General features: G+C 53.6%; 41 protein-coding genes, 1 tRNA gene and 1 pseudogene (1 of these 43 only partly in view). 31 read left to right on the top strand and 12 right to left on the bottom strand.

Annotated elements, in window-relative coordinates:
• The 3 genes in view from GT571_RS03925 to sufC are tightly spaced (at most 12 nt apart) and all read right to left on the bottom strand, a layout consistent with a single transcriptional unit that may run on beyond the window.
• Positions 1–1,103: the 5' portion of a SufB/SufD family protein gene (locus tag GT571_RS03925; RefSeq protein WP_161155599.1), read on the bottom strand. 169 nt of this gene lie to the left of the window's left edge; 1,103 of the gene's 1,272 nt are visible here — the first part of the coding sequence; the start codon lies at positions 1,101–1,103; its stop codon lies off the left edge, out of view.
• Positions 1,103–2,515 carry a Fe-S cluster assembly protein SufB gene (gene sufB, locus GT571_RS03920; protein ID WP_022094821.1) on the bottom strand — a complete coding sequence of 471 codons (1,413 nt, stop codon included), beginning with the start codon at positions 2,513–2,515 and terminating at the stop codon, positions 1,103–1,105. The genes GT571_RS03925 and sufB overlap by 1 nt, the downstream gene beginning before the upstream one ends.
• Positions 2,516–2,527: 12 nt before the next feature.
• Positions 2,528–3,328 carry a Fe-S cluster assembly ATPase SufC gene (gene sufC / locus GT571_RS03915; RefSeq protein WP_161155597.1) on the bottom strand — a complete coding sequence of 267 codons (801 nt, stop codon included), beginning with the start codon at positions 3,326–3,328 and terminating at the stop codon, positions 2,528–2,530.
• A gap of 220 nt (positions 3,329–3,548) precedes the next feature.
• Between sufC and GT571_RS03910 the strand changes: the two genes are divergently transcribed.
• From GT571_RS03910 to GT571_RS03900, 3 genes are all read left to right on the top strand, one after another.
• Positions 3,549–3,980: an RrF2 family transcriptional regulator gene (locus GT571_RS03910; protein WP_117563901.1), complete on the top strand. Its 432-nt coding sequence runs from the start codon at positions 3,549–3,551 to the stop codon at positions 3,978–3,980.
• Positions 3,981–4,119: 139 nt separating this feature from the next.
• Positions 4,120–5,940, top strand: coding sequence for a VgrG-related protein (locus GT571_RS03905; protein WP_161155595.1), 1,821 nt, complete (start codon positions 4,120–4,122; stop codon positions 5,938–5,940).
• A gap of 199 nt (positions 5,941–6,139) precedes the next feature.
• Positions 6,140–7,939 carry an AAA family ATPase gene (locus GT571_RS03900; RefSeq protein WP_161155593.1) on the top strand — a complete coding sequence of 600 codons (1,800 nt, stop codon included), beginning with the start codon at positions 6,140–6,142 and terminating at the stop codon, positions 7,937–7,939.
• A gap of 20 nt (positions 7,940–7,959) precedes the next feature.
• Here the strand turns inward: GT571_RS03900 and GT571_RS03895 are convergent, their stop codons facing one another.
• Both GT571_RS03895 and GT571_RS03890 read right to left on the bottom strand, forming a co-directional pair.
• On the bottom strand, positions 7,960–8,979 hold the full coding sequence (locus GT571_RS03895; protein WP_161155591.1) for a glycosyltransferase: 1,020 nt from the start codon (positions 8,977–8,979) through the stop codon (positions 7,960–7,962).
• A 170-nt stretch (positions 8,980–9,149) separates the two neighbouring features.
• A complete protein-coding gene (locus tag GT571_RS03890; RefSeq protein WP_161155589.1) occupies positions 9,150–10,280 on the bottom strand; it encodes an acyltransferase family protein in 1,131 nt (376 codons plus the stop codon).
• A 112-nt stretch (positions 10,281–10,392) separates the two neighbouring features.
• Here GT571_RS03890 and GT571_RS03885 point away from each other — a divergent pair, with 112 nt between their 5' ends.
• The 10 genes and pseudogenes from GT571_RS03885 to GT571_RS03845 all read left to right on the top strand — a co-directional run bounded on the left by GT571_RS03885 (position 10,393) and on the right by GT571_RS03845 (position 25,401).
• Positions 10,393–11,496, top strand: a complete 1,104-nt coding sequence (locus GT571_RS03885) for a glycosyltransferase (RefSeq protein ID WP_118267663.1) — start codon at positions 10,393–10,395, stop codon at positions 11,494–11,496.
• 6 nt (positions 11,497–11,502) lie between these two features.
• A complete protein-coding gene (locus tag GT571_RS03880) occupies positions 11,503–12,543 on the top strand; it encodes a glycosyltransferase family 2 protein (RefSeq protein ID WP_161155587.1) in 1,041 nt (346 codons plus the stop codon).
• 74 nt (positions 12,544–12,617) lie between these two features.
• Complete coding sequence (locus GT571_RS03875) at positions 12,618–13,736, top strand: glycosyltransferase family 2 protein (protein ID WP_161155585.1); 1,119 nt, start codon at positions 12,618–12,620, stop codon at positions 13,734–13,736.
• 12 nt (positions 13,737–13,748) lie between these two features.
• Positions 13,749–14,816, top strand: coding sequence for a glycosyltransferase family 2 protein (locus tag GT571_RS03870; RefSeq protein ID WP_161155583.1), 1,068 nt, complete (start codon positions 13,749–13,751; stop codon positions 14,814–14,816).
• Positions 14,817–17,303 carry a glycosyltransferase family 2 protein gene (locus GT571_RS03865; protein WP_161155581.1) on the top strand — a complete coding sequence of 829 codons (2,487 nt, stop codon included), beginning with the start codon at positions 14,817–14,819 and terminating at the stop codon, positions 17,301–17,303.
• Between the two features lie 312 nt (positions 17,304–17,615).
• The gene (locus GT571_RS03860) at positions 17,616–18,872 is read left to right on the top strand and encodes a PspC-like choline-binding domain-containing protein (RefSeq protein ID WP_161155579.1); all 1,257 of its coding nucleotides are present in this window, start codon (positions 17,616–17,618) and stop codon (positions 18,870–18,872) included.
• A gap of 80 nt (positions 18,873–18,952) precedes the next feature.
• Positions 18,953–21,163: an N-acetylmuramoyl-L-alanine amidase family protein gene (locus GT571_RS03855; protein WP_161155577.1), complete on the top strand. Its 2,211-nt coding sequence runs from the start codon at positions 18,953–18,955 to the stop codon at positions 21,161–21,163.
• 262 nt (positions 21,164–21,425) lie between these two features.
• Positions 21,426–22,178: pseudogene (locus GT571_RS10255) on the top strand (glycoside hydrolase family 25 protein); the annotation flags it as partial.
• A gap of 27 nt (positions 22,179–22,205) precedes the next feature.
• Positions 22,206–23,159, top strand: coding sequence for a PspC-like choline-binding domain-containing protein (locus GT571_RS10065; protein ID WP_240136134.1), 954 nt, complete (start codon positions 22,206–22,208; stop codon positions 23,157–23,159).
• A 100-nt stretch (positions 23,160–23,259) separates the two neighbouring features.
• A complete protein-coding gene (locus tag GT571_RS03845) occupies positions 23,260–25,401 on the top strand; it encodes a C39 family peptidase (protein WP_161155573.1) in 2,142 nt (713 codons plus the stop codon).
• A 61-nt stretch (positions 25,402–25,462) separates the two neighbouring features.
• Here the strand turns inward: GT571_RS03845 and GT571_RS03840 are convergent, their stop codons facing one another.
• Together GT571_RS03840 and GT571_RS03835 are read right to left on the bottom strand one after the other, a co-directional pair.
• On the bottom strand, positions 25,463–26,404 hold the full coding sequence (locus GT571_RS03840; RefSeq protein ID WP_117798349.1) for a DMT family transporter: 942 nt from the start codon (positions 26,402–26,404) through the stop codon (positions 25,463–25,465).
• A gap of 2 nt (positions 26,405–26,406) precedes the next feature.
• Complete coding sequence (locus tag GT571_RS03835) at positions 26,407–28,179, bottom strand: phosphotransferase (RefSeq protein ID WP_199412404.1); 1,773 nt, start codon at positions 28,177–28,179, stop codon at positions 26,407–26,409.
• A gap of 165 nt (positions 28,180–28,344) precedes the next feature.
• On the opposite strand from GT571_RS03835, the gene GT571_RS10160 reads away from it, so the two are divergent.
• The 10 genes from GT571_RS10160 to GT571_RS03785 all read left to right on the top strand — a co-directional run bounded on the left by GT571_RS10160 (position 28,345) and on the right by GT571_RS03785 (position 42,892).
• The gene (locus GT571_RS10160) at positions 28,345–30,516 is read left to right on the top strand and encodes an NlpC/P60 family protein (protein WP_161155571.1); all 2,172 of its coding nucleotides are present in this window, start codon (positions 28,345–28,347) and stop codon (positions 30,514–30,516) included.
• Between the two features lie 42 nt (positions 30,517–30,558).
• On the top strand, positions 30,559–32,628 hold the full coding sequence (locus GT571_RS03825) for a L,D-transpeptidase family protein (RefSeq protein ID WP_161155570.1): 2,070 nt from the start codon (positions 30,559–30,561) through the stop codon (positions 32,626–32,628).
• Between the two features lie 373 nt (positions 32,629–33,001).
• Positions 33,002–33,949 carry a glycosyltransferase gene (locus GT571_RS03820; RefSeq protein ID WP_158564977.1) on the top strand — a complete coding sequence of 316 codons (948 nt, stop codon included), beginning with the start codon at positions 33,002–33,004 and terminating at the stop codon, positions 33,947–33,949.
• A 44-nt stretch (positions 33,950–33,993) separates the two neighbouring features.
• Positions 33,994–35,238, top strand: a complete 1,245-nt coding sequence (locus tag GT571_RS03815; RefSeq protein ID WP_161155568.1) for a lipopolysaccharide biosynthesis protein — start codon at positions 33,994–33,996, stop codon at positions 35,236–35,238.
• A gap of 4 nt (positions 35,239–35,242) precedes the next feature.
• Positions 35,243–36,103 carry a LicD family protein gene (locus GT571_RS03810; RefSeq protein WP_158564979.1) on the top strand — a complete coding sequence of 287 codons (861 nt, stop codon included), beginning with the start codon at positions 35,243–35,245 and terminating at the stop codon, positions 36,101–36,103.
• 33 nt (positions 36,104–36,136) lie between these two features.
• Positions 36,137–37,282: a glycosyltransferase family 4 protein gene (locus GT571_RS03805; RefSeq protein ID WP_161155564.1), complete on the top strand. Its 1,146-nt coding sequence runs from the start codon at positions 36,137–36,139 to the stop codon at positions 37,280–37,282.
• A gap of 112 nt (positions 37,283–37,394) precedes the next feature.
• Entirely contained in the window at positions 37,395–39,371 is a 1,977-nt protein-coding gene (locus GT571_RS03800; protein ID WP_161155562.1) for a DUF2142 domain-containing protein, read from the top strand.
• 330 nt (positions 39,372–39,701) lie between these two features.
• Positions 39,702–40,433, top strand: a complete 732-nt coding sequence (locus tag GT571_RS03795; RefSeq protein ID WP_229025531.1) for a glycosyltransferase family 2 protein — start codon at positions 39,702–39,704, stop codon at positions 40,431–40,433.
• On the top strand, positions 40,433–40,786 hold the full coding sequence (locus GT571_RS03790; RefSeq protein WP_117786521.1) for a DUF2304 domain-containing protein: 354 nt from the start codon (positions 40,433–40,435) through the stop codon (positions 40,784–40,786). The genes GT571_RS03795 and GT571_RS03790 overlap by 1 nt, the downstream gene beginning before the upstream one ends.
• A 258-nt stretch (positions 40,787–41,044) precedes the next feature.
• Complete coding sequence (locus tag GT571_RS03785; protein ID WP_117786520.1) at positions 41,045–42,892, top strand: N-acetylmuramoyl-L-alanine amidase family protein; 1,848 nt, start codon at positions 41,045–41,047, stop codon at positions 42,890–42,892.
• A 191-nt stretch (positions 42,893–43,083) separates the two neighbouring features.
• On the opposite strand, the gene GT571_RS03780 is transcribed toward GT571_RS03785, so the two are convergent.
• The gene (locus GT571_RS03780) at positions 43,084–45,555 is read right to left on the bottom strand and encodes a glycosyltransferase family 2 protein (RefSeq protein WP_124786117.1); all 2,472 of its coding nucleotides are present in this window, start codon (positions 45,553–45,555) and stop codon (positions 43,084–43,086) included.
• A gap of 169 nt (positions 45,556–45,724) precedes the next feature.
• Here GT571_RS03780 and rfbA point away from each other — a divergent pair, with 169 nt between their 5' ends.
• The 5 genes from rfbA to GT571_RS03755 all read left to right on the top strand — a co-directional run bounded on the left by rfbA (position 45,725) and on the right by GT571_RS03755 (position 50,803).
• On the top strand, positions 45,725–46,624 hold the full coding sequence (gene rfbA, locus GT571_RS03775) for a glucose-1-phosphate thymidylyltransferase RfbA (RefSeq protein ID WP_161155560.1): 900 nt from the start codon (positions 45,725–45,727) through the stop codon (positions 46,622–46,624).
• A gap of 95 nt (positions 46,625–46,719) precedes the next feature.
• Positions 46,720–47,157 (top strand): DUF4869 domain-containing protein, encoded by a 438-nt coding sequence (locus GT571_RS03770; RefSeq protein WP_035138697.1) that lies wholly within the window; start codon positions 46,720–46,722, stop codon positions 47,155–47,157.
• A 9-nt stretch (positions 47,158–47,166) separates the two neighbouring features.
• Entirely contained in the window at positions 47,167–48,141 is a 975-nt protein-coding gene (locus GT571_RS03765) for a hypothetical protein (RefSeq protein ID WP_161155558.1), read from the top strand.
• A 75-nt stretch (positions 48,142–48,216) separates the two neighbouring features.
• Entirely contained in the window at positions 48,217–49,236 is a 1,020-nt protein-coding gene (rfbB, locus tag GT571_RS03760) for a dTDP-glucose 4,6-dehydratase (protein ID WP_161155555.1), read from the top strand.
• A gap of 112 nt (positions 49,237–49,348) precedes the next feature.
• Positions 49,349–50,803: a sugar nucleotide-binding protein gene (locus GT571_RS03755; RefSeq protein ID WP_161155553.1), complete on the top strand. Its 1,455-nt coding sequence runs from the start codon at positions 49,349–49,351 to the stop codon at positions 50,801–50,803.
• A 37-nt stretch (positions 50,804–50,840) separates the two neighbouring features.
• Here GT571_RS03755 and GT571_RS03750 read toward each other — a convergent pair whose 3' ends face one another.
• Genes GT571_RS03750 through GT571_RS03740 form a run of 3 tightly spaced genes read right to left on the bottom strand, consistent with a single transcriptional unit; the run spans position 50,841 to position 55,179 of the window.
• On the bottom strand, positions 50,841–53,249 hold the full coding sequence (locus GT571_RS03750) for a YfhO family protein (protein WP_161155551.1): 2,409 nt from the start codon (positions 53,247–53,249) through the stop codon (positions 50,841–50,843).
• Positions 53,233–54,201 carry a glycosyltransferase family 2 protein gene (locus GT571_RS03745; protein ID WP_161155549.1) on the bottom strand — a complete coding sequence of 323 codons (969 nt, stop codon included), beginning with the start codon at positions 54,199–54,201 and terminating at the stop codon, positions 53,233–53,235. Before GT571_RS03745 ends, GT571_RS03750 begins: the two co-directional genes overlap by 17 nt.
• Positions 54,202–54,207: 6 nt before the next feature.
• Complete coding sequence (locus GT571_RS03740) at positions 54,208–55,179, bottom strand: glycosyltransferase family 2 protein (RefSeq protein WP_089573423.1); 972 nt, start codon at positions 55,177–55,179, stop codon at positions 54,208–54,210.
• Between the two features lie 160 nt (positions 55,180–55,339).
• On the opposite strand from GT571_RS03740, the gene GT571_RS03735 reads away from it, so the two are divergent.
• The 3 genes from GT571_RS03735 (at position 55,340) to GT571_RS03725 (ending at position 57,095) form a co-directional block, all read left to right on the top strand.
• Complete coding sequence (locus GT571_RS03735) at positions 55,340–56,185, top strand: ABC transporter permease (RefSeq protein WP_231501564.1); 846 nt, start codon at positions 55,340–55,342, stop codon at positions 56,183–56,185.
• Between the two features lie 11 nt (positions 56,186–56,196).
• On the top strand, positions 56,197–56,964 hold the full coding sequence (locus GT571_RS03730; RefSeq protein ID WP_118334449.1) for an ABC transporter ATP-binding protein: 768 nt from the start codon (positions 56,197–56,199) through the stop codon (positions 56,962–56,964).
• Positions 56,965–57,018: 54 nt separating this feature from the next.
• Positions 57,019–57,095, top strand: a tRNA-Arg gene (locus GT571_RS03725).
• A 104-nt stretch (positions 57,096–57,199) separates the two neighbouring features.
• Here the strand turns inward: GT571_RS03725 and aroQ are convergent.
• Positions 57,200–57,637, bottom strand: coding sequence for a type II 3-dehydroquinate dehydratase (aroQ, locus tag GT571_RS03720; protein ID WP_022094776.1), 438 nt, complete (start codon positions 57,635–57,637; stop codon positions 57,200–57,202).
• Positions 57,638–57,671 lie beyond the last annotated feature (34 nt).

The raw sequence follows: 57,671 nt of genomic DNA, 5'->3' as shown, positions 1-57,671 counted from the left end.
TGCTCGTCGCGGACGTGACCGATGGTGGCGCCGTGGTTGCCGGCGACGTCGTCCTCGTCACAGAGAATGACGGGAACGGTCTTGTTGTCGACGCCCTTGTTGGCCAAAAGCACCGTCTCGCGTTCGGTGCCGGTTGCACCCTTGCAGCCGTGCACGAGGTCGATGGTGCCACGGTAGACCTTCTTGGACGTGCCGGTCAGCACGCCGTTGGCGTCGATCTCGCACTCGGTCTTGCGACCGCGGTGGCGCAGCTCGTAGTTAAAGTCGCGCACCTGCTCGCGGGCGCCCAGGTAATCGGTATCGATGGTCACCTTGGCGGTGTCGCCCAGCAGGTCGCCGGCAAGGCCGGTGGCGCTGGCGCCGGCACCCAGGACGGTGTGCTGCACGTTGACGCGCGCGCCCTCGTCCAGGAACAGGCCGGTGTCGTCGAGTGCGATCCAGCTGTCGTCGAGTGTCTGCGTGCAGGTCACGTTGACGGTGGCGTACTCGTGGGCGCACACGCGTAGCACGGAGCCCACGACACCCTCGCCGGTAACAGGAGAGTCTAGGGCAATATGCAGGTCGAGCGTTGCCTGCGGGCGAGCGACGATGTCGATGGCGGCGATGGCCGCGGCGGCATCGACACCGCTCACACGCACGGTAACCGTGGCGTGCTGGTATGCGGGCACATCGATGACGATGCGCTTGGTAGCGTGCTCGGCCAAGTAGGCGTAGGCAGCCTCGCCCATGCCGGTTTCGAAGGCTTCAGCAGGGGAGAGCTCCTCCTCGAGCTTGATGGCGCCGGCCTGGTAGACGGAGGTGGCGGGCACGTCGAGCTCGGTCTCGGGCGTGATGCGGGCGCGGTCGGCGGCATCACCGGGGGCGGAGGCGCGGCGCTCGGGGAAGCGCTCGGCCATGGCGTTCATGGCGGTGCCAAACGCGTCGGCCGCGCCGGAGAACTGCTCGTCCAAGCCCTCGACCTCAACGGCCTCGGCGGGAGCGGCGGCAAGCTCGTCCGAAAGCTCAAGCTTGGTCTGGTTCATCTTGAGCCAGCCCCAAGTGGCAGCCGGCATCGCGTTGACCTGCTCGAGTGTGGTAGCAGCGGTGTTGGTTTCCTGTTTCATTATCCGATCGCTCCTTCCATCTCGAGCTTGATCAGGTTGTTCATCTCGACGGCGTACTCCAGCGGCAGCTCCTTGGAGACCGGGTTGGCAAAGCCGTTGACGATCATGGTGCGGGCCTCTTCCTCCGAGATGCCGCGGCTCATCAGGTAGAACACCTTGTCGTCGCCGATGCGGCCGATGGTGGCCTCGTGGCCGATGTCGACGTTCTTGGCGCGGATGTCCATAGCGGGGATGGTGTCGGAGCGGCTCTGGTCGTCGAGCATGAGTGACTGGCAGCTCACGGTTGCCTTGGAACCCTCGGCCTTGGGCGTGGCCACGATGGAGCTGCGGAAGGTCTGAATGCCGCCGCTCTTGGAGATGCCCTTGGTCTCGACGGTTGCCGAGGTCTCGGGGGCGTTGAGCACGACTTTACAGCCGGTATCGAGGTTCTGCCCGGCGCCGGCAAAGGTGATGCCGGTAAAGCTCGACCGGGCGCGGCGGCCGTTGAGCACACTCATGGGGTAGAGGTAGCCCACGTGGCTGCCGAAGGAGCCACTGATCCACTCGATATCGCCGTCCTCGTCCACGCGCGCACGCTTGGTGTTGAGGTTGTACATATTCTTGGACCAGTTCTCGATGGTCGAGTAGCGCAGATGTGCACGCTTGCCCACAAAGAGCTCGACGGCGCCGGCGTGGAGGTTGGCAACGTTGTACTTGGGCGCGGAGCAACCCTCGATAAAGTGCAGGTCGGCGTCGTCCTCGACGATGATGAGCGTGTGCTCAAACTGGCCGGCACCCTTGGCGTTAAGGCGGAAGTAGCTCTGCAGCGGAAAATCGAGCTTGGTGCCCTTGGGCACGTAGACAAACGAGCCGCCCGACCACACGGCACCGTGCAGGGCCGCAAACTTGTGGTCGGTGGGCGGGATGAGCGTCATAAACTTCTCGTGGATGAGCGGCTCCCACTGCGGGTCGTGCAGGGCCTCCTCGATGCCGGAGTAGACGATGCCCATCTTGGACGCCGTGTCCTGCATGTTGTGGTAGACCAGCTCGGAGTCGTACTGCGCACCGACGCCCGCCAGGTAGCTGCGCTCGGCCTCGGGGATACCCAGGCGCTCAAAGGTGTTCTTGATGTCGTCGGGCACCGACTCCCAGTCGTGCTTTTGGTCGGTGTTGGGCTTTACGTAGGTGACGATGTTGTCCATGTCCAGGCCCTCGATGGAGGGGCCCCACGTCGGATCCGGGAAGCGGTTGAAGATCTCGAGGGACTTTAAGCGCAGATCGAGCATCCACTGCGGCTCGTCCTTCTTGGCGCTGATCTCGCGCACGATGTCGGGCGTGATGCCGGCGTCGAGGCGCTCGAATCCCTCCTCGCCATAGGTGAAGTCGTAGAGGCTGCGGTCGATGTCCGCGACCTCGGTGCGGTTCTTGGTCATTGCGTCGCCCCTTTACGCCTGCTGCTTGGCAGTGGCGGTCTCGGCCTGGGCGCGCTGCTCGGCTGCCTCGCGCTCGAAGGTCTCAAAGCCGTTCTTGTCGATCCAGGGGATGAGCGAGGCGTCGTCCTCGCGCACGATGTGACCCTTGACCATAACGTGGACGCGGTCGACATCCAAGTGCTCCAGGATGCGCGTGTTGTGCGTGATGATGAGCATGGAGCCGTCGCAGCTCTTGCGGTAGGCGTCCATGCCGTGGCTGACGGTGGAAAGCGCGTCGACGTCCAGGCCCGAGTCGGTCTCGTCGAGGATGGCGAGCTTGGGCTGCAGCAACAGGAGCTGGAGCATCTCGACCTTCTTCTTCTCGCCGCCCGAGAAGCCCACGCCTAGCTCGCGGTTGAGGTAGGCGGTATCCATGTTGAGCTCGGCCGCGAGCTCCTTGACGCGACGACGGAATTCCTTGCCCTTCATCTCCAGGCCGGGGCGGCCGGCGATACTGGCGCGCAAAAAGCTCGACAGTGGCACGCCGGGGATCTCGACCGGGGCCTGGAAGCTCAGGAACAGGCCGGCGCGCGAGCGCTTGTCGGTGGTGAGCTCGGTGATGTCCTGGCCGTCAAAGACGATGCGGCCGTCGTTGACCGTGTAAACGGGATCGCCCATGACCAGGTGGCCGAGGGTGGACTTGCCGGCGCCGTTGGGGCCCATCAGCACGTGGGTCTCGCCGGCGGCGACGTTGAGGTTGACGTTGTGGAGGATGGTCTTCTCGTCCACGGAGGCGGTCAGACCTTCGATGGAAAGCAGCGGATTTGCGCTCATGCTGTCCCTCTCTGTATATGGTGTACTCATGGGTGTACGAAACCCTAGGAATCTTCTCGGAATAAAGTTACTATGGGTTCGGCGTTAGTCAAGGGAAAACCCGACTAATCCACTCGACTTTTTAGATGAGGGACATAATAATCAGGTTTGTTTGCTCCGCTTGCATAGGATTTGGGACAAACAAGCCTGGTTTTGTCCCAGTAACGATGGGAGGGTAGGTATGCTCATTTCTTCTAAGGGCCGCTATGCCCTCCGACTGATGATCTATATCGCAGCGCTGGGCGACGCCGAGGGCAAGATTGCTCTGCGCGAGGTCGCCGACCGCGAGCGTATCTCGCAAAAGTATCTGGAGCAGCTGGTTCGTCCGCTCATGAAGGCGGGCCTACTTAAGAGCGTGCGCGGCAAGGGCGGCGGCTACATGATGGCCAAGGACCCGGCCGAGGTGCGTGCCGGCGACATCCTGCGCGCCGTCGAGGGCAGCACGGCTCCGGTGGCGTGCGATGGCATCGACAACAGCTGCGCCCGCAGCGATCTTTGCTCGACCGTCAAATTCTGGCGCGGTCTGGACGACGTGATCGAAAAGTACGTCGATGGCGTGTCGTTGGCCGACCTTGCTGCCGTCCCCGAGATTAACTTTGACATTAAGCTGTAGGTTGAACGCAATTCCTTAAGATTTCGCGGAGGGTTGTTGCCGTTTACCGAGGGGTTGTTGTGCAACAACGGGCGAGCTGCAATACTTATTTTTATCTTTGCAAACTGCACTTTAACTACACCAATGCAGGGAGGATCTTATGCAGCCCAAGCATTCTGCTATTGTCGCGGGCCTGACGCTGGCGCTTTCGTTTGGCGCCGTTTCCGTGCCGGCACCCGCCGCTGCCGAGGAGCCCACGCCGGGCGTTGCCTCGGATGCCACCGATATCGATAAGGGTCTCTACACCCAGCAGTCCTTCTCGGGCGTGCTGAGGTCGGTCCAGGGCGTTTCGTTTGTTAACGTGACTCCCGAGATGAAGTACTTCACCAAATACGAGAGTCACGGCAACTATAACCAGGGCTTTTCGTACGGTGACGGTTATAACGCGCTGGGTTATTACCAGTTCGACCGTCGTTGGTCGCTCATCCCGTTTATGAAGCAGGCCTACAACTACAACCCCGAAAAATACAGCATGCTCAAGGATGCGATTGATCGCGGCAGCGAGATTTCCAACACGAGCAATGCCATGTACGAGAACGGCCAGCTCACCGAGTTGGGCCGTATTGCGCAGGAGGCTTTCCAAGGTGCTTATAACACCGACCCTGTTGAGTTCTCGGCTCTGCAGGATGCGTATGCGTACAACTCGTACTATGCGGTGACCGAGGCGTGGCTCAAGAGCGGCCTGGGCATTGATATTTCGGGCCGTGCCGATTGCGTTAAGGGCATGGTGTGGAGCATCACCAACATGTGCGGCACCGGTGGTTGCAGGGACTTCTTCCGTTGGGCAAACCTTTCTAACAGTATGACTGATCGCGAGTTTGTGACGGCGCTTTCCAACAGTGTGGTCAATAACGTGGCGACCAAGTATTCGAGCCAGCCCCAGTATCATGAGGGCTGGAAGAACCGCTACCGCAACGAGCTGAAGGACTGCTTGGTTTATATCGCCGAGGACGAGGCCGCTGCCGCTGCGACGCCCGTGCAGCCCGAGCCCACGCCGGCGCCCTCGCCGACGCCTGATTCGAATGACGACTCGAGCGACGATGCCAACGATGACAGGATGGATGCGCCCTCGACCGGTGCTGACGGTGATGGCTCTGCTGGTGGCACTACCAACAACGGCTCTACCTCGAACGGCTCCGATTCAAACGGCTCTGCTGCGGGCGATTCGTCTTCAAGCTCTGCCGGCAATACGGACAGCGACGCTTCTGGTTCGACCGGCGCTGGCACCTCTAACTCATCCACCGGCTCGAGCGATTCGTCCGTTGGCACCGGCTCTAACAACGGCTCCGGCTCTGACGCAACCCCTGGTTCCGATGCTTCCAAGGATGACTCGAATAAGGCGCCGGACGTTCCCGTTGCTTCGCCGGACAAGAAGCCTTCTTTCTCCGAGCAGCTTGGTTCTACGCTGGGCTCTTCGCTGATGGCTGGCGTCAATAACGGCTCGACCCAGAACAAGGGCAACTCTGATCAGGTTTCCACGGAAAAGACCGAAGCCGCAAAGGGCGACTCCAAGGACAAGGCTTCCGAGAAGACCGAATCCGATAAGGGTTCTAGCTCTGAGGAGAAGAGCGACAAGTCCGAACAGAAGAAGGACGAGGATAAGAAGTCTGAATCTGAGGAGAAAGACAAGAGCAAGGGCAAGACTGAGGACGGAAAGCAGCAGAGCGAGGACAGCGGTAAGGGCAACACCGATGACCAGGTCCAGGAGCAAAATGACTCCAAAACGGTGACCACCACGACCACGACGACTACAACTACCAAGTCTTCGGGCGGCAACATGCCCAAGACGGGCGATCTGATTGTGATGGCGAGCCTTGCTAGTGCAAGCTTGGCCACACTGGGCGCTACGTCTATCGTAAGTGGTAAGCATAAGCTCGATCAGCAGAAGAAGGCTTCTGGGGAGGACGGCTCGGAGGAGTAATCTTCCAGATCGTTTTCTATAAGAGTTTGGGACGGGGTCCGGTGCGGCGGCATCGGGCCCCGTTTTGTTGTGCAACGATTTGTTATGCCCCCTCGGGGGTCTGTTGCTACCGTTGCCCGAAACGTTTTCATGTCGATATTGTTGCGCTCTACCCGCTAGCTACAATGGGCATCGTGCTGCGTTAGAAGGAGAGTTTACGGTGTCTGAACAGGCGAATTATGGTGTTGCTCATGCGTTTGGTGCACGGTTGCTCGGTTATGCGGATAACGCAGCTCTGCCGGTTGATGTACAAGACTTTTCCGATGCAATCAATCGGTGCTTAGTCGTCGATAAGACTATGTTTATTGCCGATATATTGGACAGCGAAGTACCCGTTGCGCTTTGCTGTCGGCCTAAGGGTTTTGGCAAGAGCATGAATTTATCGATGCTCAAGTGCTATTTGGAACGACCTGATCACCGGCTGCCGGATCGAAGCCTGTTCGCTGGTACCCAGATTTGGCAGGCGGGCGGCGGTCGCTATCGGGATGAGTACGCGTGCTATCCGGTCATCATGCTCGACTTTTCAGCTGCCGCTGCGAGGCGCGACGCTGATGCTGCGGCAGCTATTCGCAGCGCTGTCGCGCACGAGTGCGCCCGATTGCTGCCGCTGCTTGCCGCGCCTGATCTGTCAAGACGTGAGGTCCGTCTTATCGAGAGGGCGGCGCGTGGGGTGGCCAGCGATAAGGAGATCGATGCGGCGCTTGGTGTGCTTATTCAACTGCTCCAGGCAGCTTTCGATGAGCGGGTTGTTCTTCTGATAGACGACTATGACGCGGTATGTCCAAAGCGTTTGGGCGCTAAGGACGACGGTAGCGTGGATTCCCTAGAGTCGCTCAGCCGGATGTTGTTCGACACCATTGCCGACGCCGGCGACTCGTTGCGATTGACGTGTCTGATGGGCGAGCACCCTGGTCCTGCCGAGCTTGCGTTGTCCCAGCGTGGGGCTTCCTATCGGTCGGCGACACCGTTGTCGAGTTGGTGTGATCGATGGTTCGGTTTTTCGGACGACGAAGTCCAGGTGCTGTTGGATTGCATCGGTCGCAACGGCTGTCTGGATGACGCGCGTGAGTGGCTCGAGGGCTATCTGCTTGGTGGTTATTATTGCTCGAGCCCGGAGCGCGTGGTGGACTACGCACAGCGCGGTTGCGTCGCGCCCGTTCGGGCGGATCTGTATGGTTACGCCGACCGTCTGAGCGCATGCGTCGGTGACTGGAATCTCATGCGCCTGTCCGCATTGTTCGATTTGGTTGAGCCGCATGGGTTTATTGAGGCGCCAGTGCGCGTGCGTGCCGAGGAGGCCGATGCCGCCAAGCCCGATGATATCTGGACTGCGCTGTATCTGTCTGGATTCCTTACGACGGATATGACGGGGCATTCGGAGGACGGCGCGTGCCTTCGTTCCCTGCGTCTGCCTAATAACGAAGTGCGTCAGGCGCTCCGTCTTGTAATTCTGGAATGGTTTGAGTGCGCCGTTGAGGATGTTGGAGTTATCGACTCGTTCCATGACGGGCTGTGTCGAGGAGACGAGGACACTGTAAAGCAAGCTTTGAACTGTGCTATCGGCGATCTGGGCATCGATGTGGGCCAATCAGATATGCCGACAGCCTATCATCTGGCGCTTCAGGGGCTCTGCTTTGGACTGCCCGGCTATTGCAATCCCAGCTCCAAGCGAAGTGGCGTCTCGGATCGCTGGGATATCCAGGTGATTCCCACCGGTCGGGTGTTTGACGTGGCCGACACGCTCGGCATGCTCGATGAGCGACCGCTGATAACGATCAACATGATGTACGACCCTGGCGTCGATGCCCTGGGCCTGGAACTGTTGGCGGTTCAGGCGCTGCTCGACATAGAGCGCGACGGCATCGATGATATCCGCGTGCCGCGCCCCGCCGTCGGGCGCATGCGTTGGGGCTTTGGCTTTGACGGTCAGCGTGTGTCCGTGGTGTGTCAACGACTGTAGCGGCGGGCGAAAGCCCTTTACTACTCGGTGTCCTTCAGGGGCGGCATGGGCTTCCAGTTGGGATCCTTAACGATCTTGCGGGCGTCCTTCATGCCGCGGCGCAGCGCCGGAATGCCGGTCTTAAAGCACTTGTCGACGGCAGCCAGACGAATGAACTCCTTGCAGAAGGTCGCGGCATTGCCCAGGCGGAACAGCATGGGGTGGTAGTCTCCGTAGATCTGCATATAGCGAGCGAGGAAGCCTCGGTTGCGCATGATGTAGTAGCGGTTGGTGTCGCTCGTGGAGTTGAGCTGGCGCTTGCCGGCGATATCCCAGTTGGAGACGGCGCGGGCGCGCTTGAGCACCACGTCGGCGACCACGGCGGCGGGGAAGTGTTGGCTGGCTACGTAGCCGTAGCAGGCATCGTCGCCGTAGATAAAGAAGCGCGCGTCTGGCAGGCCAATCTTGTCGACCACGCGGCGCGAGAACATGCCGCCCTCAAAGCACAGTTGGTTCATGGTGCGGTAGCCCTCGGGTCCCAGATCCCACTTGGCGATGGGGTTGGGAATGCCGAGCGAAAGGATGAGCTGGTACTGCCAAAAGAAAGCACCGCCGTCAAAGTCCAGGCGCGAACCCTGAATGACGTCGTAACGGTCGGTCCACTTGGCCAAGCGCTCGATGCCTTCGGGGATGACGAGCACGTCGTCGTCCATGACCCAGAACCACTGGGCGCCCAGGTCGTAGGCGCATTTAGTGCCGGCGGAGAAGCCGCCCGCACCGCCGCCGTTTTCGAGCTGCGGGGCGTAGATGACACGGTCGGTGCCGCCCTGCGCGTCGGGCTGCTCGGTGTCGATGCCCCACAGGTTGGCCAGGCGCTCGTTGAATGCGGTACACATGGCCTCGGTCTCGCGCGAATTCTCGTTATCGACAATCACGATGCGCCAGGGCGTTGCCGTGAGCTCGGTCATGGAGTCGAACAAGTTGGCCAGGAGTTCCTGGCGCTTGTACGTGACGACAACGATGGCGAGCTTATCGATGGGGGCGGGAAGGGTTGAAGGCATGGGGCAATATATCCTTTCACGCGCGGCGGGCGAGCGCTGCGCGGAAGCTATCGAATACGTCCTTGGGACTGTCCTATTGTAAAGGCTCGCCGCACCTTGACGGCAAGCTTTGAATAAAACGCAGGAACCTGTCACGGGTGTAGCGGCTTTGGCGTCTGACGGCAGCGTGTCTATTGCCGCTTGAGCTTGCGAACGATAAGGCGTCTAGCTGCATCGATGATGAGGAGCGCCAGAGCAAAGACGATGCTAATGACGGTACCCGTGATGATACATATAGCTGCCGGGCTGTTTTGGCTGACCAGTATGTTTGCGAGCAGGGTGTTGAAGATGGGACGCCACAGGCTACTGGTGAGCGACTGCATCACATAGAAACCGAGCGTGGCGGTCGATAAGGTGACGATGACACCTGCATTCCGCGGATTGCCTAAGGCCCTGCGTCGGGTAGCCGCAAAGAGCAGGGAGGCTGCAGCGAGGGCAAACGAGATCAACGAGGTCGATTTGTAGGAGAGGACTGCCATCGCCGTGAGGTTGCCGGTGAAGGAGAGTGCTCCTTCCAGGATGGTGGCGAGCGCCAAAATCGCAGCGAGCGACCGCATGCCCAAGGCACCCGCCCTGTCCGAATTCATGACATCGGTAACGTCGCGGAGCAGACCGCCGATCAAAAACGCGATTACGTACGTGGCAGCGCTCATGAGCTTTTGGAGCCAAGAAAACTCGCCGGCGCTTGTCGTACTCATGGCGGCTAAATACCCGTTAACAGCAAATGCGAGGATGCCAACGGCGATGACCGTCGTCGCGTAGCTCTTCTGGAAGAGTCGACTCTTAGCCAGTCCAAACCCTGGCGCCATGAAGACCGTGGCGGCATAGACCCAGATAAACTCAAGGCCTAGCGTGTACCAGTAGTGCGTGTTGAGAGTAACATCGGGAATGGGGGAGACGACCGTGGACCACGCGAGTGCCACGAGGCAATAAAACGCAGTGGGCATAACGACCTTGCCAAGGCGCTGCGCCGTCCGTTGCATTTGCGACTTCCACGTTGTTCCACCGTCCCAAGCACGCGCGGCTGAGGCGATGAGAAAATAGCCCGAGATCATAAAGAAGGCCTCGTTGGCCCAGCAGCCTAGCAAGTTAATAAAACCAAGCACGCCGGAATGGGGGAAGGCGGCAAGCGGCGCGTATTCCGGCAAGCCGACGCAGGTCGCTTGGAAGGTCCACTGAAAGGTGTGAAACACCGCGATACCGGCGACTGCGACCAAGCGCAAGGCCTCGATGGATATGTTGCGTGCGGCTTTGGGCTGCATGACGTCCTTTCGTATCAGTTTGCCTCTGCGAGCTCCATAGATTATATAAACGCCCGCTGGCGCGCTGACCCTTTGATACCATGAAACGACAGGTATTTCCTAAGGAGCACATTTGTCTACTAACGTCTCTGGCAGCCCTGTTCTGTCGCTGCTTATTCCCATTTACAATGTTCAGCGCTACCTGCGCGAGTGTCTCGATTCCGCCCTGGCACAGACGCTCAAGGATATTGAGATCATCTGCATTAACGACGGGTCGACCGACAACTCGCCGGTGATTATCCGCGAGTATATGGAGCGCGATGGGCGCGTCAAGATGATCGACAAGGCCAACAGCGGCTACGGCGACTCGATGAACCACGGTCTGGAGATGGCGCGTGGCAAGTACGTTGGCATCTTGGAGTCCGATGACTTTATGGCGTCCGATGCACTCGAAAAGCTTGTCTCGGCCGCCGATACCAATAATGCCGACTTTGCGAAGGCGAACTTTGATTTCTACTGGTCTAAGCCCGAGGAACGCCGTTCGCTGCATGAGATGTTTAGACCTCAGGATTGTGGCAAGCCGGTGCACCCGAGCGATACGACGCAGTTCTTTAAGCAAAAGCCGTCGATTTGGTCGGCCGTGTACCGTCGCGATTTTCTTGAGCGCAACGGCATTAAGTTCCTGCCGACTCCGGGGGCATCCTTTCAGGACACGTCATTTGCCTTTAAGGTGATCGCGTGCGCCGATAAGGCTGTTTACCTGCATGATGCCGTGTTGTCGTATCGCCAGGACAACGAGAATTCCTCGGTCAATTCTTCGGCTAAGGTCTTTTGCGTCAATACCGAGTATGCCGAGATTGAGCGTTGGATTCGAGAGGATTATGCCCGCGACCACGCAAGTGATGACGTCGCGCGCATGCTCAAGTTCAATCAACTCATTAAGTACGATTCGTACATGTGGAACTATGTGCGCCTAGCGCCTAAGTTCTATAAGGAGTTCCTGGTGCAGATGGCTAAGGAATTTCAGGCGGCCTTGGACGCGGGGGAGTTTTCGCTTGACGACCTCAAGCCGTGGAAGCGCGCGAATCTCGCTGCCATTCTCAAAGATCCCGAGGGCTGGGTTGACGAGCATCCGAGTTTTGCGACGGATGGTGCCTTGGGGCGCGCTAAGTATTACGCCTCGGTTGGAGGCCCTGGCGTGGTCGCCGCCTTCCTCATCGAATCGCTGAGGGGGTAGGTCGGCATGGGAGAGGTCTCGTGTCCTAAAGCTACCATTGTCGTCCCCGTTTATAACTCAGTGCGTTCCATTCAGCGATGCCTCGATTCGCTGTTGGCCCAGTCCGAGCGCTCGATTCAGGTTGTCTGCGTCAACGACGGTTCGACCGATGATTCGTTGAACGTGTTGCACCAGATCGCGCAGGCCGACGATCGCGTACTGGTGATTGACCAGGAAAACGCGGGTGTCTCGTGTGCTCGAAATGCCGGTATCGATGCCGTCGAGGGCGAGACCGTCTTTTTTGTGGACGCCGACGATTACATCGATGCCCAGACGGTCGAGCGCGTGCTGCATTCCATGGAGTCTGCAGATGCCGAGGTCGCCGTCTTTGGCGGCGTCTGTGAACCTGCCGATGCTGCCCCCAAACGCGTCCAGCAACTCATGAGCCCCAAAGCTGGTGCCTTCGGCGCCCGTGATCCCCAACTGCTGTTCCATTCGAATGCGCAGCCCTATGCCTGCCGTGCGGCTTTTTCGCGCGAGCTGCTCAATCGCGAAGGCATTCGCTTCGCCCCCGGTTTGGCTTTGGGCGAGGACGTCGTCTTCCAATTCGCGGCTTATGCGCTTGCCCGCAAGACCGTCGTCATGCCGGACAAGTTCTACCACTACGTGATGGAGAGCGAATCGGCGACGCACGAGTTCAACAGTGCCGAGGCTCGCGCCAAAAAACTTGACGCCCACATGAGGATGCTCGAGGAGGTCTTGGAGGACTGGGCGGCCTACGGTCTTTTGGACCTGTGCCCCGGCGAGCTGATAACTTGGTTTTTAGACCTAATCGTGTTCGACCTGGCGCGCTTGGATGCCGATGACTTCCATCGCGTGGCGGCTCGCGTCAACATGGACCTTACGACGTTTTTGGGAACGGAGTGGACGGATATGCCTGCCAAGGGCGCCGTTTGCCGTGTTGCCCACAAGTTCGTTGCGACGACCTCGGGCGTTTCGATGGCAGACGCCACGCTGTTCTATCTTTCGACTCGCGGTCTCAAAGCCTGCCTGGAGCGCTTTCTTTAATTCCAAGCGCTGCCGCCCGCCGCAACTCGGCTGCTAAAATAACCCTGTTACACGCTATTCAACAGGAGGTTCTCTTGCAGAACTCTGATACCCCTAAAGTTTCGCTGCTTGTCCCCATCTGCAATGTCGAACGCTACCTGCGCGAGTGCCTCGATTCCGCCGTGGCTCAGACGCTCAGGGACATCGAGATCATCTGTATCAACGACGGCTCCACCGATAGCTCGCCGGATATCATCCGCGAGTACATGGAGCGCGACTCTCGTGTAAAGATGATCGACAAAGCCAACAGCGGCTACGGCGACTCGATGAACCGCGGCCTGGAGATGGCGCGCGGTGAGTACGTGGGCATCCTTGAGTCTGACGACTTTATGTTTGAGGATTCGCTCCAAAAGCTGGTCGCCAAGGCCGATACTGAGCATGCCGATGTGGTAAAGGGCGACTTTTACCTGTATTGGTCCACGCCCAGCGAGCGCCGTGAGCTGTTTGGAATCATCGACGAGCATATGACGGGCGCCGCGTATCGCCCCGTCGATCGCCCGGGCATCTTCTACCGCAAACCTTCCATTTGGTCGGCTATCTATCGGCGCGAGTTCCTCAACGACAATCAGATTCGGTTCCTTCCCACGCCGGGAGCCTCGTATCAGGATGCGGGTTTTAACTTTAAGGTCTGGGCATGCGCCGAGCGTGCCGCGTTTATCGCGGACCCCATTTTGTGCTATCGCCAAGACAACGAGAAGAGCTCCGTTAATTCGCCCAACAAGGTGTTTTGCGTGTGCGACGAATATGCCGAGATGCAGCGCTTTTTGGATGAACGCTCCGAGCTTAAGGCTCAGCTTCAGGGCATTTTAATGCGCATGAAGGTCGATACGTACCGTTGGAATGACGAGCGTCTGGTCGATGAGCTGCGCGAGCAGTTTTGGGAGAAGGCTTCTCCCGAGCTCAAGGCCGATTGGGATGCCGGTCGCTTTGACCTGTCGCTGTTCGATCCGCGTGGCGAGACCGACTTGCGCCTGATGGTCAAGTCGCCCCGCGCCTATATCGATTCGCGCTTTGGCTTTAAAAAGCCGGGCAAGATCAATACGTTTAAGCACTATTTTAAGATTGGCGGCCTGCCGCTGGTCTGGCGCGTGCTGACGTATCAGCGCACCTACGGTGATAACCCGCACCCCGATGACGTTCCGGTCGCACAGTAGGAGCACTTGACTATGGCTACCCCCAAGATTTCTGTTGTCGTTCCCATCTATAAGGTGGAGGAGTGCCTGGCCTGGTGCCTGGACTCCCTGCTTGCGCAGGACATGCCCGATTGGGAAGGCGTGCTGGTCAACGATGGCTCGCCGGACGGTTCGCGCGATATTGCGGCTGCCTATTGCGAAAAGGACGCGCGCTTTACGTTGGTCGATAAAGAGAACGGGGGCCTGTCGAGCGCGCGCAACGCGGGTATCGCTGCATCCACGGCGCCTATTGTTGCGTTCTTGGACTCCGACGATCGCTTTACGCCCGATGCATGCCGCGTGATCGTCGATGCGTTTGAGCGCGAGAACTGCGACGTTTTAACCTTTGGCGCGAACCCGTATCCGCTGGAGGCGGGGTACCCGTGGCTCAACCATGTGCTGAGCCCACGCGATGTGTTGTTTGAGGGTTATAGCTTCGACCTGCTGTTTAAGGAAGCATCTCGCCCGTTTGCGTGGCGCACTGCCTGCAGGCGCGCGTTCTTGTTGGACAACAGGATCGTGTTTGATGAGACCGTCAAGTATGGCGAGGATCAGGTCTTTGACTTTGCCGTGTATGGCCGCTCGCGCAAGACCGCGCTTATCTCCAACAAACTGTATGACTACCGCGTGGCGCGCAAGGGTTCGCTCATGGACACCATGCGCTATGACGACGAAACGCGTCTGCTAGAGCACGTGAAGATTTACTCCGCGGTGCTGAATGATTGGCATCGCGACGGTCTCGATGTCCAGCATGCCGAGGACCTGGCGTACTTCCTATGCGATCTGGTGCTGTACGATGCGCTCAGGTTGCTGGGTTCGGACTGCGGCAAGGTGTTTGCTGCCGTTGCCACAGCGCTTGCCGGTTCTGCTGTGGGTAGCGATGCTGCGCTTGCACAATGTGCCCCGTCTGTTGCCGCTATGGTGCGCGCGGCGCTTACCAGTAAGGCCCCCAATGCCCGTGCGTGCAAAAAGCTCATGTTCGATTACGACGTCTTGAGGTTTGGGCGTCTGGGTGCCTGCAAGCGCATGGCGGCGAACGCCCTGGGAAAGCGAGAAGTGTAGATGAGTATCAAGCGTTTGGCACTTTGCCGCAGTCAGGGCCGTCTGTTTGTGCTGCTTCGTTTTGCCGGTCAGGATGTCGCTGCGCTTATTGAGCAGGAGGGTTCTCAAGCGTTTGCCCATGCGACGACGAGCGGTTCTTGTGTGCCGTCGCTGGTGCTCCCGGTCGATCATGGCCGTGTGCTGGCGCTTTGCCCTTCCGTTTCCGATTACGAGCGCGAGCTCGCTGTCTTGGTGCTTCCGTTTTTGGATGACTCGTCGATGGATGTCGTTTTTGCATCCGATGGCCAAAGGTTGGGCTCCATTCGCCTTGATAGCCGCGTGGCCAAGCTGGAATCCAAGATTAACTACAAAGCAAAGCCTTCGCTGTGCGCGCTTATCCGCGATGCGCAGCGTGGCGAATGCTGCGGTCGCTACGAGATCGATGCCATTCGCTATTTGCCGGCAGACGCCGGCGCGGTGTGGCGCTATGAGGTTACCTGGGCTGGAGACCCCCAGTGCGCACCTGAGCTCAAGATCTTTGATACGCATATGAATGCCATCGATGTCACCGTGCATGTGTTTGAATCGCAGGTCGATGTTCCCCAGCGCAACGGTTGCCGCGTCAATAAAACGTATCTGAGTGTTGAGATGCCTCAGGATATACGAGATTTTGTCGCGATCGTGAACGATCCCACAGAGCGGATCCAAAGCGGGTTTTGCGCCATGGATGGTCGCCTGTACAACGGCATGTTCGATGACAGCTGGAACCGCATGAAGGACGCGCGTGCAGACGACGCAGCTTATCGACGTTGGTTTGAGCAACATCGCGCAAAGCCGGGCGATTTGGCGTGCCAGCGTGTCGCTTCGGCGGCCTTTGCCTATAGACCGCTCGTGAGCATTGTGGTGCCGTGCTACAAGACTGATCGGGTCTACCTGCGCGAGCTGCTGGACTCGGTGCTAGTCCAGAGCTATGACAACTGGGAATTGCTGCTTATGGACGCCTCGCCCGAATGGGATGCGGTGGCCAATCTTGCAGCAAGTGCCAACGATGAGCGCGTTCGTCGCATTGAGCTGCCCGGCAACGGCGGCATTGTGCTCAACACCAACGCTGGTATTCAGCAGGCGGCTGGAGACTACATCGCGTTCTTGGACCATGACGACATTCTGGAACCGGACGCGTTATTCCAGTATGTTTCCGCGCTGAATAAGGCGGCCGAGGGCGAGCGCCCCCAGGTCCTGTTCTGCGACGAGGACATGTTTCAGAAAACGGGGGAGTGGGGTCAGCCGGTCTTTAAGACCAAGCTCAACGCCGACCTGCTCTATAGCCATAACTGTGTGACGCATTTCCTGATGGTGGAGAAGGCGCTCATCGATTACATTGGCATGTCCCCAGAAGACGTTGCGGGTGCCCAGGACTACGACCTGACGCTTCGCTGTCTTGCAGCGGGCGCGCGCTTTGAGCATGTTGCGCACGTGCTGTATCACTGGCGCGTTCATCCGGGATCGACCGCCGATGGCTCTGCCGATAGCAAGCCGTATGCTATTGAAGCCGGGCGCCTTGCGCTTCAGCGCCACTTTAACACGCTGGGCATTTGCGGAACGGTCGAGGAGACCGAGACGCCGTTTGTCTATCGCATGCGCTATGCGCTGCCGGAGCCTGCGCCGCTGGTGAGCATTGTGATTCCCACCAAGGACCACGTTGAGACGCTCGATGCCTGTGTGATGTCGATTGCCCAGAAGGCCACGTATGCCAACTATGAGATCGTCTTGGTGGAGAACAACAGCGAAGCCCCGGATACGTTTGCGTATTACGAAACCCTGCCGGAACGCGTGGCTTCAGCATCAGAAGGCAAGGGCATCGCGCGCGTTGTGTACTGGCCGGGCGAGTTCAATTACTCTCAGATCATCAATTTTGGTGTGAAGCACGCCAAGGGCGACTACCTGCTGCTGCTCAACAACGATACCGAGGTCATAAGCCCCGACTTTATCGAAGAGATGATGGGCTATCTGCAACGTCCCGATGCGGCCGTGGTGGGTGCCAAGCTCTACTTTGCCGATCATCTGGTGCAGCACGCTGGCATTGTGGTTGGCGTGCGCGGCGCACTTGCCCATGCCAACCAGGACTTCTCGGCAAAGCGCGAGGGCTATCTTGCCCGCGCTGTGCGCCCGGGCAACTTTAGCGCCGTGACGGGTGCCTGCCAGATGGTGCGACGCGACGTATTTGAGCAGGTCGGAGGCTACAACGAGGAATTCGCCGTCGGTTTTAACGACGCAGACTTTTGCCTGCGCGTGTGGGAGGCGGGCTTCCGCACCATCTTTACGCCCTATGCCGAGCTGTATCACTACGAGTTCACCTCGCGTGGCAGGGAAGAGGCCAACGAGGAAAAGCTGCGCCGCTGGAAGCGCGAGCAAGCGCTGTTCATGCAGCGCTGGCCTGAGTTCTTCTTGACGGGCGATTCATGGTTGGGGCCGAACTTGTCCTCCGACAGTGAGTACTTCTCGTTTTAGTGCGAAGTAATGCCAAGTTCCGGCAAAGTATCCTCAAGAGCTGCAAGGGCGGTGGGGTTCAAGTACTCCCCGTTCAAGCAGCTCTTGTCATATCGAAAACGTGTGTCAGGATTTTTCAGGTAGCCGTATTAAATTGGTTCGCTTATGTGCTCGGTTTGACTCAGAAGCTATTTAGCGTAACGGTTGAGGTGTGGCGACTCATATTTAAATTGCAGTCACAAAGACACCTTTTATCGATTTCCCGTTGAAATACTGAATTGATAGTTTAAAAATAACTTAAGAGAGCCTTAAATCTCGGAGAAAGGATGTCGTATGAAAAACCTTCGAGAAAGATGGCGCGGACTAACAGTGCTGGGAGTTGTTGCATTTGCCGCTGCCTGCATGACGGTTGCCCCGGTGCCCTCATTTGCTGATATTGCTGGCGGTGGCGGAGACGGTGGACCGATTACGGAATGGTGTTCCGACGGTCGTCCGAAGACTGGACTCGTTCGGTGCGAGGACGGCAACCTTCGCTATTTCGATCCCGAAACTGGCGCCATGGTCACGAACCAGTGGCATAACGAATACGAAGCTGTCTGGTACTATTTTGGCGCTGACGGGATCGCGGTGTCGGGCTGGCAGTCTATCGGTGGGGACAAGTATTACTTCTACCCCGAAAGCCATGATATGGCATACGGCCGAGTTCAGATTGACGGCAAGAACTACTTCCTGAACACCCCTGGTGCCAACGCCGATGGCCGCATGCAGCATAGCGGCTGGCTCTATGACTCCATCTATGGAAAGTGGTTCTATGCGACCTCCAGTGGCGAACTGCTGACCGGTTGGCATAATATCGGTGGAACTTGGTATTATTTCGACGAGTATGGTGTCATGCTGACCGGCTGGATCAACGTTTCGGGGACGTGGTACTACGCCAACGCTTCCGGTGCGATGGCCACTGGCTGGCTCAACATCGGCGGTACGTGGTACTACCTCGACGGTTCGGGCGCCATGGTCGCTAACAGCTGGCGCAGCCTCGGCGGCTCCTGGTACTGGTTCGGCGACTCCGGTGCAATGGCCACTGGCTGGTTCTTGGCAGGCGGCTCTTGGTACTATGCGAGCGGTTCGGGCGCCATGGCAACCGGCTGGCTCAGCAATGGCGGCACGTGGTATTGGCTCGGAGGTTCGGGCGCTATGGCCTCTAACTCTTGGGCTAACGTTGGTGGAGTTTGGTACTGGTTCGACGATTCCGGCGCGATGGCCACCGGCTGGCGTCAGGTCGGCGGCGCCTGGTACTACTTTAGCGGTTCCGGCGCTATGGCCCACGACGCCTGGGTCGGCGACTACTACCTCCAGTCTTCCGGTGCCATGGCTACGAATGCCTGGGTTGGCTCCTACTATGTCGGCGAGGACGGCAAGTGGATTCCGGGCTACGGTTTAGTTTGGTACAAGAGCGGTAGCCATGTTTACCATACGCATAAGTGCCGTACCGTTGGCAAGGACGCAAAGGGCTATTCGCAGATCTCTATCCAGGAGGCCCAGAGGCGTGGCGCTTCACGAGAGTGCAAAAACTGCCAGCAAATTGGCTAGTACATTACTGAGCTAGTTTTGATTGAGGCCCCGTTGCCCTGAGGTGACGGGGCCACTGCGTGATTGGATACTGTGCTGCTATGAAGAAATGGTCATTCGGGGTGCTGGTCTTTTCGGGCCTTGTTTCTTTGGGGCTCCTTTTGGGTTCGCCCTCGATGTTATACGCCCTTGATTTGAATAACACTGACGAAGGTCCCGCATCTAACGTTGCTATTGCTTCTGTCGAGTCAGGCGTTGATGTTCAGCGCGAATCGACCTTCGCTGTCGAGCAGAACTCTCAGATGGATAATGAGATCCCTTCTGAGGTTTCGAATCAAATTGTTTGGCATCAGGGGTGGATATCACCCGAAGAAGGGGCTGGTTTTTGGCGTTGGGGCTTGTCCGACGGAACGATCGCTGTTTCTTCTTGGAGACATATAAACGGTAGCTGGTACTGGTTCGACGACGAAGGTCGAATGGCTCAGGATGGATTGGTCCAAGTCGGGGGTGCGACTTATGGATTCTCCTCTTCGGGTGCAATGCGTGTCGGCTGGTACCTAGATTCTACGGGCTCCACTTTTGCTTGGCGTTATTTCTCCAGTTCTGGCGCCATGGTAAAAGGCTGGCTTTCAGACGGCAACAACTGGTATTGGCTGGATGATGAAGGCAAGATGGTCCACGACTCGATGCTGCAGATCGGGGGAGCTACGTATGGATTCTCCTCTTCTGGCGCAATGCTTATCGGATGGCATCTTGATGCTTCCGTCTGGCATTATTTTTCCGGCTCTGGCGCCCTGGTAAAGGGCTGGCTCTCGGATGGGGGCCGTTGGTATTGGCTTGATCCTGCGGACGGTTCTATGGCCACCGGGTTGAATGCATGCAATGGAACCCCTTATATCTTTAACGGATCGGGGGCCATGCTCTCCTCCCAGTGGGCGCTTATTGACAACAACTGGTATTACGCTGACTCCAACGGCTTGCTGCATGGAGGCTGGTTACTTCTAGGGAATTCTTGGTATTACCTGGATCCAGGAAGCCATATTATGCTCACGGGCTTTGTGCAAGTGGGTACATCCTCCTATTTCCTTACGAGTTCAGGTGCCATGGCAACAGGCTGGGCACTTGCTGATAATACTTGGTACTACGCCGCATCAAGCGGAGCAATTCAACGAGGGCGATGGATAAAGTCCGGAAGCGCCTGGTATTACCTTGATGAGGTGTCCGGCGCAATGCGTACTGGTGAATATACGGTAGGCGACACGCGCTATTATTCTTATGATTCTGGTGCGATGGCATCTTCGTGCTGGATCAACTTGAGCGACGGTATGTCATGGGCGAATTCGTCTGGAGCACTGAGCGAGCCGTTGCCTACTTCATCTGATGGATCTCCCGTAATCGCCGATCGTGCCGACTTGTCTTCATTGCCAGGTGCAATTCATATTGGAGACGCAGTTTTCTATGCGGACGCAAACGGTGTCGTTAATGTGGCATCTGGTTGGATTATGTCGAATGACGCTTCTGATGAAAACGGTAATACTTGGTACTACGCATCTTCCAATGGTGTCCTTAAGTCTGGTTGGCAATATGTCAACGGTGCGTGGTATTGGATGGACCCTTCCACATTCAAGATGAAAACTGGATGGCTTAATGACGGCGGTACGTGGTACTGGCTCCAGCCTTCGGGTGCCATGTTTGCTAATGGGTGGCTGAAAATCGATGGCGTTGACTACTACTTCAATGCAAGCGGTGCATGGTTGAATACGTCTGGTTCTGTTTTGGGGGTCAATAGGTCCAGCCTGGTCAATTGGCTTATGAGCCACGAAAACGACGGCTATTACCGTGGAACACGCTATGATACGCATCTTAGCCAAGAGTCATGCATGTATCCAAAGGGTGATCCTCGTTGGGACGGGTATACCGGTATGAACTGCGGCGGATTTGTATCGCATGCATATATGAAGGCGGGCGGTAATTTAGCTCCCATTGCCGCTGAGCAGAGCCATTCGCCTTGGAGTGGGGGTCCCGGAAGGGGCGGCTGCGTTAACGCGTATCGTTGGTATGGCTACGCTATCGATACATGCGCGAACGTGACTTATTTCAACTCTATTGATGAGTTGTTGCGTAGTGGTTTGGCTCGTAAGGGGGATATTGTATTTTTCAATCCTTACAATCCATATGCGGACGATAGTCATATCGGTTTTTTCTGGGGCAATTCGCCGAGCGAAAACTTGTTTTGGCATAGTGACGGTTATGGAAACCGTATTTCTGGTTTGATTGCTTTGGGTCCATCGAAAGTAATATTGATTCGTTAGAATTCCGAGTTGTAGGGGACTCTCTGGGCCCCCTGCCTTTTTGACATCTAGTTTGAAAGCTAACTGATGTCGGCATTCTTTGGGCAAAGAGTAGGGACCAGTAGTCCTTGGTTTCACCTTGCTGGGAAGTTCTTGTTTACATTGTGGTATTGCGTGCAGTTATTTGTCGTCCTAGATGGCGCCTTGTCCAGTTGGATGTTCGGAAATCTTTCACAGCCATGCTGTAAGCTAGACGCAAACAAGAACGAATGACGAGGTTTACATGAGCAAACATCTTAAGTTATTTTCGGCATTGTTGGTGCTGATGGTCCTTGCGCCCATTTCTGTGTTTGTTTTTCCCTCGAACGCGGAAGCTGCGCGGTCCCTAGTTGAGAATTCCTGGCGTTATGAGGATGGACAATTGGTCGCAGAGGATGCTTCTTCCGAAGAAGATGGAATAGCCTTATTGTCCATGGACATTCTTCCCGATGGGGCTACGGCGCAGGGCATCGATGTCAGTGAGCATCAAGGACGTATTGACTGGAATGCTGTTAAGGCTTCTGGTATCGATTTCGCTATACTGCGTGTTGGATTTGGCGCTCCATCTTGGGGCGGTCGAGTTGACTATCAATTTAATCGAAATATTTCTGAGTGCGAGCGACTCGGAATTCCTTACGGCGTCTATATCTATTCATATGCTTTTGATAATCAACAGGCAGCCGATGAGGCGTCCATGGTGATTGACTGCCTATCGGGGCGCAATCCTAGGCTACCGGTGTATTACGATCTTGAGGACAAGACAATTATTGCAGATGGCCGTCAATCCGGAATTGCATCTAGAGCTCAGATATTCTGTAATAAGATTTCTAGTGCTGGATATAAGCCAGGCATTTATGCAAACCTAAATTGGTTTAACAATATATTGACCGACCCTGTATTTAAGAGCGGTTCTTGGGATCATTGGATTGCTCAATACAACTCCCAATGTCACTATACCGGCAGTTACAGCTTTTGGCAGTATACAAGCCGCGGAAAAGTTTCTGGTATTAGCGGAAACGTTGATATGAATTACGCGTATGTTGATGTCTCTCTTTATTACTGGCAGTTAAAAGAGGGCACTTGGTATTACGCAACCTCTGACGGCAAAGCGTATACCGGATGGTTGTGCCAGGGTGGCACCTGGTACTGGCTCGAGCCCGACGTGGGCGGTGCCATGGCTACCGGCCTTCACGAGTGCAACGGCTCCCTGTACTGGTTTAATTCGTCCGGCGCGATGTCGACCGGGTGGGTCCTCGACGGCGGGACCTGGTACTACGCGACTGGCTCCGGCGCGCTGGCGCGCGGCCCCGTATCCGTCGGCGGCGTGCCCTACTGCTTCGACGCCCGGACGGGTGCCATGCTGACGGGCTACCAGACGGACGCGCAGGGCGTCCGCCGCTACTTCGGCAGCTGCGGCCCCCTTAACGGCTGGGGCCTCGTCGACGGCTCCTGGTACTGGTTCGCTGACGGTATCGCCTCGACCGGCTGGCTTTACACCGGCGGTTCCTGGTACTGGCTCGACCCCGACGCGGGCGGCGCCATGGTGACGGGCCTCCACGCGTGCAACGGCTCAGCGTACTGGTTCAGCGCCTCCGGCGCGATGGCGACCGGATGGGTCCTCGACGGCGGCACCTGGTACTACGCGACTGGCTCCGGCGCCCTCGCCTCCGGCTGGCTCAGCCTAAACGGTGCGTGGTACTGGCTCGATCCCTCGACGCACGCCATGGCCACCGGGCTCCATGGGTGCAACGGCTCCATGTACTGGTTCAACGGCTCCGGCTCGATGGCGACCGGATGGGTCCTCGACGGCGGCACATGGTACTACGCGACGAGCTCCGGCGCCCTCACCTCCGGCTGGGCCTACGTCGGCGGCGCCTGGTACTGGCTTGACCCCTCGACGCACGCTATGACTACGGGTGTTCAAGAAATCGATGGGGTGAAATACTCTTTTGCTAGTAATGGCGCTTGGCTCGGCTAGCAACTCTTCCTTAATTGCTTTTTTCTAATTACATATTGCTCTTAGCTATCCATTTGTAGACTATGTTTATATAAAAATCGGTAACTACTGGGGGCTGCACATGGCAAGGAAAAAGCAAATAACATTAATCCTAATCATTCTTTCAACTCTACTGCTCGCTGGACCCGGTGTGGTTGATATCGCGAACGCAGAACCCATAAGCTCCTCCATCCCTACTGATTTTGAGCGGCAATCCGTCCCCTCGACTCTTTCTCCTTCCGATTCAATTGATGATGGTCCTGCTCAAGAATCCGTTAAATGGAATCTGGGTTGGAATTCGTTTGACGGCAACTGGTTCTATGTGGATTCAGTCAATCCGGTCTCGTTGCATTCTGGCTGGCTCTATACCAATGGGGCCTGGTATTGGCTCGACCCCTCGACGCATGCCATGGCCATTGGGCTCCATGAGTGCAATGGCTCCGCGTACTGGTTTGACGCCTCCGGCGCGATGGCGACCGGGTGGGTCCTCGACGGCGGTACCTGGTACTACACGACGGGCTCCGGCGCCCTCGCCTCCGGTTGGGCCTACGTCGGCAGCGCCTGGTACTGGCTTGATCCCTCCACCCATGCCATGGCTACCGGCCTTCACGAGTGCAACGGCTCCCTGTACTGGTTTAATTCGTCCGGCGCGATGTCGACCGGGTGGGTCCTCGACGGCGGGACCTGGTACTACGCGACTGGCTCCGGCGCGCTGGCGCGCGGCCCCGTATCCGTCGGCGGCGTGCCCTACTGCTTCGACGCCCGGACGGGTGCCATGCTGACGGGCTACCAGACGGACGCGCAGGGCGTCCGCCGCTACTTCGGCAGCTGCGGCCCCCTTAACGGCTGGGGCCTCGTCGACGGCTCCTGGTACTGGTTCGCTGACGGTATCGCCTCGACCGGCTGGCTTTACACCGGCGGTTCCTGGTACTGGCTCGACCCCGACGCGGGCGGCGCCATGGTGACGGGCCTCCACGCGTGCAACGGCTCAGCGTACTGGTTCAGCGCCTCCGGCGCGATGGCGACCGGATGGGTCCTCGACGGCGGGACCTGGTACTACGCGACTGGCTCCGGCGCCCTCGCCTCCGGCTGGCTCAACCTAAACGGTGCGTGGTACTGGCTCGATCCCTCGACGCACGCCATGGCCACGGGCGTTCAAACTATCGGATCATGTGAATACATATTTAATAGTACCGGCAAGATGATGGCTAATTGCTGGTCAAACGGTGATGGGTCTTGGATGTATCATTCGTCATCCAGCGGCGCAATTGACCTTAAAGGCATCATGACCGATTCGGGAATCCAGCTGATTGACGACGACGGTAATGCCAGAACTGGTTGGATTGAGAGTCAGGGTGCTCGATATTATTGTTCTGCTAGTGGAGTAATTCTGACTGGGTGGCAGCAAATTGCTGGGTCTTGGTATTACTTTAACCCGGATGGTCGAATGGCGACCGGCTGGCTTAACGATGGCAGCAACTGGTACTGGCTGGATTCCGCTTCTGGCGCGATGAAAACGGGATGGCTTTCCCTTGGGGGCACATGGTATTACCTTGATGTCGCACGTGGGGGAGTAATGTTGAGTAACGGTTGGTATTGGATCGGCTCTACTGACTACAAGTTCAGTTCATCCGGCGCAATGGTTGGCGCTTGGGTCGATGTCCCGTGCTATTCGCAGTACCCGGAACTTCCTACTGGCTGTGAGTCGGTTGCCCTTACAAACTTGCTTAACTACTATGGTTTCGGTTTAGGTAAGACGATTATTGCGGATTACTATTTGCCCAAGGGAAGCAATGGCAATTTTGTTACCGCTTTTGATGGCAATCCAAGGCGTAGCAGCGGGGGTCTCATGGGATGCGTCGCACCTGCGATTACTATTGCTGGTAATAACTTTCTGCGTGCTGCTGGAAGTGGCAAGCAGGCAAAAGACGTTTCTTTCTCGTCAATTTCTTCCATTAAGAACAGGCTGACCTGTGGTCAACCTGTTGAGATGTGGAATACCGAATGGGGAAGTTGGCCAGGAGGCCGTTATGCTGCGCGTTGGTATAACGGGCATTCCTATGGTCTGTGGGGCGGTAATCATGCCGTAGTCCTTAAAGGCTATGATGACGAGCAGGGAATTGTCTATCTTTCGGATTCGATTAACGGCAATGTTACGCGAAATGCCCAAGTGTTCTTCGGCACGTGGCAACAGATGGATAGCCAGGCCGTGGTAATTGAATAGCCATGATGCTAAAAGGGGAGAGCTCGACGAGCTCTCCCCTTTTGCTACTTTGTTAATCTAGCTACGCCGTCTTCTTACGTCCAAATAGTTCGTCCCAGTTACTGGCTGCCAAAACTGTTCCGCATACAATTACAACGCAGCAGATTACGGATGCCATGTCGGGAATTGTTCCAAGCAAGATCAGGCCAAAGACCACTGACCATGCCGAATAGGAGATATTCAGAGCCATCGCACGCGCTGCTCCGATTGCCGCAATGCCCTTGTAATAGAACAGATAGGATGCAGTTCCTGCGAGTCCGGCGAGTGCAATAATCAATGTGGGCATGCTTGGGATAGCGCCCAACGTGAAATGCCATGCTCCGAAGAGGGGGAGTACGAGCACTCCATAAACAAGTGCACTTGTAGTTTCGCGGATTTGCAAAGCCGTTTCGTCATCAACGGCATCATCTTTCATTCCCCATGCGCACAGCACCGCTTCGGATCCCCATCCAATAACGGCAAGCACCGCCCCGAGTAAGCCGAGGGGGGCATTTGCAATCTCACTCGACCCGGCCGATAGATAGCCCATCGTCATTACGCCGCAAAGAGCAACGAGAAGGGAAAGAATCTGGCCTTTGCCCATTTTCTCCTTCAGCAGTACGAAGGAAAGGAATGCTCCGACTGCGGGATAGAAGGCGGAGATGATTGCCGTGTAGGCAGCTCCGATGTTATTAATTGCCAATACGTAGCCGGTCATTCCGATAGGTCCACCGAGTAGGGCGCCGGCGATGACGACCTTGCCCGAACGAGTTTTAAGTGCAGCGAGCGTGTCTTTTAGTCTGCCTCGGACTCCCATGTAGCCAAAGAGCCAAATTGCACAGAAGGCATCATGGAGAAAGGATCCCGCAATGGAGGCGCATGCAAGCGCTTCCGCCGATCCAATATAGGGCGCAAGCGCCAAGCCGATTCCAAGAATTACTGTATCAAGGCCCCAAAGAAGACCGCTAAAAAAGCCGAATTGCATCGTTACTCACCTTTCCGATAGATCTCCAGTGCCTTTTTGAGGTATTTGGCACCGTAATTGAAGTAGATATAGAGCCATTCGCCCACGAAGTCGCCTTCGGCTTCTTTCAGAAGAGACCAGAGGTACCAGCACCATCCTGCAAGGGCAATGTGCGCATAGTTATGCGCAATTTCGTTGTTTGTTGCCTTGCGCCCAAAATATGCATCAAGCGCGCGGTCGACTTCATCTTCGGAAAGCTCGCAGCAGACACTGCATGTTCCAAAATCGTTTGCGTAATCGCTCATGCCAGCATATTCCCAGTCAATGAGATAGTACTTGTCGTTCTCATCGATAAGGAAATTGAGGTAAAAGAAGTCATTGTGGCAAAGGCATTTTGGTGCATTATCGGCCTGTACAAAGTGCTCCAATTCATCGATTTCGGCGGACATTTCCCTGTAGCCTGGAATGTCGATGGGACCTTTTTCCAGAAGAAGTGATTCGTAGCGCTTCGCTTCGAGGTAGAAGTCAAATTCGGTTTCAACATTTGCACCACTCTCGTGAAGCGAACGACACATCTGCATCATTCGATTCATTTGGGCAGGATCATGCGGGTCAGGCTGCTTTGCGTTGGGTACAAACTTCGAAATTTTCCAACCACGCTTTGGGTCCTCATGAATGAACGTGTCGTCAAGGCCGAGCTCCTTGGCCTTTTTAAGTGCGGCTACTTCTCCATTTCTGTTAATAAGCAGTTCGGTCCCGACTCCCGGATGGCGGTAAACGTACTCTCCGTCATTGGTTCTAAAGTGGCACGATAGATTCGTAAGACCTTGTTTAAGGGGATAAACGTCGTGAATCTCTGATTTGGAGCAGCCGAGCACTTGCTCGATGTTATCGAAAATATCGGAGTCAACGTTTTCGATAAAATGCGGATCAAAGGCACGCAGCTCATCAAGAGAATCGAATTCGTTGATCTCGCCCTCAGGATACTTCTTGATAACCATATCGAGCTCCTTGATGTGCTCGATATATAGATCTTCCCAAAGCTTGTCCGTTGTTTCGGGCTTGTTATATTCCGTTTCGAGAATCTGCTTAAATGCAAGCGAGAAGGCTTTATCAAAGTAGACATGTCCGAGCATATACCAAGCATCGGAACCGCCAATCGTAACATTGGTAATTCTGTCCATTGCTCCGGTTTGAATGCACCATTCTTTGGTGGCGCCTTCAGCATATTGAGCAGAATAAAATGCTTTCCAAACGTATGCTTCGAACGGATTGTTTAGAAGGTAATCATCGCTTGAGCAAATATAGGTGTTGCCAAGCCGCTCTTTTACGCACATAAGCGATGCGTGGTTATTTTTGGATGCATATTCGTTGTTGACGACAATCGAGACGCCGAACTTGCTTTCGAGATAGAAGAAATATTCTTTTTTATAGCCGACAACGACGGTGATATTGCTGATACCTGCGTCTTGCAGCTGCCTAATCTGTCGCTCAATGAGGATCTCACCACGTACTTTTAAAAGGCCTTTGGGCTTTTCATACGAAATGGGAGCAAAGCGGCTCGAAAGCCCCGCAGCCAATATCACTGCGTTTTCAACCTTATAGGGATGAAGCGCTTCGTAACCGCCGTCGGTTAGGCTGTCCGATTCGAGAAGCCCCTCATTCGTGAGCTCTTTATTCGCTGCGTTTACTGATCCAAGTGAAAGGCCGGTGCGCTCGGCAACTTCTCGCTGGCTGGCATATGGGTTCTTTAGGTATTCGTACAGAACTGTAAAGTTACGCTTGGTCAGTTCCACTGCAGGCCTCCAATTAAGATGTTCATTGCTTAGGAAAAGAATAGAATGATTGAACGATATGTTCAATCAATTGTATTTAGCTACATAGACTGAACAGAAAGTAGCGAAAATCAATCTCGAAAGGTGGATTAAAATAACTAAATAGGATATCTGGGAGGGTCGCTTATGTATCGATTCGAAAAGAAGGCCACGCTTGTTTGTGCTGCTGCGTCATTAATCACTGCTTGCTGCTTGCCCCTGAGTGCGAATGTCGCGTTTGCACAGGATTCCGTTGAGGCTCAGAGTATTGAGTCAAAAGCGGATTTTTCTTCTGTGGTTTCCGATGATTTGCAACCTGATAATTCTTCCGTCATAAAAGATGGCTGGCAACGAGACGAGTCGTCCGGAGTTTGGTATTACGGAAAAAACGGTAAACACCAAACTGGCTGGCTGCAAAGCGGGGGCTATTGGTATTGGCTTGATCCGGCCAATGATGGTGCAATGCAGACAGGTTATTTCAATGTGACCGATGCTGGCGGATCGACTGCTTCGTTTTATGCGAATGACGGCAATGCCGCAACGCCTTTTGGCGCGCTATATCAGAACTGCTGGCTACGTAACTCAGATGGAAATTGGTTTTATGCCAATGCTGGAGGCGATTTAGCTGCTGATTGGTTTTATCAAGACGGCACATGGTATTACCTGAATCCTGCCACCCATATAATGCAGGTTGGTTTTGTCGACCTCGGGAGCGGGAAATACTATTTAGATGCCACTGGTGCTATGAAAACCGGCTGGATTCTCGTTGACGGGAATTGGTACTGGGCATATCCATCGGGCGCACTTGCTTCGTCATGGCAGACGATAGGTGGGACTCGCTATTATTTTGACTCTCAGACGCTGGCTATGTTCAAAGGTCGTCACGAGATCGATGGAAGTACCTACATTTTTGGCGACTATGGCCTCGTAAATGGATGGTTCAAAGATGGAGTAGATTGGTATTACTGCTCTAATGGTATTGCGGTCACTGGCTGGCAACTCGTTAACGGAACCTGGTATTATCTCGATCCGGCTTCCGACGGCAAAATGTCTGTTGGGTATTTAGACCTTGGCAATGCAGCATATTATTTGAATTCGAATGGGACTATGGCTATTGGTTGGGCTCAGTCCGAGGACGGCTGGTATTTTGCCTCTGAATCTGGCGCGCTTATTTCTGGCTGGTATAAAGAGGGCGTGAGTTGGTATTACCTGGACCCTGCTAGCCATCTCATGAAAACGGGCTTATTTGAGGTGGGCGGCAACGATTGTTTCGCAAACCTGAGCGGTAGACTTGTGGTGTCAAGCTGGATTACCGTTAAAGACGGCGTAGAAAGATATGCCGATGGCAATGGATATCTTTGCAAAGATGTGATCCGCGAAAACGGTACTATCCTAAAAACAGCTGGAGCTGATGGCTGGCAGGTTGCGTCCGGTTGGGTTAATGTTGCAAATCAAAGGTTTTATGCTGAGCCCGGAACGGGCGTCATTCATCGTGGATGGCTGCAGATTGATGGCGATTGGTATTGGCTTGATGCCGATTCTGGTGCGATGAAAACTGGATGGGTTTTTACTGACGGTGCATGGTATTACCTAAACGCCGACGGAAAAATGGCAACTGGTTGGAAATGCCTCAATGGAACATGGTATTACCTTGACTCCAACGGCAGCATGCATGTTGGCTGGCTTAAAGATTCGGGTAAGTGGTATTGGCTAGACGGCAGCGGTGCTATGGCAACAGGCGCAAGAACCATCGATGGCGTGCGTCGAATTTTCTGGAGCGATGGCCAGTGCGACAAGGTTGGCTGGCAAAATCCTCCGCAGTATCCCCAGGTCAGCTCTTGGACTGTTCAGTTGCCTAGCTACTGCACTGGCTACTTTACCTATGTGACTCCTTCTCGCATTTCTGTCGAAGCGACGCGGGAAGATTGCGTGAATGCCTTTATTCAGCGTGCTTACGAATATATCGGTACGCAATATATTGAGCCTTGGTCTACCGCTCCCGGCGGGGCTGTTGATTGCTCTGGTTTTGTCTTGCAATGTCTTTATGCTACTGGCATGGATATGGGTGTTTACAACCCTTATAACCATCGCTGGGATCCAAGCCAAACCTACAATTCGATGAATTGGTATCGAAGCAACATCTTTATGCCCGTGAGCACCAGCTCGATTCAGCGTGGCGATGTGATTTATTATCGCGGGCATATCGCAATCGCACTTGGCGGCGGTATGATGATTGACTCCTGGCCTCATCAGGGTGTCGGTATTCATCCCGTCAGCGCTAGGGGAAATGTGATCGGCGCAGCCCGTCCGTTTATCTAATTGATTCCTTGTAAGACAGTCGGTACCGGTTGGGGGCCTGAAATGAATGCTCGGATTGATCATCGAATTTGCTGGCGAGCAATCGGCTTGGTGTTACTATCCGCCTCGCTCTCGGTTTTCGCCCCCGCGTTTTCTTGCACTGCTTATGCCGTGGAAGAGGGGGCGGATAACGATATCGTAGAGCGCGACTCGACGGAAGGGTCGGGTGCTTTTGTCGGCGGCGGTCTCGCTCAAGATTCCAACGATTATGCTGGCAAAACAGCGGAAGATTCGAATCCACAGGTTGTCGAAAGCCAAGACTCGTCGACGACGGAAAAACTATCTGGATGGCAATGGGACGGTTTGTCCTGGTATTACTATCTTGACGACTGCCGTTTGACCGGAATGCAGAATGTTGACGGCTCGTTGTTTTATTTGGACCCCGCTCGTGACGGCGCGATGAGTTGCGGCTGGATTTTTACTGACAATAAGTGGTATTACGCGAGTCCATCAGGCGCTTTGGCAAATGGTTGGCAGCTTATCGGAGGCCAATGGTACTGGTTTGACTCCCGTGACGGCTGTTCCATGGTTACTGGGCGACGTGTTATCGATGGGCATCCTTATCTTCTTGGAACCTATGGACTGATTAATGGATGGTGTCTTGATAACGGTTTATGGTATTGGGGTAGCAATGGTGAAGTCTTAACCGGTTGGCTTCAAACTGGCAATAACTGGTATTGGCTTGATCCCGCCAATGATGGTGCTATGTCTAGGGGAATCGTTTCCGTTGGCTCATCACGTTATTATTTATCGGATTCCGGTGCAATGGCTGTTGGTTGGGCGTTTGATGGTACGGACTGGTATTACGCAGACGGTTCCGGCGCACTTGCGTCGGGCTGGCGTTCGGTGAACGGCGCTTGGTATTGGCTCGATATCGCAAATGACAATAGAATGGTTACCGGCTTTTTTTCCATCGGATCGAATCGGTATCATTTTTCTTCAACGGGAGCGCTGTCACTCGGCTGGTTTATGAGCGATGGAGACTGGTATTACGCTGAGCCATCTAATGCATCGGGTATTGTAAAGACGGGTTGGCTGAAGGACGGTAGCCAATACTATTATCTTGATCCTGCCGTCGACGGCAAAATGCTGCTCGGGCATTTTTCTGTAAATGGGAAAAGCTATTATGCAAAAGGCTCAGGCGCTGTTGCTTGTCGTGAATGGGTAGATGTCCAGGACTCGGTTCAGGATGGTCCGTCTAAGGCTTTTGCTGGTTCTGACTGCTCGTTGTGCGGAACATTGCGCAATGGGAAGTTATTTACTTCAAACGGCGATGGCGAATTGGTCGAAGCGCGCGGTTTCGTGACGCTTGGTGGCTGCATTTTCTATGCTGATCCGACTAATGGCTCCTTGAGCGTCGGCTGGCAGAACGTTAACGGAAAATGGTACTTCTTTGATGAGACCGCTGGCTATGCACGATCTGGCTGGCTGAGCAAGGATGGCTCCTGGTTCTATTTAGATCCATCTACTTACGTTATGAAAACCGGTTGGGTTGCCGTTAACGGATATTGGTATTACTTGAATTCGTCTGGTTATATGCAGACGGGATGGCTCAATTTGGGCGGCACCTGGTATTGGCTTGATGCTAGTGGGGCTATGGCTACTGGCTGGCGCGTTGTGGACGGATCCTGGAATTACTTCATGGCTAACGGCGCGTGGGTGTCAGACTATATGGACGCTAAAGCTCAAAGTTATTCAAGCAATACAAATTGGCTGATACTTGTCGATACGTCGCGTTGTATCACGAGCATCTACACTGGGTCATGGAATAATTGGTCCTTAAACCGTCGATATGTATGTTCGACGGGAAAAGCCAGTACGCCAACTGTGATAGGGGAGTACCAAGTCTACGGAAAGGGATACTCCTTTGGGCATGGATATACTTGCTATTACTACACACAGTTCTACGGTGATTATCTATTCCATTCTTCGCCCTACTACGTCAACAGTAACCGGGTGATGGATCCCACGATGGGCGTTCCATCCTCTGCAGGATGTGTGCGCCTTGAGATCCAGAACGCAAAATGGATTTACGATAACATACCTTATGGAACAAAGGTTGTTACCTATTGATATTGGACAAGTGTCTTTAAAGGTGGGAGAAAGACACTGATTCTTAAGGGACTCTTTTCCAATTGAGGTGCTTTGATTTGGCAAGCGGTTTCATGAGAAGGCAGTCATAAACTGTATGCACTTCCGGTGCGCAGGATTTTAATTCTCTACGAGCTTCCTTTTCAGATTATTTTGAAAAGCCAACCATCTCGCTCCCTCTAGGGGGGCGAGATGTCGGTGTTGGTGTTAAAAAATACGGGAGCACCATTCAATTTGCCGCCATGTATTATCTAAAGGCCGAGCCTTCTCCTGTCTTTTTTGAGCGTAATAAACAACACCTTAAATCTCTAATGATTGCTTTGCTAATCTTGAAAACATGACTTTGGGAGGATTTTTGGAAATAGAAAAGGGAAATGGTACAGGCGTATGCGTACTTCTTTCAGCATATAAACCTGATCTTAAGTTTTTCGCCGCTCAACTTGATTCGATTGATGAACAAACGTTTCCGGTTACGCTTTTGGTCAGAAATGACTGCCCCGAATCGGCCTCTTTAGAGGGGTTTATCCAAGAGCATATAAAGAAAAACGCCTATCGTTATTATCATGGCGATAAAAATCTCGGTTATGTCAAATCGTTCGAGGCACTACTCTCTTTGGCAGAAGGGGATTACGTAGTATTTTGCGATCAAGATGATATTTGGGAGCCTAACAGAGTTCAAGTTTCGCTCAACCATATGCTAGAAGAAGGCTCAATTCTTGATGTTTGCGATAGATCGGTAATCGACGAAAACGGAAACATGCTGGTAGAGAGCTACAGAAAAGCTCATCCAAATTCGCCTGAAGTAAATTGGTGCTCCGGAGAGGATATTACTATTCAGGCTGCAAGTGTATGCTACGGCATTGGTATGGCTCTCATGCTAGATGCGAGTGCTGCTAAGTCGATGATTCCCTTTCCGGAATCCACTGCACATGATTTGTGGTTGACATTGGGCTGCAGCGAACTGGGGAAGTGCAGTTTTACAACGACTCCCTTGGTTAAGTATCGTCGACATGGCGGGAATGAAACTGGATTCCTTGCGGGTGTTGCTTCAAAAGATGATTGGTATTTAACAAGAGTTAAAAACAGGGTTGATACAGCTAAGCAATTTGCCGAAAGATTTCCTGATTCACCGCACCTAAAGGAAATAATGGGGTTCGCCGATGCAAGAGAGCGACGCTCCATAATTGGCTTGCTTAAATATCGACGAGCTTGCCCGTCCATTGCTAAAGCTGAAATCGTTATGCGACTTGTACCGAATTGGCTGTTTCTTTTGATTTTAAACATGATTAAAGAAGCAAAATAGCTTCGTATCCGAATCGCGACTTGTTCAGAAGGGCGCTTATATTTGTGGAAGCCACAGAGAAGACTCTTTCGATTAAACACAATATGTTCTGGAATACCGTTGGCTCGTTGACGAATTTAGGCTGTCAATGGCTAATCACTATATTGGTCGTTCGACTGTCTGATGGATATAGTGCTGCTGGAATTTATTCCCTTGCTATGTCTATTTTCAACATGTTTTCTCAATTGGCCCAATACAGGATGTACACGGTACAAATTGCAGATGTTGAAAGGAAAAACTCTGCTGGTCAATACCTGACTTTTCGTTTCTTTACTACGTTTATGGCGTTTGCAATGTTGGCCGTCTATTCCATTGCGACGTGTCGTATTGATACGGTGCCTGCTGTTCTTTTGTATGCTCTCTATAAAACCGCCGGCTTAGTTATTGATGTCATGCATGCCAATGATCAGGTTGGCCATAGGATGGACTATATTGGGAAATCCCTCATAATGCAGGGCATTGGTTCTCTCCTTTCGTTCATTGTTGTCTTTGGGCTGTTAAATAGCCTCGAAGGTGCATTGTTGCTAATGACGGTAGTGACTATAGGTATCGGTGTTATTTACGATTATCCGAGATCAAATCGAATCTCTGCAATCAAACTTGGAATTACCCAAGCGAAGGTCAGAGCTTTCCTATGTGGCTGTTTGCCCATCGTTCTGGGCGGCATTGCTGCTTCTGCGGCGCCGAATATTCCAAGGCAGTATTTATCTTATACATTCGGAGATTCTGCTCTAGGCATTTATGCATCAGTTGCTGCTCCCGTGGCAATTATCCAAATGGGTGCGACGTATATCTATAATCCTTTATTAGGTTATTTAGTAGAGCGTTACTATTCTAGGGAAAAGTCCTTTTTTACGCTTATAGGTAAAATACTTGCCGGTATTTTATTTGTCGGCGTCATATCAGCAGTTGCGCTTTTCTTTTTCGGCAAATTATTGCTGTCTTTGTTTTATGGCGCTGGAATAGCCAAACATTCTGATCTCCTTCAGCCTATGTTGGCTTGTGCCTTTTTGACTGGCATTGCTTGGTTTGTCAACGATTTGCTGGTTTCTCTTGATAACTACCGAGGGGTATTTGTTGGCAGCATATTGTCCTTAATCAGTGCTGTTGCTGTCATGGCTCCCGCGCAAGTGTTGTTTGGCTTAAATGGCCCTACTGTAACGGCGCTTATATCCAATGCTATTTGCCTTATTTATCAGTCTTTTGTTTTGGGGAAACAGACGCAAGAATGGTTTGGGGAAAAGAGATAGGCCGATGATGTCTAAAGCTCACGCGCTATTAAAGCTTCAAAACACTGAATTGGATATCCTTCAGGTTGTCGCTGCATTCTGCTCTAAGCACGGCATCAGGTGGTGGCTTGATGGCGGAACATGTTTAGGAGCAATGCGTCATAGGGGGTTTATCCCTTGGGATGATGATATAGATATCGGAATGATGCGTTCAGACTATGACCGCTTTTGCTCTTTAGCCGAGGATGGTTTACCGGAAGGATATTCGCTCCATACATCGCGGAATACTATTGGCTATGCTGCGATGTTTGCTAAGGTGTATCGCGATGAAACTCGCTTCGAGAATCAGGAGGCTCGAGAGGCTTCCAGTTCGATGGGTATTTTTGTCGACATCTTTCCATATGACCAGCTCTATACAGATAAACGCCTTCGTGCAAAACAAGTCCGAACTGCATCAATTGCACAGAAAAGAGCTTATTTATATCACTCTTCTTCCATTGTTGTCCCTCATAAAGGGTTCCTTGGACAACTCGAGCAAATTGGTTGTTCTGCTATACACGTAGTGGAACGACTGGTTTCTCGAGGCGCATGCTCTTACCAGGATTTGTTCGACTCCTGTATTGCCGACTCAAATACGGGTGAGGTCTCTGATTATTGTCTGACGTTAAGCTGGCCGAATATGGCGCCAGTGCCTATTTCAGAGATTTTCCCTCTGAGCAGTGCGGTTTTCGAAGGCAGTGAATTCCCCGTTCCTCGTATGACGGATAAATATCTTACAACGATGTATGGCGAATGGAAGAAAATTCCGGAGCCGGAAAATCGACATACCCATCTTCCTCTTCTGCTTGACTTTGGGGATGGTGAAGTCTGGACTGCGCAGAATTAAGGATATGAAATCTTTACCAGATGAGGTTATGTAATGAGTTCTTCTATTTGTATTTTCACCCATCATTATCACCCGCAACTTAGTGGAATTGGTAATTTTGTCGATGGTCTCGCTCATGCCCTAGCTGCCCGCGGCGACAGGGTGGTTATCGTTACTAATGATTCAATGCGCGTAGGAGTCGGTCATTCAGTCGAAAACGGTCTCGAGATAATTCGGCTTCCATGTATTTCATTGCTTGATGGAAGGCTTCCTCTTCCCAAAAAAACCGGCGATTATTACCGGCTCCTGCAAAGCCTTGATGATTATGAGTGGGACGGCGTACTTATCAACACGAGGCTTTTCCCCCTCTCACTCGAAGGGCTGAAGTTTGCTGTGGATCATAACACTAGGGCCGTCGTTCTCGACCATGGTTCAGCGTATCTTTCTTTCAATCAGCCATTCCTTGATTATTTTGTGCGCCGATATGAGGATTGGATTACTGATCGCGTAAAGACGTTTGAACCTGATTTCTATGGGATTTCTTCTAAAAGCGTTGAATGGCTTCAGCATTTTAATATCGGTGCAAAGGGCGTAATATCGAACTCAATCAATGCTTCAATTTATAGGAGCATCTCTTCGGGTAGAGATTTCCGATCAGAATTAGGTGTCCCTCAATCATCTTTAGTTGTGGCTTTTGTTGGGCGGTTTATTCCTGAAAAGGGAATTTATTCAATTATTGAGGCAGCTCGCGCAAAGGATATTGCCAAGCGTGATATTTGTTTTGTTCTTGCAGGGGATGGTCCGCTGGCCAATGAAGTCAAGGAAGCCTGTTCGTCGAACTTGTTTTGGCTTGGGAGATGTAGCGCAGAGGACATTTCCTCCTTACTTCAGCAAGCAGATGTGCTTTGTCTTCCAACTCGGTCCGAAGGCTTTTCGACGGTACTTCTTGAGGCTTCAGCTTGCGGAACGCCTGCTGTGGTAACAGATGTGGGAGGCGCGCACGAGCTTATTCCAGATGATAGCTACGGCACGATAATTCAGTCCATGTCATCTGATGAGGTGGTTTCGGCATTATGCAGGCTTTTTGATGATCGAAAGCTGCTTTCTCTACAGTCTCGAAACTCTAGGGCCCTTGTTGAAAATCGATATAGCTGGGACGCCACTGCTATAGATGTCGAGAAGGCGTTTTGTATTTGCTAAGTGATACTTGGCTGGCTTTTACTTAGCTTTTAAGTGAAGTTGGATCTAAGACCCGAATTTGTTATTGTCGACTTATCCTATTCGATTTTGTCTTTAGTTGGAGATGCACGTTTTGAATAATCCTGCAATTAAGAAAAGCGAGTACGCGCTTGCCATCTTTGGGCTGGGACTTCTTTTGTTAGCTGTCGCGACATCATTGCACTATAAGAATTTAAATCTATTCATTCTTGAACTCTTTTGCGATGTCGTTGCTGTTGCGTGCTTATATTTGCAACCGAAATCACAGTCGAGCGGTGATGCTATTCGTCAGATAACCGTTCTCGTCGCGTCCAGTATCCTCAGCAGCTTTCTGCTAGTTTTCATCATATTGGCTGGCGCGAAGACGTTTGGCCCCTTCGGTCTTGGTGCATGGAATATCTCAGGTCTGGTTATATGCTTTCATTTAGTTTTAGCGTTCCAGGGAATTGAGCTTTGCTATGGCTTGATGAAGAGCTTCGTAACCTCGGTTAAGAAAACTGATGCTAAGAAGTGTTTCTTTTATTTGGCGGTTTTTGTTGGCTTTGCTGTTTTTATCGCTTTTATTGGCATTCCGCTCGATAAGTCAAAGACGGTGTTGTTCGCGTCTGCTTTGCCCATTACGGTTTTGATCGGATTGATTGCTATTAATGGGGGCATTTCTTATCTGAAGCCCGAACTGTTCGCTTTCGCATGCATTGTCTCAATTGGTCTATCCGTAATTATTTGCTTTCCCGTTACAAATTTTTTGACATGGGATGATGAGGTCCACTATGGAAATGCAAACAGTTTTTCCTACCTCACAAATGCTGAAATAACAAATTCTGACCGAATGATAGTCGAGCAGTTTTATATGGGGGACGGCTTTAGTTTGGATGCAGCTTTGGGTAAGTACCCAATAGATGAAACAAGAGAGTTTAACCGTGGCTCTGTTGAGCAATTGGTCAGAGAGGCTGATAAAAATGATTTAGCTGAAGGTATCGAACGTTTTAATTGTTTTGATAGTGTGGCTCTTTCTAAAATTGCCTATATTCCTTCATCTATCGGCCTTTGTTTGGGTCGCTTGCTTCATCTCCCATTCTCTATCAAATTTGCATTGGGTAAAATTTTTAATTTGTTTGCGTATGCAGTTATCTGCGGAATCGCAATTCGTATAGCCCCTTGCAGAAAATGTCTTTTCACTTGTATTGCGTTGTTCCCGTCTGCTGTGTTAATGGCAGCCAGTTACTCGTATGATCCCTGTGTGATATCGTTCAGTTTGCTAGGAACAGCTCTTTTGTTGAAGATGCTTATTTCTGAAGAGGATATTTCTGCTAAAACGTTCTTCGCATTTCTACTATCTTTTGCAATCGGGTTTGCAGCTAAAGCGATTTATTTTCCCTTATTTGGACTTGCGCTTTTAATTCCTGCAAATAAATATGTTTCAAGCAAGCAAAGACGTATCTTGATTGGTACTGCTCTATTCGTTTGTGCCATTATGATCCTATCTTTCTTGACGCCATATTTCTCATCTGTCGTAAATAATATTTCTGATGCACGTGGTGGCTCCGAAGTCTCTACGGCTGGTCAAACGACGGGAGTGCTTGCAAATCCAGTTGGAACTATAGCTGTAATCTCGAATTTCGTTTTTGGATCGATGCTGACCCCGGCGTTTCTCAATTCAATATCAACGAATATGGCTTATCTTGGGGACGTGTCTAATCTGTTCCCATGGCTTTCGTATCTCCCCATCATGCTGTTTGAAGCTATTTGCATTATTGATAATGAAAAAGATACTAAAATAAAGCTTAGCCGTTGCGGAATTGTTTGGACTCTATTCCTGGTTCTTGCTACTTGCCACCTAGTTGCTTTGGCTCTATACATCGCTTTTACAGGAGTTGGAAGCCAGACAGTTGCGGGTGTCCAAGCGCGATATCTCATACCTTTGATAATACCTTTTGCCTGTCTATTGCTCAGGTTCCCTATTTACTGCGATGAGGAGGTGAAGGCTAAAGTTACAGCCTTTATGCTCGGGGCTCCATTTGCGCTGCTGTATTTTGTGATGTTCGAGCTTCTGTATATCCGTTTTTTCTAAATTCGCGATATAGGTCATGGTTATAGTAGGAGTGGGCAATTAGTTGGATTCGATTGGATCGAATGGGACGGCGTTGAGGGTTCGCTCAGGACATGCGCCCCGTATTTGAGGCAGAACTGCAAAGGGTCCTTTTCCTGCGGTGATGGATGGGGACCCCATGTGTGCCCTAGTTGAGCAAGCTAAATATCTAAGCTTGAGATGTAACTTCCTAATGGTTAGACAGGATACAGTAAACTTAAGTCTGAGTTAAGCTATGCGTTGGACTGTAAGAGTCGCAAATTCTTTGGGCGTCGCTAAGAGCCAACTGTTTTTGGAATGGATGAATCTCGATTGTCTTTTACTTCAACGACATGTTCAAAAGGACATCTGCGTGTTCTCGTAATAATTCCTGCCTATAACGAACAGGAGTGCATTCTCAATACCGTTGCAGCTATAAAAGCTGCGGGTTATGACTATGTCGTAATCAACGACGGCTCACAAGATACAACGCTTGAGCTTTGTCGAGAGCATGGTATCAACATATTGGATTTGCCGCAGAACCTTGGTATCGGTGGAGCGGTCCAAGCGGGCCATAAATATGCCCAGAGATTTGGCTATGATATCGACATTCAGGTTGACGGCGATGGCCAACATGATCCTTCTTATATTCCTGAGCTTGTAAAGCTGATTGAGAGCGGTGCGAGTTTGGCGATAGGCTCTCGATTTCTGGTTGAGACTGATGGTTTTCAATCAACTTTTATGCGTCGTGTTGGAATCAGGTGGCTTTCATTTTTGCTCGAGTTGCTTACGGGTAAGGTGGTCACCGATCCCACTTCTGGCTTTAGGGCCTGCAATAAAGATGCTATCGACCTGTTCTGCAAGAGTTATCCTGATGACTACCCGGAGCCAGAGTCGATTGCTTTGGCTATGAAGCTTGGTCTTCCCGTTATGGAAGCGCCTGTAAAGATGAATGAGCGCCAAGGTGGACGTTCATCTATCGGGGGCTTCTCTTCCGTCTACTATATGGTCAAGGTTACGTTAGCCATTGTCCTTGTGTGCTGGGTTCATAGGGGAGACAAATAATGAATCTTATTTTGAGGATTGGTGCGGCCCTCTTTTTCGGCGGATTCCTCGTCTATGTTTTACGTCTCGTGTCCAACGGAAAGATGCTTCTTAAGTACTCTTTGCTGTGGATTTTGATGTGTATGGCGGCCTTGATCTGTGATTTATGTCCTCAGATTATTTATAGTTGCTCAACAGCTATTGGGTTTGTCAACCCGGCCAATTTCCTTTTTTTGGGTGCAATCGTGCTGTTGCTTGCAATCTCTCTGTCTCTTAGCGTTGCCGCGAGTCGTCATGTTTTGGCGATCAAAAACCTTACTCATAGGATTGCCCTGCTCGAAAAAGAGCTTGAGAAAAGGTCTGATCATGAATGAGCTCAATACATGGTTTGATTCAGTTCCTTCGGCTATCCCTCATTAGGGCTCCTAAGTTTGTGCACCATTGATCGCGCTCGACTGCTGGTTGTGGATTGTCTAACAAATAGACAATCCCTATGTTGAGTGTCTTATCGTTTTATCTGGTGCAACGTATCAAGCGAGTTGTCTTGCATATTAATTAATTTGGGAACTGCATCTCTGGGTCGACTGCATCTGGATATTCAAAGGTTAATTTGATTTGGCGAGAAGAGAAAAATGATGAAAAATCGACATCTGAGTTTAATCAGTGTGGTTTGTCTAACATCTATTTGTTTCATCTCTCTTTTATGGCCCGCAATCGCATTTTCATTAACTGAAGATTGCGTGGCTGAAGGCACTGATGGCTCTTTGGTTCAATCGGGTCAGGAAGCATTTGGGACATCAGGTAGCGATCGTTTGACTTTGGATTCCGATAATTTCAAAGCATCTATCGATTCGTCGATATATGAATATACTGGCGATGTGATTACTCCTGATGTCTCTGTTTTGACTGCCAGCGGTTCTGTGCTAGCAAGCGGAATCGATTATGAAGTCACGTATTCAGATAATGTTGCCCCTGGCTGCGCCACTATAAGAGTGAATGGGCTAGGGAATTACGCCGGCGTTACCTCTCAACTGTCGTTCCAGATCGTTCGTTCCTCTGATAATAACATCGCTCTTCCTGGTTCTTGGGCCTACCAAAACGGTAAATGGTGGTGGAGATATGAGGCTGGTGGTTGGCCGTCAAACTGTTTTCTGTCCATTAGAGGGGCGGAGTATTATTTTGATTCCGAAGGTTATGCAGCTACTGGCTGGAAATACTTGAACGATGGCTGGCATTTATTTTCTAACTCCTGTGCACATTTGAAGGGATGGGCTGCCACCGGTGGGCGCTGGTTCTACCTTGACGAGACATCGGGTTCAATGAAGACCGGCTGGGTTTTAATTGATGATAGCTGGTACTATTTGGACAGTTCGGGCGCTATGCAGACCGGGTGGTTACTCCTTGGCAATACTTGGTACTGGCTTGAGCCTTCTGGATTAATGGCTACGGGCTTTAGGCTTGTTAACGGCTCTTTGTATCATTTTTCCGAATCCGGTTCTATGAGCTCCGGTTGGTTTATTAACGATGGGGCATGGTATTGCTCCAACGCATCGGGAGAGATTCGTACCGGGTGGTTTTACAATGGTTCTAGCTGGTATTTGCTAGACCCCAATAATAATGGCGCCATGCTGGAAGGATTTCAAACTGTAAATGGCTCCATTTATTATTTGGATCCGGATAGCGGCGGTGCATTAAAGTGCAACACTTGGGTCTTCTCACAAGATGAAAACGTATATTATGCGTGCAGCAGTGGTGCGATTGTGCTTTCGGGCGTCAAGGACGGCGCGGGTGGAATTAAGCTCAGGGATCCCGAGGGAAAGCCTGTCGCTGGCTGGTATTGGTCCTCAGCTGCACAGGTGTGGTTTTACACAGACTCAGATGGGGTTCTGCAGCGCGGTTGGCGATTCATTGACGGTAGGTGGTATCACCTCGACAACGAATCCGGAGCTATGAATACTGGCTGGTTCCTCGATGATGATGGAACGTGGTACTACCTTATGTCTTCTGGACAAATGGTAAATGGCTGGAACAGAATTGGAGACTCCGAGTATTTCTTTAATGCCTCAGGTGCTTGGGTGGAGCCTGAGCACTCCGCGCGCGCCTCCTTGCAGTCCCAGATCGTTAATCGTTGCCATAGCGTTCCTTCTCCTGGGGCGGGACTGTGCTCGGAGTGGGTTAGCCATGTGTTTTACCCCGTGCTGGGGTCATATCCCAACGGCGACGCATGCGACATGTTCTGGAATTGGTGTTACAGCCGAGATATATCTCAGCTTAAAGTTGGAATGATCGTTGCGGTCCCTACGCATACTCATACAAGTGCTGGTGCCCGCTGGGGCCATATTGCTATTTATATCGGAAACGGTATGGTTATGGATAACATCGGTTACATCAGGACAACATCACTTGCTTGGTGGCTGAACTACTACCACACTACCGCTATACCACAGTGGGGCTGGGTTTTAAATACGCCTTTGGAATGATGCGGATTCTGGCCAGCATGCGGAATCAACGCCTGCTTGTGTATCGAATCACAAACGCTTCTTAACTGTATATCATGTATGGAATGCAATTATTCATAGTAAGGGAATCGAGGGTTGACCCTCGATTCCCTTATCTATTAGTCGCATTTTAATAAGGTTAAAATTAGAAAGCGCAGAATTAAGCTAACACTTTATAAATGATAGTAGCGATTTCCGGGTTCTCCCACGCTGAAATTTGGGTTAATGTACGGATCGCCTTCGACATAGTATTTTGCCCAGCGATAATTCATGTATGCGACTTCTTTGTGGAACCGAATCTGCTTTTCCGTATTGTTTTCAACGCCTCTAGAAATCGACTCGTAGTGATAGAGCTCGACTTCGGGCGTGTATACGATCAGGTCGTTAATCTCGCGTAGCTTTAAGCAAAAGTCAACATCATTAAATGCAACTTGAAGCTCTTCGGTGAAACCTCCGACTTTCTCATATTCGCTACGCTTGGTCATTATGCAAGCTGCAGTGACAGCGCTGAAGTCTTGTTGCGCATCGTTGAGTGCAAAGTAGCCCCAATTATTCCTTGGCATGCTCTGGCAAAGATGTCCCGCCACGCCGCCAGTGACGCATAGGCCCGCGTGCTGAATGGTGTTGTCGGGATAGTAGAGTTTTGCACCGACTGCGCCAACATCCTCACGTGCGCAGATGCCAAGCATGGTCTCGATCCAATTGGGCGTAATTACCTCAGTATCGTTATTCAATAGCAAGAGATAGTCGCCCTTGGCGTGAGCAACGCCAAAGTTCATGAGCTTGGAGAAATTGAATTCGTGTTCCCAAGTTACAAGACGAACGATGTCAGGATATTTTGCTTGCAACTTATCGTAATAATCGAACGTCACCTTTTCTGTGCTGTTGTTTTCGATTATGACGAGCTCGTAATTGTCGTACGTTGATTTCTCAACAATTGATGTAATGCAGTTGTTCAGAATGTCGGCGTGGTCTTTAGTCGGGATGATAATTGACACGAGTGGGTGGGAATCTGGCACAGCGTAGGTTACTTTATATGTAAAGGGACGACGCGCTTGTTCGACCTTCGCATTGAGCCCAAGCCTGTCCAAATGACTCTGGACCGCTTTGATACCTGCGATAGTGGCATACGGCTTGCTATCGGCATTTGCTGCGGTGGAGGTCTCGCTTAGGCGCCAGTGGTATAGAACCTTCGCAACATGATGAACTTTCCTTGCCTTTTCCACGGCGCGGAGAGTCAGATTATGATCCTGTGCTCCATCGAACTCTTTTGTGTTCGGCTCTAGAGTGTCTAGCAGGGACTTACGGATGGTAAGCATGTGGCAGATATAGTTATTGTTTCTGAGCAGATCGATATTGAAATCCGGCTTAAAGAACGGCTGCGCTAACTTTCCATCGGGCATGAGTTTATCTTCATCACAATAAAGAAGATCGACGCCATTATTGTTTTCAATTGCCTCGGCATATGAGAACAACAAGTCCGGTTCAAGAATGTCGTCATGGTCAAAGAAGCTAACGAAATCGCCCGAAGCTACGGCAACGCCTGCGTTTGTGTTTTCGGAAATACCCTTATTTTCGGTAAGATTAATTGACTTAATTCTGTTGTCGCGGGCTGTTTCCTGCTCAACGCGAGCCTTTAGTTCCTGATTGTCAGGGCTTGCATTAACTAGGAGGAGCTCCCAGTTTGCATAAGACTGGTTTTTTACGGATTCGACCATATCGTTAAAAAACGAAATGGGCGTGTTGTAAAGAGGGACAATGATGCTGAATTTCGGAGCGCTATTGAAGACGATTTTTCTCTGCTTCTCCAGTGCGCCAATGGTTGCCTTATGCTCTGTAAACCATTCGGGGTATTCAGGGTCAAACTGCGCATGGGTAAAGAGGAAGTTGGTCTCCTCAAGAAGCAAGCCTAATTTATCAGGCGTTAAGCAGTCGAATGCACTGAATGAAGGGTGATTTTGATCGCCAATTATAAAGTAGTAACGATCAAACGCCTTTGGCATGCGGATCGAGAGCTGTGTTTCAAGTTGTTTTTTCTCGGATGTAAATCCAACACTCGTTACATTTGAGCCGAAGTTGACTATGCTCAGCTCAACCTCATTGAGGAACCGATCGAGGCAGCGAAGTTTGATTTGCGAGTCGTTGCGGTACGGTGTTCTAACCGTGCACCTCAGGATATACTCGTTTGAATCTTCGATGCACTGCCAAAAATCAATCGTCGCCATCTCAAACTCTGAAACGTCATCGTAATTTCTGAGTTTGCTGCACATGTCAGGTTTAATTTTGTAGTTAAGACGCGACTCCCATTTGATGTTCTTGCAATTGAGCGAAAGGGAGTCGCTGCTCAGGTTACGACCGTCTTTGCCGATTTCGCTAAACTCAACTTTAATGGATCGGGTGTCGGGGTCGGGGATTACAAGAACGTATGAGTCTGATTCGCCGTTATTGTCCTTGAATTTTAGAAGAGACAAAGGTAAACGGCGGTCGTCAACCGTTGCCGCTTGAGCTTTTATGCTGGAGCCTTCATGGATGCCTTCTATTTTAAGCTGCTGGTAGATTTTCCAGTTTCCTCTGCATACTCCGGTTGTTTCGACTCGCATTGTTTGCCTTTCGTTTGTTGGACACTGCTCATTGTACTTATTCATTTCCTACCTCGCGATAAATGCAGAAAGAGTTACGTGTTTCTACTGTCCGTTTTAAAGAGAATGAGGAGGAAGCCGCTGCTGGCGCATATAATTTTAATAAATATGTTTGTCTAATCGTTGTTTGCAATTAGCAGCTTTTGCCTAACGATTGTCAACTGAGAGGAATTCTATGAAAGGCATCATCCTCGCCGGCGGGTCCGGCACGCGCCTGTACCCGCTCACGCTCGTGACCTCCAAGCAGCTGCTGCCGGTCTACGACAAGCCCATGATCTACTACCCGCTGTCCACCCTCATGCTGGCGGGCATCCGGGACATCCTGGTCATCTCCACGCCGACCGACCTCCCCAACTTCGAGCGCCTGCTCGGGGACGGCTCGCGCTACGGCGTGAACCTCTCCTACGCCGAGCAGCCGAGCCCCGACGGCCTGGCGCAGGCCTTCACCATCGGCGAGGAATTCATCGACGGCGAGCCGTGCGCCCTCGTGCTCGGCGACAACATCTTCTACGGCAACGGCCTGTCGCGCCACCTGACGCGCGCCGTCCAGAACGCCGAGTCGGGGAGGGCCACGGTCTTCGGCTACCACGTGGACGACCCCGAGCGCTTCGGCGTCGTTGAGTTCGACGGCGAGGGCAGGGCCGTGTCCATCGAGGAGAAGCCCGCGGAGCCCAAGAGCTCCTACGCCGTCACCGGCCTGTACTTCTACCCGGGCGACGTGGCCGCCAAGGCGCACGAGGTGAGGCCCTCCGCGCGCGGCGAGCTGGAGATCACCACGCTCAACCAGATGTACCTGGAGGAGGGGACGCTGTCCGTCGTGACCCTCGGCCGCGGCTACGCGTGGCTGGACACCGGCACCATGGAGAGCCTGCACGAGGCCGCGGAGTTCGTCCGCGCCGTGGAGCACTCCCAGGACCTGCCCGTGTCCGTCCCCGAGGAGATCGCCTGGGAGAACGGCTGGATCACGACCGCCGAGCTCGAGGAGGCGGCCAAGGCCTACGGCAAGTCGGTCTACGGGCAGCACCTGAAGAAGGTCGCCGCCGGCGAGATCGTCAACAGCCCGCGCGAGTACTAGCGCAAGCTTGTTTTCTTTCAGGGGCCACCGTTTATCTGGTGGCCCCTTTCGTTATGATTACGTTGACCATAAAGACAATATGATTGGGAGTGGATGTGTTAAGCGTCTACTTTGGCGATATGCCAGAAGCGATTTACAACACAGCGACATATTTCAAAAACTCTTACCGGTCTTCTTGGATTACGGATCCCTATGCAGTCTCGATAATTAAAGATGTCGATCGATCGGTTGTTGTCTCCGAAAACGTCATCGAAAGCCCTGTGCTTGGATCCATCTCCCCACTCCAGCTTTCTGGTGGCGTGAAAACGCTGCTGCTTATGAGATTTGATCGTAAGCATATTTTTAACGCTTCTACTTGTGGTGACAACTGTGCCAAGTGGATTCTCGACATGGCGAAAGACCGCAAGCTCGTTGTGAATCTCTATCATGTGATGGACTTTGGTCGCGAGGATTTTAAAATCAAAGTCGTGAACAGCGGCCGAATCGTTCATAACATGGCCGAATTGATTCACGAGTCGATTCCGTATCTGTAGGTGCTGCTTATGAACGGTTCGCATCTCGTTAAGATTTCCCGCCGTAGGGGAACCAAGTACACATTTACCATCAAGCGGAACATCACTATTGTGCGTGGCGATAGCGGCACGGGTAAGACGACGCTGTTTGACATGGTCGCAGACTACATGCGAACGGGCGAGCAGTCGGGCGTTTCCTTGCAATGCGATTGTCCCTGTGTCGCCCTGACCGATTATGATTGGCGAAACCAGCTTTCGTCCGTTCATGACTCGATTGTATTTGTCGATGAGGGCTTAAAAGAGATCCATTCTGATGAGTTTGCCCATCATGTGCTGTATTCCTCGAATTATTTCGTGCTGATCTCAAGGGCTGATTTCCCCAATCTTCCGTATAGCGTGGATGAGATTTACAAGATTAAGACGAGCGGAAAATACCATTCTTTCGTCCCTGTTTATCAAGATCGCGGGAATCATCGTTATGCTATTTCCCGGGCGGCGCCAAAACAGGACTTTTCTATCCTTCTATGCGAGGACAGTAAGTCTGGTTTCCAGTTCTTTGAACGGCATTTCGCTGACAGTGAGCTTACCTGCGCTTCGGCCATGACGAACAGCGCGATTTTGGGCTGGTTGGATCAGCATTTCGACGATCGCGTGTTTGTTGTCGCGGACGGAGCGGCATTTGGGTGCCATGCGGACCGCGTCCTTAAGCTGCAAGACATTCATCGCGATACTGTTACGGTTTGTCTTCCCGAGTCATTCGAGTGGCTTCTGCTGAGCTCTGGCGTAATTTCAAGGTTAGATGTTAAGGCGGTTTTGGAAACCCCAGAAGCCTTTGTAAACAGTGAGAAGTTTAAAAGCTGGGAAGACTTCTTCTATAAGTACTTACGCGATAAAACTGGGAATTCGGTCTTCCGGTACGACAAAGACTGCATTCCGGAGGCGTTTTGTAGGGGAAGTAATTCTGCGAAGGTCATGGCTCTTATCGCATGCCGAAATGTCCGATAGTTTTGTTGAATAGTGCCGCGGCGTCACTTCCTGCGGCATACTAAAGAAGCTGTACTTGCTTCAGATTGGATTTTCATGTCTGAGATTTTTGAACCTAAGAACATCATCGTCACGGGCGGCTGCGGCTTCATCGGCAGCAACTTCGTGCACTACGTGGTCGACAACCACCCGGGCGTGCACGTCACCGTCCTGGACAAGCTGACCTACGCCGGCAACCCCGAGAACATCGCGGGGTTGCCCTCCGACCGCGTCGAGCTCGTCGTGGGCGACATCTGCGACGCGGAGCTGCTTGATAAGTTGGTGCCGGGCCACGACGCCATCGTGCACTACGCCGCAGAGAGCCACAACGACAACTCCATCGCCGACCCGGAGCCGTTCCTGCGCACCAACGTGGAGGGCACCTTCCGCCTGCTGGAGGCCGTCCGCAAGCACGGCATCCGCTACCACCACGTCTCCACCGACGAGGTCTACGGCGACCTGGCGCTCGACGACCCGGCGAAGTTCACCGAGGAGACGCCGTACCACCCGTCCTCGCCGTACTCGAGTACCAAGGCCAGCTCCGACATGCTCGTGCGCGCCTGGACCCGCACCTACGGCCTGCGCGCCACGATCTCCAACTGCTCCAACAACTACGGCCCCTACCAGCACGTGGAGAAGTTCATCCCCAGGCAGATCACGAACATCATCGACGGCGTGCGCCCCAAGCTCTACGGCCGCGGCGAGAACGTCCGCGACTGGATCCACACCGAGGACCACTCCTCGGCCGTCTGGGACATCCTCACGAAGGGCCGCATGGGGGAGACCTACCTCATCGGCGCCGACGGCGAGAAGAACAACATCACCGTCCTGCGCATGATCCTCGAGGCGATGGGGAAGGACCCCGAGGACTTCGACTGGGTCGCCGACCGCCCCGGCCACGACCGCCGCTATGCCATCGACTCGACCAAGCTCCAGCGCGAGCTCGGCTGGAGACCGGCGCACACCGACTTCGCCGAGGGCCTCAAGGCCACCATCGACTGGTACGTGGAGAACGAGTCCTGGTGGCGCCCGGCCAAGGAGGCCACCGAGGCCCGTTACAGGGCGCAGGGGCAGTAGGCCCGGATTCCCGGACGTTTACCTTTTCGAGCGCCCCTCGCGGTGCCGCAGGGCATGGGGATGATCCTGCGGCACCGCGAGGGGCGCCCGCAACACGATTGGAATTAACCACATGGCTGACATCGAATTCGAGAAGGACCTGAAGGTCGCGGAGACCGGCATCGAGGGCCTCAAGGTCGTCGACCTGGCCGTCCACGGCGACTCGCGCGGCTGGTTCAAGGAGAACTGGCAGCGCGCCAAGATGTGCGCGCTCGGCATCCCCGATCTCAAGGTCGTCCAGAACAACATCTCCTACAACGACAGCCGCGGCGTCACCCGCGGCATCCACGCGGAGCCCTGGGACAAGTTCATCTCCGTGGCCCGCGGCTCGGTCTTCGGCGCATGGGTCGACCTGCGCGAGGGCAGCGAGACATTCGGCAAGGTGTTCACCTGCACGCTCGACCCGAGCAAGGCCATCTACGTCCCGCGCGGCGTGGGCAACTCCTTCCAGGCCCTGGAGGACGGCACCGCCTACACCTACCTGGTGGACGCCCACTGGTCGCTGGAGCTCAAGAAGACGTACACCTTCGTGAACCTCGCCGACCCGGAGCTCGCCATCGAGTGGCCGATCCCCCTCGACGAGGCCACCGTCTCCGAGGCGGACCTGAACCAACCGATGCTCAAGGACGTCGTCCCCATGGCGCCGAAGCGCACCCTCGTCACCGGCTGCAACGGCCAGCTGGGCCATGCGGTGCGCGCGCTCGCCGAGGAGCGCGGCGTCGCCAAGGACTTCGACTTCTGCGACATCGACACCTTCGACATGTCCGACCCGGACGCCTACGCGCAGTACGACTGGTCGCTCTACGGCACCGTGATCAACTGCGGCGCCTACACGGCCGTGGATAAAGCGGAGACCCCCGAGGGCCGTGTCATCGCCTGGAAGGCCAACGCGACCGGCCCCGCCCTTCTCGCCCGCACCTGCGCCGGGCACGGGATCACGCTCGTCCACGTGTCCTCCGACTACGTCTTCGACGGCACGGCCGAGGTCCACACGGAGGAGGAGCCCCTCAGCCCGCTGTCCGTCTACGGCCAGACCAAGGCCGCCGGCGACATCGCCGTGGCAGGGTGCCCGCGTCACTACATCATGCGCAGCTCCTGGGTCATCGGCGAGGGGCACAACTTCGTTAAGACCATGAAGGGCCTGTCCGACCGCGTAACCGACCCGGACGACAAGCTCGAGCAGGTCACCGTCGTGGACGATCAGCTGGGCCGCCTGACCTTCACGCGCGACATGGCCGAGGCCATCTTCCACGTGCTGGGCACGCACGCGCCCTACGGCACCTACGACTGCACCGGCTCCGGTGCCGTGAAGAGCTGGGCGGACATCGCCCGCGCCGTCTTCGAGGCCGCCAACGGAAACGGCGACAGGGTCGTGCCGGTTTCGACCGCCGACTACTACGCGAACGCCGCCGGCCCCGTCGCCCCGCGCCCGGTCCACTCCGCGCTCGACCTGTCCAGGCTCGAGTCGACGGGCTTCCACATGCCCGACTGGGAGGAAGAGCTGGGGGAGTACCTCAAGACGCTCTAGCCGTTATTAACTTTTCGAGAGAAAAAGCCGCCGCTTGTTAACGGCGGCTTTTCTTATGCCTGGCGTATAGACCCGCTGCAACAAGGGCGGCGGCGGTCGCCAGACTCACTGCAAGCCCCGCAAGGGCGCCCGGAGTCTTGTAGGTCATCACGATCCTATTCGCGCCTTTCTGCATGTTCAGGGATGACAAGCCCTTATCGGCGGCGGGCGTTAGTTCTGTGGCGGTTCCGTTTACCGTTACGTTCCAGCCCTCATCGTACGGAACGCTCAGCAGTAGGTTGCCGTCATCCTTGGCGGTGTACTCGCCTTCTATCCTTCCGTCCTCAAAAACCGTCGGAACAAATTCGCTCATCTTAAGCTCGTTAATAATCTGCTCGAAAACGTCCAGATTGAGGGCGTAAAAGACCGGATCATTGTCTTGGGGCATGTCTGTATAGCCCTCTGCGACTCCGATTGACGCCGTATGCTGGCTCGGGGAGTCCGATGCATCCGCAATCTGGCGGATATTATTGTCGAATCTCCAGGCCTCGTTTCCGATCGTTCGCTGGTCGATGGTAAGGGTGACGGGCCAATAACTGCCGGCGGTCGCATCTTTGTTGATGTAGAGATACCCGATGGAACCCGACGGCACGGTGGCGTTCCACTGCCTTAAGTTCTCGTCATCCTCCGTGTTTTTGGCCTCGATTTTGGTATAGAGCATTACCTCGCGGCCTAGGATTTTGCTGTAGAGGTCGTTTTGCTTTTCGAAGGGGTTCTCGCCCTTCAACGTGCAGTTTTGAATGTCATTGGATGCCATGACACCAACGCTGAGCGCATAGGGGTTCTCGTACACCGCACTTGCTGTATCGGCTATTTCAGTCATTGCCGCGTATCCCGAAGGCGCGTGCTCGGCGATGGCGTACTTGACTCCCAACAGGGCATCAACGGCAAGAATGGGCTCGGCATAACGGGTCGAGAATTCGCCGACGCTGCTGTATCCAAGGGAGTTGAGCAGTGCGATGGCCTGCGGGTTGTTGGCAGACGAATACGAAGACAACTGGTTGTACCCAAGCGCCAAGCCTTCGTTGAGGGCGGCGCTGTCGACGCGTGTGGTTGTGCGGTCAATGCGATAGAACGACGCCGAAGTCTGGTCTTGAATGGTCGTGATAGTGTCGGTTGCGGTGGCGACATAGGCGCTGTTGGCTTTTTCGGAATAGCCTGTGTACAGCTGGTTCCACATAACATGGGCGTTGGCAAACAACGCAATGGCGGTTAGTGCCAGGAGGGGCATGATGACGACGGGGCGATAGGCTTGACGCAATTTGGGCTGGTTTTTGAGCGCCTGCAGCGCGTGTCCTGCGGCCCACAGCGCAAAGAAGCTCAGCAAAAAAGCCGTGCGCGAGTAGAAGCCGTTGGGAACGCGCATGCCGCACCAGATGTACTCGAGCGGGCTCAAAACGGAGCTTGCGACCAGGATTATCGTGACGACGAGTGTTGCGATGCGCGTCTTGATCGAAACCGTGCGGTTAACCAGCAGGCTCACCGCAAGCAGCATCATGACGATGCCGCAATAGAACTGCGGTGTGCTTTCGTTGCTTACCCACATGCAGGGAAGAAAGCCCCTGATGAGCGACTTGAGGCTGGTTTTAAGTAGGGGGCCGAGTGCTAGAACGGGACCGCCCTTGGACATGGCAAGGATGGTCGGCAAAAAGGTCCAGGCGGACAGAAGCAGTCCGAGCGCGATAGCTCCGGCGAATCGCAGGGCCCGATCGAGCATGAGCTTCCAGCTAAAACCTTCTTCTGCAACATAATCGACAAATTCGACCAATACGAAGATGCAGAGGAACAGGATGCTGATGTAGGCCGTATACCAGCAGAACATGACATTGAGCGCCGTTGCGATGACGAGGCGGATCATGCGCTGCTTGCGGATGAGCTCGTAGCATCCGTAGGCGCAGATGGGCAGCAGGATGAGGCAATCGATCCAGAGTGGGTTGCGCAGGTTGCTGATGGTCCAGCTGCAAAACGTGAACGAGAGGGATAGCAAGAATGCGGCGGGCTTGGAAAGGTCAAAGCGCTTTTGCACATACCAAGCGCTGCTGATGTGGATGCAGCCAAGCTTGAGCGCGGTTATGGCAAATACGAAGAGCGTCAGCTTGTCTGCGGGAAACAGCGCGCAGAGCAGGTTGAAGGGGCTGGCGAGGTAGTAGCTATAGAGCCCCCATGTGTTCATACCGAGGCCCTGTGAGAAGGAATAGCGAAGGTTTGCCTCGCCTAAAAGGACGCGGCGAAACCACGCGAAGAAGTCGATGTATTGGTATTTGAGATCGTTGGTGAGAAACGAGTTGTCGCCAAAGGGGTAGACATGCCCCGCCTCTGCAAGTGCGACAAATAATGCGATGGAAAACGTGAAGCAGGCGGCGTAGAACGCCACATTCTTGAGCGTGCTGTTATTGGGCCGTGTCATCAGATTCCTCGTTGGATTCTCGAATGATATAGATGGGGCGGTGCTTGGCCTCCAAGTAGGCTTTTGCTAGGTACTCGCCAATGATTCCCAGGCACAGGAGCTGCATGCCGCCAAACAGCGTAATGAGGCAGGCAAGGGAGGGCCATCCGCCTACGGGATCGCCCCAAACAAGCGTTTTGACCAGGATGACGATAAATCCCATGATGGCGATGAGGCAGAAGACGATACCCGTGAGGGCGGCGAGGGAGAGTGGCGCCGTGGAAAACGCGACGATGCCGTCGATGGAATAGAGGAGCAGCGACCAAAAGCTCCATTTGGTCTCACCGGCCACGCGGTTGACGTTTACGTAGGGGAGCCATTTGGTCTTGAAGCCGACCCAGCCGTAGATGCCCTTGGAGAATCGATTGTATTCGCCCATGGAGATGATGGCGTTGACCATAGGTCGCTTCATGAGCCTAAAATCGCGTGCTCCGTCGACGATGTCGGCCTTGGAAATGCGGTTGATGATCTTGTAGAACATACGGGCGCAGAACGACCTGATGGGAGGCTCGCCTTCGCGGGTGGTCCTGCGTGTGGCAACGTTATCGTAGTCTTCGGTTTGCAAGATCTCGTACATCTGCGGCAGGAGCGAGGGCGGGTCCTGCATGTTGGCATCCATGGTGGCGACATAGTCGCCCTTTGCGTGCTGGAGTCCGGCGAGTAGTGCCGCCTCCTTGCCAAAGTTGCGCGAGAAAGAGTGCCAGCGGATGGCGTATGGATGCGCCGCCGCAGCTTCTGCCTTCATGACGGCGAGCGTTTTGTCTGCCGAGCCATCGTCGATGAGGACGGCTTCAAAGGAGATGCCGGGGTCTTGCCGGGTCATGATGCGAACGACGCCATCGAGCTCTTTGAGAAAGATCGGAAGTGATTCCTGCTCGTTGTAACACGGCACGACGATGGAGATGAGCGGCATGGTGGTTTACCTCTCGCTTGGCTTGGAAGTAGGGTGGCCGGGCTGGTCGTCGTAGGCGTACTTGCTATATACGTTGACCTCCCACTGCTTTTTTTCGACCTTTGCTACAGAATCCAGGATGAATCCGGTTGCAAGGCTCAGGCCGCACAGGAACATAAACGACGCGGCGAGCATGGCGGTGGGGAAGCGCGGAACGAGGCCGGTCTGGAAATACTCGACAACGATGGGCATGCCCAGGGCGAGGCCGATCACCGCAAACAGAAGCGCGACGAGGCTGAAGAACTTCAGCGGGCGGTAGTCCTTGAACAGCGTGCCGATCATCGCGACGACTTTAATGCCGTCGCTCACGGTATTGAGCTTGGATTCGGAGCCTTCCGGACGGTCGCGGTACTCGATGGGCACATCTTTGATGCGCCAGCGGTGGTCGACGGCGTGGATCGAGAGCTCGGTTTCGATCTGGAAGCCCTCGGAAAGCACAGGGAAGGTTTTAACGAACGGGCGGCTCATGGCGCGGTAGCCGGTCATGACATCATCGAAGCTGTAGCCATAGATCCACTTGATCATGGCGCGGACCAGATTGTTGCCAAAGCCGTGGAAAGCACGCTTGTTTTCCTCGGCGTAGGTGCCGTTGGAAAGGCGGTCGCCTACGGTCATATCGGCCGCGCCGTTGAGGATAGGCTCGCAGAGGGCCTTGGCCGCCTCGGCGGGGTAGGTGTCGTCGCCGTCGACCATCAGGTAGCAATCGGCGTCGATATCGCGAAACATCTGGCGGCACACGTTGCCCTTTCCCTGACGGGGCTCAAAGCGGACCGTGGCGCCGTGCTCGGTGGCGATGCGTGAGGTATCGTCCGACGAGTTGTTGTCATAGACATAGACCGTCGCTTGCGGAAGCTCGCGGTGAAAGTCGTCGATGACTTTGCCGATCGTGAGGGCTTCGTTGTAGCAGGGGATGATGACGGCGATGGATTCAGAATTCACTCAATGCTCCTTATACATTCAATTCTTGAAAGTATAGCCGTTTGGGCTTGGCATCCTAAGATGTGGGTTAGTTCTCCAGTTTTGTTGCGCGAATCGTTTGCATGGCCGTCGGGTCTATACTGTTCGTTTGTCAACGATTACGAGTAAAGGAGTTGCATCCGTGTCGGATCAGACAAAGCAACAAGAAACTCGCAGTCTGCCTGCGACGTTTGCTAAGAACGAATTTGAGAAGGACGCGTTTATCCTTCGTCAGCTGGTTACCAAGGATTTTAAGATCAAGTATCGCCGTAGCGTTCTGGGCGTCGCATGGTCGGTTCTCAACCCGCTGCTGATGATGATCGTCATGGCCATCGTGTTCTCGACGATTTTTGGCCAGGGCCGCAATGGATCAATGACGCCCGAGATGTACCCGCTGTACTTGATCGTGGGTAACGTTACCTTTGCCGTCATGTCCGAGTCCACGAACCAGGCCCTAACGTCGATCGTGGGTGCTGCCCCTCTGCTCAAGAAGGTTAAGGTGCACCGCTGGGTCTTCCCGGTGCAGAAAGTGCTTTTCTCGCTGGTGAACTTTGCCTTCTCGCTGGTCGCCGTCGCCATCGTCATGCTGTGGTTCCGCGTTATGCCTTCTTGGCACCTGATTCTGCTGCCGGTTTGCCTGCTGCTGCTTATGTGCTTCTGCATGGGCCTGGGCATGATGCTCTCTGCCCTTACGGTCTTTTTCCGCGACGTTATGCATCTGTGGAGCGTAGTCATTACGGCGTGGACTTATATTACGCCCATCTTCTGGACGACTGACTATATTGCGCAAATGCCGCATCTCGTGCGTATCTTGATGTATGCGAACCCCATGTACAACTACCTGCAGTTTATGCGCGATATCTTTCTGTTCCAAACTACGCCCTCGCTTATGACGTTTGGTATGTGCGCTGCTTGGGCGGTCCTTGCGCTTGTTATTGGCTATACCGTGTTCCATAAGTCCGAGCGCAAGTTCATCCTCTACATCTAAGGAGTGCTGTGATGACTGAATCTGTTGTTGATTACAGCGAGCAGCCTCTGGCTGTCGAGGTCGACGACGTCACCATGATCTTTAACATGGCGTCCGAGTCGCTGACCAACCTCAAGGAGTACTTCATCAAGCTTGCCAAGCACGAGTTGTTCTTTGAGGAGTTTAGGGCGCTTAAGCATATTTCGTTTGATATTCATCGTGGCGAGGTCGTGGGTCTGGTTGGCACCAATGGCTCCGGCAAGTCTACGATGCTCAAGATTATCGCTGGCGTGCTTGAGCCAAGCGAGGGCAGCGTTAAGGTGCACGGTAACATCGCGCCGCTGATTGAGCTTGGTGCCGGCTTTGATCCCGAGCTGACCGCCCGCGAGAACATCTATCTGAACGGCGCCCTGCTCGGCTATACCAAGGAGTTCATCGACGTCAACTTTGACGGCATTATCGAGTTCGCTGAGCTTCAGAACTTTGTCGACATGCCGCTTAAGAACTTCTCCTCGGGCATGGTTGCGCGTATTGCCTTTGCAATCGCGACGATTACCGAGCCCGATATTCTGATCGTTGACGAGACGCTGTCCGTCGGTGATGTGTTCTTCCAGCAGAAGTGCGAGGCCCGCATCCAGCACTTTATCCAGAGCGGCGACGTGACGGTTCTGTTCGTTTCGCACTCCATGGAGCAGGTTGAGCGCATCTGCCAGCGTGCCGTTTGGATTGAGAAGGGTGACCTTCGCATGGATGGCCCGGTCGATGAGGTCTGCAAGGCGTACCGCGAGCAGTTCAACTAGGTTATAATTATCTGCGCCTGACAGGCTTGCGCTTGCTTGGGCGTGCGGTTATTTGCTCCATTAGCTCAGTTGGATAGAGCAGGGGACTTCTAATCCCAAGGTCGACGGTTCGAATCCGCCATGGAGCACCATCGTTTATTAAGCCCGGACCGCTTGGTGGTCTGGGCTTTTTTCATCTTGTATGCTGCTGAAGCCGAGCGCGAGCAAGCCGCTGCTGTTTGTTGGGGTTGGCATTTTACTTTTCCAGATGCTCTTTCAACAGCTCTAGCGCATGTGCGTAGCCCTGCAGGCCTTCGCCGGTGATGGTGGCGAAGCAGGCCAGGCGTGCATAGCTCACCTGGCGGAAGTCCTCGCGTGTCTCTACGGCGCTGATGTGTACCTCGACGGCAGGGATGGCGACGGCCTTGAGGGCGTCGAGGATCGCCACGCTCGTATGCGTGTATGCCGCCGGGTTGATGACGATGCCGTCGACCTTGCCGTAGGCCTCCTGGATCTTGTCGACGATGCTGCCCTCGTGGTTGGACTGGAAGACCTCGACCTCGTCAAAGCCCTGCGCGGCGCCCGCCTCCTGGCAGATCTGGACCAGGCGGTCGTAGTTGTCGCTGCCGTAGATACCCGGCTCGCGAATGCCGAGCATGTTGAGGTTGGGGCCGTTGATGACGAGTGCTTTCATGTTTGCTTCCTTTGCAGTCGAGAAACCGCCACAT

It is taken from the genome of Collinsella aerofaciens (assembly GCF_009876115.1).
Lineage (GTDB): Bacteria > Actinomycetota > Coriobacteriia > Coriobacteriales > Coriobacteriaceae > Collinsella > Collinsella aerofaciens_N.
Note: the sequence above shows the minus strand (reverse complement) of the source record. Positions and strands in the feature narration are given on the sequence as shown.

Coding starts and splice junctions, on each gene's coding strand:
- rfbA (WP_161155560.1), top strand. CDS start 45,725: ATGAAAGGCATCATCCTCGCCGGCGGGTCCGGCACGCGCCTGTACCCG.
- GT571_RS03765 (WP_161155558.1), top strand. CDS start 47,167: ATGAACGGTTCGCATCTCGTTAAGATTTCCCGCCGTAGGGGAACCAAG.
- GT571_RS03855 (WP_161155577.1), top strand. CDS start 18,953: ATGAAGAAATGGTCATTCGGGGTGCTGGTCTTTTCGGGCCTTGTTTCT.
- GT571_RS03865 (WP_161155581.1), top strand. CDS start 14,817: ATGAGTATCAAGCGTTTGGCACTTTGCCGCAGTCAGGGCCGTCTGTTT.
- GT571_RS03790 (WP_117786521.1), top strand. CDS start 40,433: ATGAATCTTATTTTGAGGATTGGTGCGGCCCTCTTTTTCGGCGGATTC.
- GT571_RS03870 (WP_161155583.1), top strand. CDS start 13,749: ATGGCTACCCCCAAGATTTCTGTTGTCGTTCCCATCTATAAGGTGGAG.
- GT571_RS03750 (WP_161155551.1), bottom strand. CDS start 53,249: ATGACACGGCCCAATAACAGCACGCTCAAGAATGTGGCGTTCTACGCC.
- GT571_RS03880 (WP_161155587.1), top strand. CDS start 11,503: ATGGGAGAGGTCTCGTGTCCTAAAGCTACCATTGTCGTCCCCGTTTAT.
- GT571_RS03745 (WP_161155549.1), bottom strand. CDS start 54,201: ATGCCGCTCATCTCCATCGTCGTGCCGTGTTACAACGAGCAGGAATCA.
- sufB (WP_022094821.1), bottom strand. CDS start 2,515: ATGACCAAGAACCGCACCGAGGTCGCGGACATCGACCGCAGCCTCTAC.
- sufC (WP_161155597.1), bottom strand. CDS start 3,328: ATGAGCGCAAATCCGCTGCTTTCCATCGAAGGTCTGACCGCCTCCGTG.
- GT571_RS03860 (WP_161155579.1), top strand. CDS start 17,616: ATGAAAAACCTTCGAGAAAGATGGCGCGGACTAACAGTGCTGGGAGTT.
- GT571_RS03825 (WP_161155570.1), top strand. CDS start 30,559: ATGAATGCTCGGATTGATCATCGAATTTGCTGGCGAGCAATCGGCTTG.
- GT571_RS03910 (WP_117563901.1), top strand. CDS start 3,549: ATGCTCATTTCTTCTAAGGGCCGCTATGCCCTCCGACTGATGATCTAT.
- GT571_RS03845 (WP_161155573.1), top strand. CDS start 23,260: ATGGCAAGGAAAAAGCAAATAACATTAATCCTAATCATTCTTTCAACT.
- GT571_RS03780 (WP_124786117.1), bottom strand. CDS start 45,555: ATGAATAAGTACAATGAGCAGTGTCCAACAAACGAAAGGCAAACAATG.
- aroQ (WP_022094776.1), bottom strand. CDS start 57,637: ATGAAAGCACTCGTCATCAACGGCCCCAACCTCAACATGCTCGGCATT.
- GT571_RS03755 (WP_161155553.1), top strand. CDS start 49,349: ATGGCTGACATCGAATTCGAGAAGGACCTGAAGGTCGCGGAGACCGGC.
- GT571_RS10160 (WP_161155571.1), top strand. CDS start 28,345: ATGTATCGATTCGAAAAGAAGGCCACGCTTGTTTGTGCTGCTGCGTCA.
- GT571_RS03810 (WP_158564979.1), top strand. CDS start 35,243: ATGATGTCTAAAGCTCACGCGCTATTAAAGCTTCAAAACACTGAATTG.
- GT571_RS03785 (WP_117786520.1), top strand. CDS start 41,045: ATGATGAAAAATCGACATCTGAGTTTAATCAGTGTGGTTTGTCTAACA.
- GT571_RS03905 (WP_161155595.1), top strand. CDS start 4,120: ATGCAGCCCAAGCATTCTGCTATTGTCGCGGGCCTGACGCTGGCGCTT.
- GT571_RS03890 (WP_161155589.1), bottom strand. CDS start 10,280: ATGCAGCCCAAAGCCGCACGCAACATATCCATCGAGGCCTTGCGCTTG.
- GT571_RS03805 (WP_161155564.1), top strand. CDS start 36,137: ATGAGTTCTTCTATTTGTATTTTCACCCATCATTATCACCCGCAACTT.
- GT571_RS10065 (WP_240136134.1), top strand. CDS start 22,206: ATGAATTACGCGTATGTTGATGTCTCTCTTTATTACTGGCAGTTAAAA.
- GT571_RS03730 (WP_118334449.1), top strand. CDS start 56,197: ATGACTGAATCTGTTGTTGATTACAGCGAGCAGCCTCTGGCTGTCGAG.
- rfbB (WP_161155555.1), top strand. CDS start 48,217: ATGTCTGAGATTTTTGAACCTAAGAACATCATCGTCACGGGCGGCTGC.
- GT571_RS03840 (WP_117798349.1), bottom strand. CDS start 26,404: ATGCAATTCGGCTTTTTTAGCGGTCTTCTTTGGGGCCTTGATACAGTA.
- GT571_RS03895 (WP_161155591.1), bottom strand. CDS start 8,979: ATGCCTTCAACCCTTCCCGCCCCCATCGATAAGCTCGCCATCGTTGTC.